This is a genomic window from Kitasatospora sp. NPDC101157, from assembly GCF_044768255.1.
In the GTDB taxonomy this organism is placed as follows: domain Bacteria; phylum Actinomycetota; class Actinomycetes; order Streptomycetales; family Streptomycetaceae; genus Kitasatospora.
In genome coordinates this window covers 258,665-315,648 of the sequence record NZ_JBIWPL010000001.1, presented here as the reverse complement: position 1 = coordinate 315,648, position 56,984 = coordinate 258,665, and the positions used below count along the sequence as shown (strand labels likewise).

The following is a 56,984-nucleotide window of genomic DNA, read 5'->3' as shown; positions in this document are numbered from 1 at the left end:
TCTCCTCGTCGAGCTCCTGCAGCGCGAGAACGTTGGCCATTTCGAGTCACCTCCCTCACTCGCTCGTCGGGACGTGACGCCGGGCGACCGGCGTCAGCAGCTGAACATGCTGACCGAGCTGAACGGGGCGTCGACGACGATCTCCTCGTCGAGCTCCTGCAGCGCGAGAACCTCGGCCACTTCCAGTCACCTCCTTCCACCGTCTCGTCGGGTTCCGGTACCGGGCCCGGCCCGCTCCGGCATCCACCCGCTGGAGGGGTGGGCGCCGGGCAGCAGGTGACGCCCGGGGCTCTTAGCGGCTTCCAGCGCCAGCAAGGCGCCGGCGGAGCCGGTGGCCAGGTCGGTCGACAGCCGGACCAGTTGGTCCCCGTGCAGCACGTGTCCGTCCTCATACGGCGCCAAGTGCATCTCCAGCAAGCGGAGTTGCTCGGTCACCTCGGCCTGCCAGCCCGGCACTCGGCGGGCGATGCACGAGAGGACATAGGCGAGCCCGGCTCTGCCGTTGAACAGCCCACCCTGAACCACGACGCGGACCGCACCGGCCCGGGCCACGGCTTCGAGTAGCCGATCGACGCCCAGCGCCTCGGCCTGCACGGCAGGCAGTGCCAAGGCGGCCAGCGCCACCCCGCCCGAGCCCTCCGCCAGGTAGGGCAGCAGCCGGCCCGAGCTGTGCGTCTGCAGCATGTCGCCGACCATGCGGCCGTGCCGCAGATCGCATCGAACAGCACTCTCGGCAGCCTCCGCCCAGGCCGCATCGCCGGTGAACCGCGCGCATCGGGCGAACAGCACTGCCGGTCCGGACCAGCCGCGCAGCAGGCCGGGGCGGTCCAGCAGTCCCGCCTCGCCGATCCGCCCAGCGGCCTTGGCAGCCAATCCGAGCGCCTCGTCGGTGGCACCGACCTCCAACAGCAGGTGGGCGACACCCGTCAGGCCGCCGTACAAGCCGGGTGACTCCGGCAGTGGGCCGGTCAACAGCCGGTCCACGAGGCTCGGGGCGTCCGGGTGGCCGAGCTGATGGAACAGCCAGCAGGTTCCGGCCAGTCCCTCGTACAGCCCCACGGGGGTGTCGATCGGGGCCCGCCGGGCGGCGGCGGCGAGCCAGCCGAGCTGCGCTTCGTCCACCGCGGCACCCGCCAGATGCCGGGCGAGCAACACGCCGGCCGAGCCGTACGCCAGCCCGAGCGCGCCACCGGGACGCAGCCCTGCCACGTCGCCGGGGTGGAGGCGATCCTCGCGCCCGGGAGTGGCCGCGCGGTCGATGCCGCGCAACAAGGTGGCGGCGTTGAGTGCCGACGGGGTGCCGGTCCTCGACCGGACCTCATCGATGGATCGCCCCACGAGGTACGGCCGCAGGGCAGGGGAGAGAGCCAGCCGCTCGATCATCCGCTCGGTGAAGCCGTTGGGCAGCGTGGGGAAGTCTTCCCGGGCAAGGTCCAGAAGCCGGCTGACCACCGCCGGATTGCGCCTGGTCAGCGCCGTCAACGAGACCAGGGCAGCGAGCTGGCAGCAGCCGAGTGCGAACAGGTCGGCCTCGCGGGCGTCGACGATGGCGCCGTCCATGAAGCCCGGGGCGCCCAGAGTGGCCCGTCTCGGAGTGTCCAGCGCAGTCGCGAGCTCGAAGTCGATCAGTGCGATGGTGCCGTCCGGACGGATCATGATGTTTCGGTGGTGGAGGTCGCCGAAGGCCACCCCTTCGCGGTGCAGCGCCGCCACGCACTCCTCGACCTGCGCCAGCCGCGCCACGGCGAGACCGGCGAAACCGGCCCGGACCCGGGCGTCCGGGCGGTGCCGGGTGAGCGGGTACTCCCGGCCCAGCCAGGCACTGAAGGTCTCACCAGGGATGTACTCCATCGCCAGGTAGTGGTGCTCCCACGCGGTGAAGTACTCGATCAGTGTCGGTGCGAACGGCAGGCGGCCGACCTTCTCCAGGACATCCCGCTCGACCAACAGGCGAGCTACCGCGTCCGTCCCCGAAGCGTCGAGGCCGGCGTGCGGGCGGGCTTCCTTGATGACGACCGGTCGACCGTCTTCGTCCTCGGCGAGGTAGACCCCACCGGCGTTGGAGAAGTGCAGTGCCCGAACCACCCGGTAGCCTCCCAGCGTCGCCCCGGTGCGGGCGCCGGCTGCGGCGATCAGTTCACCCAGGAAGTCCGGGATCTCGGCCCACTCCGGAACGGTGAAGCGCGGACGCCGCGCGTCCGGGACCAGCCGCCCCTCCGGGTCCTTCACCGCAGGTACCCTGCTGCCGTCCGGCAGCTCGCACCACATCAGGGCGAAACCCCCGTAACGGACCGACACCGGGCCTTGGTTCCAGCGCAGGTCGGACAGGACGTACGGCCCGGGGCGGCCCGCCAGTTCCGCCTCCAGTTCGGCGAGAACGGTCCCCAACTCCTCGACCGTCCGAGGGTAGACGGTCACCGCCTTACCACTCGCGGACCGGTCGGCGTACTTGGCATTCACCACAGCGACCACCAGCCGGCTGCGCAGGTACTTCCACGGCAGCCCGAGTCGACGACAGACACGCCACGCGGTCTCGATCGTTTCCCCTGCCGAGTCCGGCGTGGCACTGATGTGAACCTTCCAGCCCTGCGCCGGTAGTGCCGACCCGCCGGGTGGTGTCAGGACCTCCCACACGCCCTGGGTGCGGCTGCACCAACCCTTCGGGAGCGAGCTCCCGCCCGGAGCGAACCGGGAGTCGCGGTCGTCGCACCGATCCAGAGCGTCGTACCACACCGGGTCGGCTATCGCATAGGACTCGTATTTCGCATCCACGCCGCCACCCCCCATCTTCGAATTCCGTGAATACCATTCCGGTTTTCGCCGGAAATTTCGAACAATCGGCGCCTCCCCGGCGTTCGGTTCTGCCAGGAACCATCCTTCCCGGCCCACCCGCCACGTGACAACCGTGTTAAGCAGGAACTGAATCCGGTGCATACCTGGCGGAATCCCGGCCTTCGCTTCGGACTCCCCGAAAACCCGTGCGATCATGACTCTCATGAAAACGCGCGTCGTGATCGCGGACGACCAGGCGAGCGTCCGCCAGGGGTTCCGGCACATCCTTGCCGCTCAGCCCGACATCGAGGTCGTGGCCGAGGCGGCCGACGGTCTGGCCGCCCTCGAAGCGGTCCGCACCCTACGACCGGACGTTCTTCTGGTCGACGTCCGGATGCCAGAACTGGATGGGCTCGAAGTCACCCGGCGACTGGCCGGCATCGCCCCCGAGGTGAGGGTCGTCGTGGTGACCACCTTCGACCTCGACGAGTACGTGCACACGGCGCTGCGAAACGGCGCCTGCGGCTTCCTGCTCAAACACTCCGGGCCTGCACTGCTGGCCGAGGCGATCCGCTCGGCCGCAGCCGGCGACTCGCTGATCAGCCCGCAGATCACCGCCCGACTACTGCGCCACTTCACCGGCCCGCGCCGGGTCGACCGCTCCCCGATCGAACCGCTGACGACCCGCGAGGAGGAGATCGCCGTCCTGGTCGCAGAGGGACTGACCAACGCCGACATCGGCGCGGAGCTGTTCATCTCGCTGAGCACGGTCAAGACCCATCTGGCCAATCTCCAGCGCAAGTTGAAGGCACGGAACCGAGTGGGCATCGCCACCTGGGCCTGGGAGTCGGGCCTGACCGAACGCGGCTGACGGACGACGCCTTCGCCTGGCCTCACCGCAGCGCCCGCCTACGCCCCTCCGGCCGTCGCGGCGCCGCGCCGCTCGGACATCGCCCCATCCCGCCGGGCCGGGTCTCGCCGCGCAACAGCAGTCGCCCCAACGGAGTGACGGTGTGCAGTACCCCGTTGCCGCTACGCCGGGTGTCGATCAGCCCAGCCGCCCGCAGCACGGTGGTGTGCTGGCTGACAGCTGAGGCGCTCACCCCGATCCGGTCGGCCAACTCGCCAGTGGTGCAGCCCTCCAACACCTCCTGCAGGACCGCCGCCCGAGTCCGACCGACCAGAGCGACCAGCGGCTTCTGCCCACCGCATGCGGCGGGCACCGTCACCTCCGGTGCACCGGCCAGCGCGGGGGCGCCGATCCGGTCGGGGCGCATCGCGAAGAAAAGGGTCGGCGCCTCGTCGGGCTCGTCCCGCCGAGAGCGCAGCAGCACCCCGGCGCGTTGCAGGAACAGCGACGGCGCCAGCCGCAGTCCCAATCCATCGAGGGAAAGCTCGATGTCCTGTTCGGCAGGAACCTCCAACACCTGGGTGCTCCAACGAATCTGTGGATGCAGTGTGCCGAGCAGCGCATCCACGCCTCTGCTGCCGATGATCTGACGGCAGTTGTCCCGCTCGGCCTCCAGCCCGTCCCGGACGTCGGCCCAGCAGGGCATCACCGCCAGTCGATGGAACTCCCGAACCGTCTCGGTGAGTTCGGTGTGCGACAGCGCCATCCGAACGCTCCGCCCGGATGGCACGATTCGGCCATTCGCCCACGTCCGCAGAACATCCCGAAAGGCCCCGCTCGCTCCCGAAAGGCGACCCAACCGCTCGGCCAGCACCGGCTGCCGCGCCAGCCGTCCGCGGACAGCCTTCTGCCACGGCCGAAAAAACTCACCGCCGGCCCGCCATGCCTCCAAAGCGAGCACCGCCTCCACCTCCTGGTCGACAGTTTCAGTAATTCGTACGCGACCCAAATCCTCGGCGGACATGGCAATGCGAATCACAAGCTGACCCCCCGATCGAGACCCGTCCGGCATGACGGCCCCGGAAATCATGTTCCTGGCCGCCGTGCCGCCATCCTCGCCCGAATCACACCCCGCCGCCATCGGCCGATCGGCCCATACGTCCGGCAGGTCAACTGAGCGGGCCACCGAATCGGCCGAACATGCTGGATTGACCGAACAGCCCGAATCCGCTGTCCGAGCCGATCAGTCCCCGAGCCCCGCCACGCCCTCCGTCGGCAGAAGCGCCACGACCCGCCAGCCGCCCTCCGGCCCCGGCTCAGCCACCAGGTCGCCACCGGCCGCTTCCACCCGTTCCCGTAAGGCCGCGAGCCCGAAGCCGCCGCCCTCTCGCTCGTCCCCACCCAGCCCGCCGCCTGAGCCTTCCACGTCGACGTCACTCCCCGGTACCCCGTCGTCGATGACCACGATCCGCAGGGCCCTCCGACCGGCGTCGCGAACCGGACCGACGACGACCTCCACCTCGCGAGCCGTAGGCGCATGCCGACGGACATTGGTCAGCGCCTCCACCACCACCCGGTAACCGAGACTGCTGATCGCCGGCGGCACCGCCGCCACATCACCGTCCACCGGGGCCACCAGCCGCACCCGGGCGGAGCCGCTGCGAGTGAACCGGTCTGCCAGTGCCGGCAGTTCGCTGAGGTCACGCTTGTGGCTGCGCCTGTCCGGCACTCCCCGCTTCGCCGGGTGGGACGCCCCGAACCGCCCCCTCGGCCGCGGGTCGTCATCGTCCGCTGCAAAGACCTGCACGGTCCGGTCCATGGTGACCAGAGCCTGTCGGCCCGCCGCCTCGATTCCCGCCAACAACCGGACCACCTGCTGGGGGTCTTCCTGGGCCAGCACCTGTGCGGCCTGGGCCAGTACGACCACCCCGGTGACGTCGTGCGCGGCAAAGTCATGCAGGTCACGGGCGAGATCCAGGCGCTGTGCCCGTCGCTCGGCCGCCACCGCCCTCCGGGCCCGCGTGTCCAGCGCGCGCAGGTAGCAGCCGACCCCCACCACCGCGCAGGTCAGCAGGGCCGAGTTCAGGCAGAGCTTGACCGTCGCCCCGGGCGGGGCCGGTGGGACGGCCCAGATGCCGACCCGCAGTGGCACCGACGCCGCCGCGAGGACCAGTAACCCGCCGTACCCCAGCGCGGTCAGCGCCGGAGGCCTGCGCACCGCAGGGATGACCGGGCCGAGCAACGCGAGCGTCTCCAGCAGCCACCAGGACTCGGTGCGGTCGGACACCGGGCCCCGGTAGCAGATGGTCACCAGCAGCGACACCAGGCAGGCGGTCAGCACCGACGGGCCGACCACGCGAATCCTCCCCGGGGCCCACAGCACCGGGAACAGCCCGGCGATCACCGCCGTCGCCCCGGAGCCGGCGACCAGCGGTCCCGGGTCCCCCAGCCCGGTCATCGCGGCCGCCATCACCCCCGTCGCGGCCAGACCGTACCCCGCTCTGCGCGCCAAGGTGTGCCACGACCACGTCATGGTTCGAGATCCTACGAAGGCGCACGGCCCGCCGGGACGGCTTCCCCGAAGCCGTCCCGGCGGTCGTCACGGCCTCACCCACCGGGCGGGGTGGGTCACTCCTTCGGGGCTTCCGGCTCCTCCGTGAAGTCGACCTTCTTGAACTGCCGGTTCATCGACTTGGCCAGGAACCACGTCGCCACGCCGAGGGCGGCGAAGACGACGAAGCCCAGGAGACCGGGGGTGACCTTGGCGTCGTCGACGGCGAGGTCGGCGGCGAGGTGGATGAGGTTCACGGGGGCACTCATATCTCTATGGTGGCCCGGCTCACGCCGAGCCGGGCCGTCGGGGGTGGGTCAGTCGCGCGTGTCGGCGGCCTCGGCCACCAGGCTGGGAGTGCGCAGCCCGGCGAACAGGTCGTCCTCCGGGAGGTCCACGTCAATCAGGGTACGGGCGAGCTCGTAGTCCTCGGTGGGCCAGACCTCGCGCTGGACCTCCAGCGGGACGCGGAACCACGGGCCGTCCGGGTCGATCTGGGTGGCGTGGGCGATCAGCGCGCGGTCGCGGGTCTCGAACCAGTCGTCGCAGCGGACCCGGGTGGTGATCTCGCGCTCCTTGCGGCCGCTCTTCTCCCAGCCGGCGATCCACTCGCCGTACGGGGAGTCGTGGCCGTGCTCGGTGAGGTACTGGTGCAGCGCGCGGATGCGGCCCATCGGGAAGCCGTGGTTGTAGTAGAGCTTGAGCGGCTGCCAGGGCTCGCCGGCCTCGGGGTAGGCGTCCGGGTCGCCCGCGGCGTCGAAGGCCAGCATGGTGATCTTGTGGGTCATGATGTGGTCCGGGTGCGGGTAGCCGCCGTTCTCGTCGTAGGTCGTGATGACCTGCGGCTTGAACTCGCGGATGAGCCGGACCAGCGGCTCGGCCGCCTCCTTGACGTCCTCCAGGGCGAAGCAGCCCTCGGGCAGCGGGGGCAGCGGGTCGCCCTCCGGCAGGCCGGAGTCGACGAAGCCCAGCCAGGCCTGCTTGACGCCGAGGATGGCCCGCGCCTCGTCCATCTCCTTGCGGCGCACCTCGTGGATGTTCTCCTCGATGTACGGGTCCCCCTGCAGCTTGGGGTTGAGAACCGACCCGCGCTCGCCCCCCGTGCAGGTGGCCACGAGCACGTCCACACCCTGCTCGACGTACATGGCCATGGTGGCCGCGCCCTTGCTGGACTCGTCGTCCGGGTGGGCGTGCACCGCCATCAGTCGCAACTGCTCAGTCAACGCCTTGCGTTCCTTCCACATCATCGGGCGTTCCGCGAAGTCGGGTCTGCCCACCGTACGAACCGCTCACTTCGGGACCGCGTCGCCGCAAGGCCGGCCTGCGGCGCCGGTCCCCGGCGAGGCCGAGCCCCGCCCCCGCCGGACCGGCCGCGGGCGCGCCCCTCCTATAGTGACGGACTGGAGGACCGTCGCATTCCCCTGCACCGCCCGCGCGGCCCCTCCCTAGGAGAGGACGGAGTCCGATGACGGCACAGAGCACCGCCACGCAGTTGCCCGAGGGACGCTACGGCCGGCGCGGCGACGGCGAGTCGGACCGCCGCCTCAAGGTGGTCGGCGCGGTCTGCGGTGTGCTCGGACTGGGGCTGATCGCCTGGCTCGGCGGCTCGTACCTGCTGCGGGAGTCGAAGATCAACGGCTCGGTGCCGACCTTCCAGGTGCTCTCCGACTCCGAGGTGCAGCTGCACCTGTCCGTGAGCAAGAGCGACGGTACCGCCGGCAGCTGCACGGTCCGTTCGCAGAGCGACGACCACGCGGTGGTCGGGGTGGCCGACTTCCCGGTCCCTGCGGCCGGGTCGAGCTACGACGCCACCGTCACCCTGCGCACCACCGCCCGCGGCACCACCGCCGAACTGCTGGGCTGCACCCCGGCGAAGTAGCCGACGAGCGGACCGGACACGCCCGGGACACGCCCGGAACGGGGACGGAAAGCGGACGGAAAGCGGACGGAACACGGACGGGAAGCGGGCCCGGAACCGCCCGGGGACGCATACTCGCCCGGCAGAACGGGCATCCGTAGGAAGTCCCGCTCCCGGTCCCCGTACACCGTGGCGCAACGCCACCGTCAATGCCACGACAACGCCTCTCCCGCTTGTCGGCAGGACTTGTTAGGCTCGTGGTTTCGCCCCTTCCGCACCGGATGGTACGGGAGCGGGCGTTGCTTTGTAGTTACGACCGTTATCACCGACGACCCTGCTGACGACTCACACCCTCAGCACAGCCCCAGCACCTACGAGGAGCACCCGTGACCCAGACCAGTGAGAACGTGACCTGGCTCACTCAGGCCGGCTACGACCAGCTCAAGGCCGAGCTGGATCACCTGACCGGGCCCTGGCGCATCGAGATCGCCCAGAAGATCGAGGCGGCGCGCGAGGAGGGCGACCTCAAGGAGAACGCCGGCTACCACGCGGCGAAGGAGGAGCAGGGCAAGTACGAGCTGCGCATCCGCCAGCTGACCCAGCTGCTGGAGCGCGCCAAGGTCGGTGAGGCCCCCGCCGACTCCGGCGTGGTGGCCCCGGGCATGGTCGTCACGGTCGCCTTCGACGGCGACGAGGACGACCTCATGGAGTTCCTGCTCGCCTCGCGCGAGGTGGCGGGCGCCGACGACCTGGACGTCTACTCCCCGCAGTCGCCGCTGGGCCGCGCGATCGACGGCAAGAAGATCGGCGACGAGGCCACCTACGAGCTGCCGAACGGCAAGCCGGCCATGGTGAAGATCGTCAAGGTCGTGCCGCACGCCGGCTGACCCGGCCCCCGAACACCGCCGAGGGCGGCCGCGGAGCTCCGGAAGGACTCCACGGCCGCCCTCGGGTGTTTCCCGCAGTGACGTTTCACCCCATCCGGGCGCTCAGCCCAGCAGGGCACTCAGCCCAGTAGGGCGCTCAGCCCAGTAGGGCGCTCAGCCCAGCAGGGCACTCACCCCACGGCCGAGCGGTACTTGCGCACCGACAGCCAGGAGAACGCCGCCGTGATCGCCAGTGACCACAGCACCGACACCAGCGCCGCGTGCTGCATCGGCCAGGCGCTGTCCACCGGCCCGACCTGGTTGCCGAAGAGGTCCCGGCAGGCCTGAACCGTCGCGCTGAACGGGTTCCAGTACGCGACGCCCTGCAGCCAGTCCGGCATCGAGCTCACCGGCACGAAGGCGTTGGACACGAAGGTCAGCGGGAACAGCCAGATCAGCCCGGCCGAGGTGGCCGCCTCGGGGCTGCGCACCGACAGTCCGATCAGCGCACCGATCCAGGAGAAGGCGTAGCCGAGCAGGAGCAGCAGGCCGAAGGCGCCGAGCGCGTTGAGCACCCCGTCGTGGATCCGCCAGCCGACCGCCAGTGCGACCAGCGCCAGCACGACCACGGTGAACGCGGTCTGGCACAGGTCCGCGAGGGTGCGGCCGACCAGCACCGCCGAGCGGGCCATCGGCAGCGAGCGGAAGCGGTCCACCAGGCCCTTGGTCATGTCCTCCGCGATGCCGGCCGAGGCGCCGGCGGTGGCGAAGGTGACGGTCTGGGCGAAGATGCCGGCCATCAGGAACTGGATGTATGTGTCGGAGCTGGAGTCCGCCCCGGGGATCTTGATCGCCCCGCCCATGACGTACGAGAACAACAGCACGAACATGACCGGCTGCATGAGCCCGAACACCACGATCTCGGGAATCCTGGACATCCTGCGCAGATTGCGTTTGGCGACCACCCAGGAGTCGTGCAGGGTCGCGGACAGGCCCCGGCGGGGCGTCGGTACCGCCCCGCCGATGGCGTGCTCGGTGGCCGTGCCGATGCTCATCTCAGCGCTCCGTTCCGGCCGTGACGGCCTGCTGCTGGTCCGGTCCCTGACCGCCGTCGCCACCGGCGCCGCCCGTGCCGCCGCCCTGCCCGCGACCCCGGCCGCCCCGGCCACGACCCTTGGCGCCGGTGCCGCCGTCCTCCTCGACCGCCTCGGCGACATGGCCGGTGAGGGTGAGGAAGACGTCGTCCAGCGTCGGGCGGCGCAGGCCGATGTCGTCGATCTCTATGCCCCGGCCGTCCAGTTCGCGGATCGCGTCGGCGAGCAGCCGGGCACCACCGCTGACCGGCACGGTGATCCTCCGGGTGTTCCGCTCGACCGTCGGCTCGCCGAGCGCGTACCCGGACAGCGCCGCGACCGCGTCCGTGACCAGGCCCGGGTCGTGCACCACGACCTCGATCCGCTCGCCGCCGATCTGCGCCTTGAGCTGGTCGGCCGTGCCGCGGGCGATCACCCGGCCGTGGTCGACCACCGCGATGTCGTGGGCGAGCCGGTCGGCTTCCTCCAGGTACTGGGTGGTCAGCAGCAGTGTCGTGCCCTGCTCGACCAGGGTCTCGATGACCTCCCAGAGCGCGAGCCGGTTGCGCGGGTCGAGCCCCGTGGTCGGCTCGTCCAGGAACATCACCGGCGGCCGGACGACCAGCGCGGCGGCGAGGTCGAGACGGCGGCGCATGCCGCCGGAGTACGTCTTGGCGGTGCGGTCCTTGGCCTCGGTGAGGTTGAACCACTCCAGCAGCTCCAGCGCGCGGGCCTTCGCGTCGCGGGTGCGCATCTGGTACAGCTCGCCGACCATGGTGAGGTTCTCGAAGCCGGTCAGGTACTCGTCGACGGCCGCGTACTGGCCGGACAGCCCGATCAGGCTGCGGACCCGGTCCGGGTGTTCGAGGACGTCGACCCCGGCCACCACCGCGCGGCCGGAGTCAGGGCGGAGCAGGGTGGTGAGGACCCGCACGGTGGTGGTCTTGCCGGCCCCGTTCGGGCCGAGCAGCCCGAGCACCGTGCCCTCGGGGACGTCGAGGCTGACGCCGTCCAGGGCCCGTACGTCGCCGAAGGTCTTGACCAGGTTCTCGGCTTGGATGGCTGGCGCCATGGCCTGCCTCATCTCCTCGGACGAATGTGGCGGTCTGTCCCACTTTGCCCCCAGTTCGGGCACGCGGGCGACTCGGTTCCCGATCACCGAAACAGAACGCGATGTATCGCGAGTGTGGCAACTCGCGATACATCGCGTCAAGGGATTTCAGGGGCGGGATTCCGAAGCGGCGCTCAGCCCGCGACCACGTACCCCGCGTCCCGCAACTCGCTCACCACCAGCGCGCAGTGCTCCGGCCCCTTGGTCTCCAGGTGCAGGTCCACCTCGACCTCGGTCAGCCCCAGCCGCGGGTCGGTCCGGACGTGCGCGACGTCCAGCACGTTGGCGTCCACCCCGGACAGCACCCCCAGCAGGTCCGCCAGCGAGCCCGGCTTGTCCGCCAGCCGCACCCGCAGCGACAGGTAGCGCCCGGCCGCGGCCAGCCCGTGCCGCAGCACCCGCTGCATCAGCTGCGGGTCGATGTTGCCGCCGGACAGCACTGCCACCACCGGGCCCTCGAAGGAGTCCGGCCGCTCCAGCAGAGCCGCGATCGGCGCCGCCCCGGCCGGCTCGACCACCAGCTTCAGCCGCTCCAGGCCGAGCAGCAGGGCCCGCGACAGGGCGTCCTCGGAGACCGTCCGGATGCCGTCCGCCAGGGTGTTGACCACCTCGAAGGGGATGTCCCCGGGGCGCCCGACCATGATCCCGTCGGCCATGGTGGCGAAGTGCTCCAGCGTCACGGGCCGCCCGGCCGCCAGCGAGGGCGGGTACGCGGCCGCGGCCGCCGCCTGCACCCCGATCACCCGGACGTCCGGCCGCAGCGGCTTGACCGCCGCCGCGATCCCGGCCAGCAGCCCGCCGCCGCCCACCCCGACCAGGATGGTGCGCGCCTCGGGGCACTGCTCCAGGATCTCCAAGCCGACGGTCGCCTGCCCGGTGACCACGTCCCAGTGGTCGAAGGGGTGGATGAACACCGCCCCGGTCGCCTCCGAGTACCGCTGCGCGGCCTGCAGGGCCTCGTCCACGGTGGTGCCGTGCAGCCGCACCTCGGCGCCGTACTCACGGGTGGCCGCGACCTTGGGCAGCGGCGCCGCGACCGGCATGAACACGGTCGAGTGCACCCCCAGCAGCGAGGCCGCCAGCGCCACCCCCTGGGCGTGGTTCCCGGCGCTCGCCGCCACCACCCCGCCGGCCCGCTGCACCGGCGAGAGTCCCGCGATCCGCACGTACGCCCCGCGCAGCTTGAAGGAGCCGGTGCGCTGGAGGTTCTCGCACTTCAGGTGGACCGGCGCGCCGATCAGCCCGGACAGGTGCCGGCTGCCCTCCATCGGGGTGACCCGGGCGACCCCGGCGAGCATCTTCTGGGCGCCGCGGACGTCGTCGAGGGTGATCGGCCAGTTGTGCATGATCCCAGCCTAGGCCGCCCCGTGCGGGGCAGGCCGGATCAGCGCACGGCGCCGGGGTGGCCCCCGGCCTCCGGCCGGGAGGCGCACGCTCTCAATCCGGGACGTCGGGCCTGTTCCCGGGCCCGCTCCGCCCGCGTACGCTGCTGGTTCTGAGCTTCTCTCACCGCATGACGATCGTGAGCCGCGATGACGACGACCTCGCCCCAGGCCACTGACCGAACCGAGCCCGTGCACACCCAACTCCAGTACCAGCTGGCGGTGTTCGCCCGCCGGATGGAACAGGTCCGGACCTCCGGCGGCGGCGTCGGCACGCTGGACCGGGCCGCCTACCTGCTGCTCGACCGCCTGGAGCGGCACGGGCCGGCGAACGTCAAGGCGCTGGCCGAGGCGCTCGGCGTGGACTCCTCCACGGTGACCCGCCAGGTCGCCCCGCTGGTCGCGGCCGGGCTGGTCGGCCGGGTGCAGGACCCAGCCGACCGCCGTGCGGTACGGCTCGCACTGACCTCCTGCGGCACCGGCCGACTGGCCGAAGTCCGGAACGGGAGGGCCGAGTTGACCCGCCGCCTGCTGGCCGACTGGCCGCCCGAGGAGCAGCAGGCGTTCTGCGCCCTGCTGGCCCGCTTCAACCTCGCGATGGAGTCGTACACGGCGGACCAGCAGGGGCAGTGACAACCGCCGACGCCGTCAGCCGAGCGCCTGCTTGAGGTCGGCCAGCAGGTCGTCGACGGACTCGATGCCCACCGAGACGCGCACCAGGTCGGCCGGCACCTCCAGCGGCGAACCGGCCGCCGAGGCGTGGGTCATCCGGCCGGGGTGCTCGATCAGCGACTCCACGCCGCCCAGCGACTCACCCAGGGTGAACAGCTGCGCGCGGTTGCAGACCTCGACGGCCGCCTCCTCGCCGCCGGCGACCCGGAACGAGACCATGCCGCCGAAGGCCTTCATCTGCTTGGCGGCGATGTCGTGGCCGGGGTGCTCGGGCAGGCCCGGGTAGAGCACCTGGCTGACCTTGGGGTGGCTGCTCAGCAGCTCGGCGACCTTCTCCGCGTTGGAGCTGTGCCGGTCCATCCGGACGCCCAGGGTCTTGATGCCGCGCAGCACCAGCCAGGCGTCGAACGGCCCGGAGACGGCGCCCATCGCGTTCTGGTGGTACGCGACCTCCTCGCCGAGGCCCGCGTCGGCCAGCACCAGCGCACCGCCGACCACGTCCGAGTGGCCGCCCATGTACTTGGTGGTGGAGTGCACGACCGCGTCCGCACCGAGCGAGATCGGCTGCTGCAGGTACGGGCTGGCGAAGGTGTTGTCGACCACCAGCAGCGCGCCGGCGCCGTGCGCGACCTCGGCGAGCCCGGCCAGGTCGGTGATGCCCAGCAGCGGGTTGGAGGGGGTCTCCACCCACACCGCGCGGGTGTTGGGGCGCAGCGCGGCCCGGACGTCGTCCAGCTTCTGGGTGTTGGCGACGGAGAACTCGACGCCCCAGCGGGTCAGCACCTTGGCGAACAGCCGGAAGGTGCCGCCGTAGGCGTCGTTGGGGATCACGATGTGGTCGCCCGGCTTGAGGATGGTGCGCAGCAGGGTGTCCTCGGCGGCCAGGCCGGAGGCGAAGGCGAGGCCGCGGGCGCCGCCCTCCAGCGCCGCGAGGCACTCCTCCAGCGCGGTGCGGGTCGGGTTGGCGCTGCGGCTGTACTCGTAGCCGCCCCGCAGGCCGCCCACCCCGTCCTGCTTGTAGGTGGACACCTGGTAGATGGGCGTGACGACGGCCCCGGTCTGGGGGTCTGCTTCCTGACCCGCGTGGATGGCGAGGGTCTCGAAGCCGTGGGGAAGCTGGTGCTCGGTCATGGCTCCGAGCCTAACGGCCGTACGCCCTCGCGCTCGCCGGAACGGGTGGACGGAATCCGCGGGCGGTCCGGTGCGTTGAATCCTGGGCAACCCTTCCTACCCCGCTGGAGCAGGCCGTGCTGTTCAACCGCCACAAGACCTCGCTCGTCCCCGCCGACCAGGCGCTGCCCGGCCGCCAGGCCCCTGGCTTCACGCTGACCGAGCCGCACACCGTGCTCGGCCACCCGCTCACCGGCCCGTACCCGGAGGGGCTGGAGGTGGCCGACTTCGGGATGGGCTGCTTCTGGGGCGCCGAGCGCACGTTCTGGCGGCTGCCCGGCGTCTGGACGACGCTGGTCGGCTACCAGGGCGGGCACACACCCCACCCCACGTACGAGGAGGTGTGCAGCGGGCTGACCGGGCACACCGAGGCGGTCCGGGTGGTGTTCGACCCGGCGGTGGTCTCCTACGAGCGGCTGCTGAAGGCCTTCTGGGAGGCCCACGACCCCACCCAGGGCAACCGTCAGGGCAATGACGTGGGCACCCAGTACCGCTCGGCGATCTACACCCACTCCCCCGGCCAGGCCGCCGCCGCGACCGCCACGCGGGACGCCTTCCAGCCCTCGCTGACCGCGCTCGGTTATGGCCCGATCACCACCGAGATCGCCCCGGCCGGCCCGTTCTACCCGGCCGAGCCGTACCACCAGCAGTACCTGTCGGACGCCAAGAACCCCAACGGGTACTGCGGTCTGGGCGGCACGGGGGCCTCCTGCCCGATCGGCGTGGCCCGCACCCAGGGCTGACCCCCACCGTCCTGCCCGGTCGGAGCCCGGCCGGGCAGGACGCCCGGACGGTCGGCGACGAGGCCCGCGCGATCGTCGACCGGCAGGGCTTCGCGGACTACGCGAGGTCACCGGGCCCGGTCACAGCCGGTCCGGGGCCTTCACCTCGGTGCCGTCCGCCGCGAAGCCGGACAGCGTCGCCAGCAGCCTGCCCTCGGCGTCGTACGCCCCGAGCGCCGGCGCGGCCGGCGGACGGTGCCGGTTCGCATCGGGCACCGGCATCGGGGGCAGGACGACGTAGTAGCCGATCCAGCCCTTCATTCCGGTGGTGGTGACGAGCGTGGCGACGGTCGGCTTACCGTCGTAGAACGCGACGATCCGGGCCGGGGTCGGACCGATGTAGAAGCTGGCCACGACGGACCGGTCCCGGTCGCCGTGCATCTGGGCGGCGATGTTGGGCTTGTCGTGCTCCAGGTTGTCGCTGCGCATGTCCCGGCAGCCGCTTCCGGATCCCCAGACGCCGTCGACCCGGTAGTTGTCGCACTTCTCGTTCGCGGTGACCCACATCTCGCCCCCGTCGACGATCCGGATCTTCTCCCCGGGGGCGACCTGCCGCACCGGTGAGAGCGGCAGCGAGGTCGTCGTGGGGGTCGCAGCGGCGGTCGGAGAGGCCGCCGGGACCAGGGCGGTCGTCCCCGCGGAGGGGGTCGGCGCCGCCCCCGCCTCGGCCGTGGCGCCCCCCGCCGGTCGGCCACCGCCCGCCGTCACCGCCGTCGCCCCGCAGATCAGCGCCACGGCCAGGGCGGCCGCCCCGGCCCCCGCTCTCCGGCGGGCGCGCCGCCGCCGGGCGCCGGCGATGACCGCCGCCGGCTCCGGCCCGGCCGCGTGCGGGTACTCGTTCCTGAACAGCTCTCCGAGTCGGTCCTCGAAGCTCATACCGTCACCTCGATGTGCGTCGTGGCACCCGCCGGGCCGCCCGTGCGGTCGGCGAGTTCGGGGTGTGCGCGCAGCTTCGACAGCGCCCGGTTGAGCGTGCTCTTCACGGTGCCCCGGGCGATTCCCAGTTCGGCCGCGACGGCGGCCTCGGTGAGGTCCCCGTAGTACCGCAGCACCACGACCGTCCGCTCCCGGCGGGTGAGGGCGGCCAGCGCCCGGTGCAGCACTGCCCGTTCGGCCTGCCGTTCGGCTAGGTCCTCGGCCAGCGGCCGCTCGGGGGTGCGCTCGGTGGGCAGCTCGTGGTTGCGCAGCCGGCGCCACCAGTCGCGGTGCTGGTTCACCACGATCCGGCGGACGTACGCGGTGGGGTCGTCGCCGGTGATCCGGTGCCAGTGCAGGTAGGCGCGTTCCAGCGCCGACTGCACGATGTCCTTGGCCCGCTCCGGATCGCCGGTCAACAGCTCCGCCAGCCGCAGCAGTTGGCGACCGCTACCGGCGACGAAAGCGCTGAACTCGGCGTCCTGTCGCTGTCTCTGCTCGCGTTTCACACCCATCCGACTCCTCGGGCGGACCGCGAGGTTCGGTCCGCCCGGGAGGTTTTTGCCGGATGTCCGGCGGCGGGTCAGACGGCGCTGCCGGCCTTCCACTCGGCCCAGCTCAGGTTCCAGCCGTTCAGGCCGTTGTCTGGGGCGACGGTCTTGTCACCGGAGTTCACGACCTCGACCACGTCGCCGATCATCGAGGACTTGTAGAACTTGTAGCCGTCCGTGCTGCTGTCCGAGGCGCCCTTGGCGTCCTGCAGACCGACGCAGCCGTGGCTGGTGTTCTGCCCGCCGAAGATCGACGGCGAGGACCAGTAGTTGCCGTGGATGAAGGTGCCGGAGGTGGTCAGGCGCTGGGCGTGCGGCACGTCCGCGATGTCGTACTCGCTGCCGAGGTTGACGGTCTGCGAGTTCATCCGGGTCTGGGTGAACTGCTCGGAGATGACCATCTTGCCGCCCCAGGTGGTGTGTTCGGGGGCGCCGCCGGAGATCTTGTAGACGGCGCTGACCTGGCCGTCCGTGGTGACGGTGAGCTTCTTGGTGCCGAGGTCGGCGACGCTGGTCTGGGCGCGGCCGATGGTGAAGCTCACGTCCTTGGACTGGGTGCCGTAGACGCCCTTGGCGCCCTCGACGTCCTTGAGCCGCAGCTTCAGGGTGACCTTGGTGCCCTTGGCCCAGTACTCCTGGGGCCGGAAGTCGAGGCGGGTGCTGGAGAACCAGTGGCCGACGATCTCGACGCCCGGCTCGGCTATCACGGAGATCGCCGACTGGACGGCCTTCTTGTCGGTGATCGGCTTGCTGAAGTTGATCGAGACCGGCATGCCGACGCCGACCACCGAGCCGTCCTCGGGGGTGAAGTACCCCACGAAGGTGTTGGCCGGGGTCGCCGTGGTGAAGGTGGCGTTGGCGTCCGCCTCCAGCTTGTCCTTGTCGACGCCGCTGGCGGTGACGGAGTACTTGGTACCGCTGGCCGGGGCCGCCGCCGAGGTCCAGCTGGTGTTGTCCGGGGAGAGCTGGCCGGCCAGCTCCTTGCCGGTGGAGTCGGTGACCTTGACGGCGCTCAGGGTGCCGTTGCTGACCGTGACCTTGACCGGCTCGCTGAAGCTGGCGCCGGTGGTGCCGTCCGCGGGGGTGACGGTGATCACGGCGGCCGAGGTCTTCGGGGTGCCGCCGCCCGAGCCCGTTCCGCCGTTGGCGCCGCCACCGCCGGAACCGGCGTTGCCGCCGCTGCCGCCGCTGCCACCGCCGCTGTTGTCGTTGCAGGCCGCGAGCAGCAGGACCGGCGCACCGATCAGGCCCGCGAGCACTCCGCGTCGGCTCCAGCTGCCTCCGGCCACCCGCCCCTGACCGTCCCGTGCCGTCACGTCGCGTCTCCCTGCTGACTCATCCCGGGCAATTACGGATACAGAAACGCAATCCGACTGCTCACGGTTCCACCCCCGAAGGGTAAGCGATCGTATGAGATGACCCAACTTGCCGCTGAACATGGACAAAACACCCGGCCCGCGGTGAGCGGACCGGGCGTTCCCGGGTGGTCACGGCACGTACGGCCGTTACTCGGCGGACTCCTCCACCGTGTACTCGTCCCACTCCTCGCTCTCGGGGTCGAACTCGGTCTGCGCCGACTCCCAGGTCGCCGAGGCGAGCTCGACGCCCGGGACGTCGCCGAGCAGCGCGACGGGGTCGATGAAGTGGGCGAGCGAACCCGACGGGTCCACCTCGATGGCCTCGACGGACTGGGCCCGCTCCTCGTCGTCGAGGTACTCGTCCCCGGCGACCTGCTGCAGGGCCGCCGCCTTGAGGGCGCCCTCGTCGGTGATCTCCGCGATGAGCTCGATCTTGAGCTTGACGTAGCGCGGGGCGTCGGTCGTTTCAGTGCTGGTCATGCGTGCGAGGGTACGGGAACGCGGGCCGCCCGGCGCGCACTCGGAGTCCGGGCGCACGGGAAGGGCCGGCCCTCGGAACAGGACCGGCCCCACCGTTTTCTCCGCCTCGGCTCCCCCACCCGGGAACCGCGGAGCCGCGCCCTTCGGCGCGGTGAATCGCCGCGGGAGCCGCCGCACCCTGTCGACCGGCCGGAGCCGGATAGGGGCGGGACGACGGCGCCTCCCGCGGAGGGCCCCTCCCTCCGATGCCGGTCGGGGAGGGCGGACACGGCGGCCGGGTCAGGGCCGTCCGACGTGTCCGGAGCCGGCCGCGCCCGCCGGGGAGCCGCTCCCGGTCGGCCGTTGCCGCCTCGCTCGGCGTCTCGCCGTTGACCACCACGATGCCGGAGCGTTGTTAACCACGTGCTGCGGGCAGATGACGCCGGTGTACCACTTCGCCCGTGGACGAATCCTTCCGATCCGTCCACGAGCCGGGCGGGGTGAGGCCGCGTCAGCGGGAACCGGCGCCGTGAGCGGGCGTCAGTGCGCGGCGCGGGTGGCCAGGAAGCCCAGCAGGTCCTGGCGGGTGACGATGCCCTGCGGCTTGCCCTCGACCAGCACGACCGCCGCGTCGGCCTTCTCCAGCACGGTCATCAGGTTGGTGACGGTCTCGCCCGAGCCGACCACCGGCAGCGGCTTGGACATCACCTTGTCCAGGGTGTCGGTCAGCTCGACCTCCTTGGCGAAGATGCCCTCCAGCAGCAGCTTCTCCACCACCGAGCCGATCACCTCGCCGGCCATGATGTCCGGGTGACCGGCGCCCGGGGAGACCACCGGCATCTGCGAGACGCCGTACTCGCGCAGCACCCGGACCGCCTCGGCGACGGTCTCGTTCGGGTGCATGTGGACGAACTGCGGGACGCCGCCCTGCTCCATGGACTCCTTGCGGGCCAGCAACTCGCCGATGTGGGCCTCGTCGGTGGAGGAGGGCAGGAAGCCGTAGTCGGCCATCCAGTCGTCGTTGAAGATCTTCGACAGGTATCCGCGGCCGCCGTCCGGCAGCAGCACCACGACGACGTCGTCCGGCCCGAGCTTGCGGGCCACCTCCAGCGCGGCCACCACGGCCATGCCGCAGGAACCGCCGACCAGCAGGCCCTCCTCCTTGGCCAGGCGGCGGGTCATCTGGAACGAGTCCTTGTCGGAGACCGCGACGATCTCGTCCGCGACGTTGCGGTCGTAGGCGGTCGGCCAGAAGTCCTCACCGACGCCCTCGACCAGGTACGGACGACCGGTGCCGCCCGAGTAGACCGAGCCCTCCGGGTCGGCGCCGACGACCTTGACCCTGCCGCCGGAGACCTCCTTCAGGTAGTTGCCGGTGCCGGAGATGGTGCCGCCGGTGCCGACGCCCGCCACGAAGTGGGTGACCCTGCCCTCGGTCTGCTCCCACAGCTCCGGACCGGTGGAGTGGTAGTGCGAGGCCGGGTTGTCCGGGTTGGAGTACTGGTCCGGCTTCCAGGCGTTCGGGGTCTCGCGGACCAGGCGGTCGGAGACGTTGTAGTAGGAGTCCGGGTGCTCCGGGGCGACGGCGGTCGGGCAGACGACCACCTCGGCGCCGTAGGCGCGCAGGGTGTTGATCTTGTCGGTGGACACCTTGTCAGGACAGACGAAGATGCACTTGTAGCCCTTCTGCTGGGCCACGATCGCCAGGCCGACACCGGTGTTGCCGGAGGTCGGCTCCACGATCGTGCCGCCCGGCTTGAGGGCGCCCGAGGCCTCGGCGGCCTCGATCATGCGCATCGCGATGCGGTCCTTCACCGAGCCGCCGGGGTTGAAGTACTCGACCTTCGCCAGCACGGTCGCGCTGATGCCCTCGGTGACCTTGTTCAGCTTGACCAGCGGCGTGTTGCCGACCAGGTCGATGATCGAGTTGTGGTACCGCACGGGGGTCCTCCCGGTCTATGGGGCATGCGAGTGCATTCGGTACTGCAAAGCCTAGGCCGTGGGCGGCGCCCCCGGGTTCCCGTCCGGCGCACCGCCCCCAATGGCCCACCCCCGCACGTGCCCCCGGTACTCCCGCCCCCGGTGCGGGTAAGAGCGCTGTGCAGGGCGTTGCCGTGTCCCCGAGGGGACGGCACGAGAACGCGAAGGGGGCACCGGATGCCAGGCGCACAGGACTCACGGGCCCGGGTGGCCCGCCGGATCGCCACCGCTGCGGCCTACGGCGGCGGCGGGCTCGGCCTGCTCGGCGTGGGCGTGGTGGGCCTGCTGCTGACCGAGAGCAAGCTCGCCATCCAGGCCATCGGCGTCCTGGAGACCGTCCCGCCCAAGGCCGACGGCGTCTACGGCGAGGCCTTCGCCGACCACCGGGCCGCCCCGCAGGCGCCGCTGGTGCTGGCCGTCCTCGGCGACTCCACCGGCGCCGGGCTCGGGGTCGCCCGGGCCCGCGAGACCCCCGGCGCGCTGCTGGCGGCCGGCCTGGCCTCGGTGGCCGAGCGCCCGGTCCGGATGGTCAACGTGGCCCGTTCCGGCGGCCGCTCCGCCGACCTCTCCGGCCAGCTGGAGCGGGCCCTGCGGCACCACCCGGACGTCGCCGTGATCATGGTCGGAGCCAATGACGTGACCCGGCACAGCCCCGCCCAGCTCGCCGTCCGCCAGCTCGGCGAGGCCGTCGCCGCCCTGCGCGCGAACGGCTGCGAGGTGGTGGTCGGCACCTGCCCGGACCTCGGGACGATCAAGCCGGTGCGCCCGCCGCTGCGGTGGGTGGCCCGGCGGCTCAGCCGCCAGCTGGCCGCCGCCCAGACCATCGCGGTGGTGGAGGCGGGCGGGCGCACCGTCTCGCTGGGCTCGCTGCTCGGCCCGGAGTTCGCCGCCCGACCCGAGATGTTCGCCGCCGACCGCTACCACCCCTCGGCCCAGGGCTACGCCACCGCCGCGATGGCCGTCCTGCCCTCGGTGTGCGCCGCGCTGGGCCTGTGGCCGGAGGAGGAGCGGCCGAGCGCCACCGTGCCCGGCGAGACGGTGCTGCCGGTCGAGGTGGCCGCCGCCGCCGCGGCCGGGCGCGCCGGCACCGAGGTGGCGGCCGTGGAGTCGGGGGGCGCGGGCGGGCGCTGGGCCCAGCTGCGCCACCGGCTGCGGGTCGGCCCGGAGGCGGCGCGGATACCGGGCGAGGGGCCGGGGAACACGTCGGCCAGCTCACACACCGGGGCCGGTGACGGTTGAGCTACCAAGCGGTAGCTTACCTCCCGGACCGCCAGGTCCGTCGTCACTCAGCGAGGAGCCCGCAATGCCCGAAGCCGTCATCGTCAGCGCCGCCCGTTCGCCGATCGGCCGGGCCTTCAAGGGCTCGCTCAAGGACGTCCGCCCGGACGACCTGACCGCCCACATCATCCAGGCCGCCCTGGCCAAGGTCCCGGAGCTCGACCCCCGCCAGATCGACGACCTGATGCTCGGCTGCGGCCTGCCCGGCGGCGAGCAGGGCCACAACCTGGCCCGCATCGTGGCCGTCCAGATGGGCATGGACTACCTGCCCGGCGCGACCATCACCCGCTACTGCTCGTCCTCGCTGCAGACGACCCGCATGGCACTGCACGCGATCAAGGCCGGCGAGGGCGACGTCTTCATCTCGGCGGGCGTCGAGACCGTCTCGCGCAGCGTCAACGGCACCTCGGACGGCCTTCCGGGCACCATGAACCCGCTCTTCGACGAGGCCCAGGCGCGCACCAAGAAGCGCGCCGAGGAGGGCGGCGGCGAGTGGCACGACCCGCGCGAGGACGGCCTGCTGCCGGACGCCTACATCGCGATGGGCCAGACCGCCGAGAACCTCGCCGCGCTCAAGGGCATCACCCGGGCCGAGCAGGACGAGTTCGGCGTCCGCTCGCAGAACCTCGCCGAGGCCGCCATCAAGGCCGGCTTCTGGCAGCGCGAGATCGCCCCGGTCACGCTGCCGGACGGCACCGTGGTCAGCACCGACGACGGCCCGCGCGCCGGCGTGACCCTGGAGGGCGTCTCCGGCCTGAAGCCGGTGTTCCGCCCGGACGGCACCGTCACCGCCGGCAACTGCTGCCCGCTGAACGACGGCGCGGCCGCGCTGGTCATCATGTCCGACACCAAGGCCCGCGAGCTCGGCATCACCCCGCTCGCCCGGGTGGTCTCCACCGGCGTCAGCGGCCTGTCCCCCGAGATCATGGGCTACGGCCCGGTCGAGGCCTCCAAGCAGGCGCTCAAGCGGGCCGGCCTGACCATCGACGACATCGACCTGGTCGAGATCAACGAGGCCTTCGCGGCCCAGGTGATCCCCTCCTACCGCGACCTGGGCATCGACCTGGACAAGCTGAACGTCAACGGCGGTGCCATCGCGGTCGGCCACCCGTTCGGCATGACCGGCGCCCGGATCACCACCACGCTGATCAACTCCCTGCAGTGGCACGACAAGCAGTTCGGCCTGGAGACCATGTGCGTCGGCGGCGGCCAGGGCATGGCCATGGTCATCGAGCGCCTCAGCTGACCCACGGCAACTCCGAAGGGTCTGGACCACCCATTTGGAGTGACGCACCGTAATTGAGGGCCGGATCACACCGAGAGGTCGATCCGGCCCTCTTTTCCGTCATTTCCGGTTCGGAAATCGACACTGCGGAGCGGATCAACTCCACAGCGTAGAACGGTGTTACCTAACAATTTGAGGACAAGAACGAAAGTCCCGGGCGAATTAGACATTCGCCACTGCGTTAACAGCGCCCCATGCGGCAGTGTGGACACGTAACCCCGTTCCACTCCTCGCTAGGAGTACGTTCCGTGAGCGCCGTCTACACCATCCTGCTGCTGATACTGATCACCGTGTCGACCGCCGTGCTGCTCCGCCTCCACGGGATCTCCCGCCGGCTGGACGCGCAGGCCGCGGCCCCCGCCGTGCCCGCACCGGTGAACGAGGCCGCGATACGCCGGGCCGTCGCCGAGGCGCTCGCCGCCGACCGCGAGCGGGAGATCACCGAGGCCCGGGCGTTCTGGGCCGAGCAGGAGGCCCGCGCGGCCGAGGACGCGCCACTGTTCGACTCCCCGTTCACCGGTGCCATCACCGGCACCGACGAGTGGCCGCTGTTCTTCCCCCGCCCCACCGGCCCGCAGGAGGCCGCCGACAACGCCGGGACGATGGACCCGGAGTTCGGCGAGGCCCTGCGCTCCGCCCTGGAGGACCTGATCGGCGAGGGCGGCACCGGCCCGGCCGAGCCCGGCACCGAGGGCGGCGCCCCGCTGCGCCCCGGCCACCCGGTCGGCGAACCCGCCAAGGACGCCCGGGCCCGTCGGGAGGCCGACCTGCTGGCCACCGGCCTGGAAGCCGGACTGCTGGACGCCGAGCCGGCCGTGGAGGACGTCCCGGTCCCCGCGCCCGACCCGCGCCGCCACCCCTCCCACCCCGACTTCGTGCCGAGCCAGGCGCCCTCCCGCGAGTGGACCGACACCCGGCTCGCCGCCCTCGCCGAGGAGGCCGTCGCCCTGGTCGACGTCCGCCCGGGCCCGCTGGGCACCCTGGACGTGTACGCCTTCGCCGACGGCACCACGCTGTGCGTGGCCCCGGGCGACCGGGAGGCCGCCTACCGGCTGATCGACGCGGTCCGTGCCGGTGAGCACGTCCGACTGCTCGGCGGCTCGCGGTTCTCCGGCTCGTACTCGCTGACCTTCTCCACCGACGACGAGGCCGTCTACGTGCTCGCGGACCGGGTGGTCGCCAGCATCTGACGCCACCTCGACCCAGCAGCGGGACCGAAGGCCGGCCGGGCCGAGGGATCGGCGACCCGGCCGGCCTTCGGCATGTCCGGCGAGGGTCGCGCGGCGCGCTCCGGAGGACACGCCGCAGGGCCCGTCCGGCGGGTCTTGCCGCACACGGCCCTCGGGCGCCCCTAGGCGCAGAGCTCGGCCGTCCCCCGCACCGCGGCCACCGCTCCGGCCAGCAGCTCGCCCGCCGCCACCGGCCCGTCCGGCAGCGCCACCGCGGCGCCCTCCGGCAGGGCCGTCAGCGCGGCCGCCAGGTCGTGCCCGGCGACGGCCAGCTGGTCGCCCGCCGCGAAGGCCCCGGCGTCCGGGAACTCCCGCTCCGGGCCGCCCTCCGCCGCCAGCGCGAGCGCGGCGAGCCGCCGGGCCAGCGCCAGCACGGCCGCCGCCCGCGAGGGGTGGCCGGGCACCGCGCCCAGCAGCTTGCTCTGCGGCAGCGAGCGGAAACGATCCGCCAGTTCGTCGACGGCTTCGACCAGGGGCTGTACGTCATGCATGCACAGGAGCCTAACCAAAGGCCGCCGGGCCCCGGAGCGGTGTGCTCCGGGGCCCGGCGGCAGTGGTACGGCGGGGAGTGGGCGTCAGTCGTCGCCGCGCAGGCTCGCGATGAGGCGCATCATCTCGATGTAGATCCACACCAGCGAGAAGGTGAGCCCGAAGGCGGCGCGCCAGGCCTCCTCCTGCCGGGCACCCCGGGCGATCGCCTCCTCGACCTCGTTGAAGTCCAGCGTCAGGTAGAACGCGCCGATGGCGACGCCGAGCAGGCCGATGCCGAAGCCCAGCGGGCCGCCCCAGGTGTTGAGGCCGCCGCCGAACGCCCAGGCGATGCAGTTGACCAGCAGCAGCCCCGAGAAGCCCAGGCCGACCGCCAGGCCGATCCGGCGGTACTTCGAGCTGACCCGGAGCCGGCCGCTCCTGTAGACGTAGAGCGTCGCGCCGAAGACCACCGCCGTGCCCACGACCGCCTGGATCGCGATGCCGGACCAGATGGTGTTGAGGACGTGGGTGGTGGCGCCCAGCGCGAAGCCCTGGAACGCCGCGTAGGCCAGGACCAGCGCGGGGCTGATCTTCTCCCGGAACTGGACGACCAGGCCGACGATCGCGGCGACCAGCGAGGCGCCGATCGCGAAGCCGTAGTTCTCGAACGGCAGGGTCAGCCAGGACACCGCGCCGGCCACGACCACGGTCAGCAGCGTCATGGCGGTGCGGGCCACCACGTCGTCGAGCGTCATCCGCCCGGTGGCCAGCGGGCCGGCCGACGGCCCGCCGTACATCTGGTGGAGCTGCTCGTCCGTCAGCGGGCCCTGCCCCTGGGGCTGGGCGTACTGCGTCCCCGCGTAGGGGTTGCCGTACGGGGCCCCGGCCTGACCGCTCGTTCCGAACCCCGCGTAGCCGGGCTCGCGGGTGAACGACCCTTCCCGCGAGAAGACCGGGTTGCTGCTTCTCATTGCTCATTCCCTCCGTGGCGGCACTGCACCGCCCGCGCACCAGGGTAATGGCTTGGCAAAAATTGTGGGATACGCCGCGAGGAGGATCTGGTGAACGACTCCCGGCGGGGACGCCGGTGGCGCCCCCGCGGGTCGTTTGCGGTGCCCGGAGCCGGACTCGAACCGGCACGGCCTCGCGGCCAAGCAGTTTTAAGCTGCCCGTGTCTGCGTTCCACCATCCGGGCGTCCTGCGAACCACCCCTGAGAGTAGTCGCCCGGATCACCCTTTCGCATGTTCCCGGCCCGGGAAGTTGTCATGTTTCCTTGACATCTGACGAACTGTTCGGGATTCGGCCACGAAGCACGGTGATTCCGGCCACCGCCCGGCCACCGCCCCGGACCTCAGGGTTACCGTCATACCGCAGGAGGAGGGTGCCGACCCTCCCTACACCCAGCGGTGGTCGGGCCAACCGTCCGGCGGAGCGACGCCGGACCATGATCGCGTAACGGAGCATGGAGGTACGAATCCGCGTACCGACAAGGAGTTCCCCCGTGACCACGCCGACCGCAACCGCCGTCCGTACCGGCCGGGCGGCCGCCCGCGCCACCGGTCTGAACAAGGTCTACGGGGAGGGGGAGACCCGGGTCGTCGCCCTCGACAACGTCAGCGTGACCTTCCCCCAGGGCGAGTTCACCGCCATCATGGGCCCCTCCGGCTCCGGCAAGTCCACCCTCATGCACTGCATGGCCGGCCTGGACACCGTCTCCTCCGGCTCCACCACCATCGGCGACACCGAACTCGTCGGCCTCAAGGACAAGCAGCTCACCCAGCTGCGCCGCGACCACATCGGCTTCATCTTCCAGGCCTTCAACCTGCTCCCCACGCTGACCGCCCTGGAGAACATCACCCTCCCGATGGACATCGCCGGCCGCAAGGCCGACCAGGCCTGGCTCGACCGCGTCGTGGACACCGTCGGCCTCTCCGGCCGCCTGAGCCACCGCCCCTCCCAGCTCTCCGGCGGCCAGCAGCAGCGCGTCGCCTGCGCCCGCGCCCTCGCCGGAAAGCCCGACATCATCTTCGCCGACGAACCCACCGGCAACCTCGACTCCCGCTCCGGCGCCGAGATCCTCTCCTTCCTGCGCAACTCCGTGCGCGAACTCGGCCAGACCGTCGTCATGGTCACCCACGACCCGGTCGCCGCCTCCTACGCCGACCGCGTCGTCTTCCTCGCCGACGGCCGCATCGTCGACGAACTCCACGCCCCCACCGCCGACACCGTCCTGGACCGCATGCGCCGCTTCGACGCCAAGGGCCGCACCAGCTGACACCCGGCCCGCAAGCCCGACGCCTTCGAACCTCCCCAGGACACCTCATGTATCGCACCGCACTGCGCAACGTGCTGGCCCACAAGGGCCGACTGCTGATGACGGCGCTGGCCGTCATGCTCGGCACGGCGTTCGTCGCCGGCACCATGGTCTTCTCCGACACCTTCGGCAAGGCCCTGCGGGACAGCAACTCCAAGAGCTACTCGGACATCGCCGTCCAGGTCGTGGACCGCTCGGCCGGCTCCCACGCCTCCGCCAAGGAGAAGAGCGAGGGCGACTCCGCCAGGCTCACCGACGAGACCGTCCAGCAGCTCGCCTCGCTGCCCGGCGCGGCGGGCGCCCGCGGGGTGGCCGGCGGCTTCACCGGCGTCGCCGACAAGAAGGGCAACCTGATCGGCCAGGTCTGGGCCGCCAGGGGCGCCAACTTCGCGCCGGGCCAGGACGGCAAGGACCCGCGCTACCCGATGGCCGAGGGCCAGGGCCCGAAGAACGCCAAGGAGATCGCCCTCGACCGCAGGACCGCGGACAAGGCGGGCTACAAGGTCGGCGACACCGTGCGGGTGGCCGCCAACGGACCGGTGATCGAGGCGAAGCTCACCGGCGTCTTCACCACCGACGACCCGGTGGTGAACACCGGCGGCACGCTCACCCTGTTCGACCGGGCGACCGCCCAGCAGACGCTGCTGGAGCCGGGCCGCTACAGCAGCATCGTGCTCACCGCGAAGCCCGGCACCTCCCAGGACGAGCTGCTCGCCCAGGTCGAGCCCAAGGTGCCCGGCCACCAGTTCGACGTCGAGACCGGCACCAAGCTGCAGGCGGACGAGCAGGCGCAGATCACCCAGGGCACCGACAGCATGCGCACCATGCTGCTGGTCTTCGCCTTCATCTCGCTCTTCGTCGGCATCTTCATCATCGCCAACACCTTCACCATGCTGGTCGCCCAGCGCACCAAGGAGCTCGCGCTGCTGCGGGCGATCGGCGCCAGCCGCAAGCAGGTGACCCGCTCGGTGCTGATCGAGGCGCTGGTGATCGGCACCGTCTCCGCGGCGGCCGGTCTGCTGGCGGGCGTCGGGATCGGCGCCGGGATGCAGTCCCTGATCGGCTCGCTGAACGAGAACATGCCGAACGGCTCGCTGGTGATCAAGCCGGTCACCGTCGTGGTGACCCTCGTGGTCGGCGTCCTGGTGACGGTCCTGTCCGCCCTGCTGCCGGCCGTGCGCGCCGCCCGGATCGCACCGGTGGCGGCGATGAGCAGCGGCGACCAGCCGACCAGTCAGAAGAGCCTGGTGGTCCGCAACACCATCGGCTCGGTGCTCGCCGGCGGCGGCCTGGCGCTGATCGGCTACGGCGCCTCCACCGGCAACGACACCGGCCGGCTGCCGGTCGGCGCGGGTGCCTTCCTGGCCCTGATCGGCGTGTTCGTCCTGCTGCCGCTGCTCTCCCGCCCGGTGGTCGCCCTGCTCGGCCCGCTGCTACGGGCGTTGGGCGGCACCCCGGGCAAGCTCGCCCAGCAGAACGCGGTGCGCAACCCGCGCCGCACCGCCGCCACCGCCGCCGCGCTCACCATCGGGCTGACCCTGGTCACCGGCCTGACCGTGCTCGGCACCTCGATCGGTGACACCATCGACCGGGCCGTCACCAAGTCGATGAAGGCCGACTACATCGTCTCGACCGCCAACGGCATGAACCTGTCCGGGCAGGTGCCCGCCCAGATCGCCAAGGCCCCCGGCGTCGCGGCCTCCTCGCCGATGACCTCCGCCTACTGGAAGCTCGACGGCACCTCGAAGGCGATCAGCGGCCTGGACGCCGCCGCCTTCGAGCAGCTCGCCGAGGTCAAGCTGACCAGCGGCTCCGCCGACGCGCTCGGCAAGGGCCAGCTGCTGGTCGACCAGGACGTCGCCACCAAGTTCGGCGTCCGCACCGGCTCGACGATGACCGCCACCTTCCCGGACGGGTCCACCGGCCCGCTCACCGTCGGCGGCGTGTACGAGACGGGCGGCATGCTCGGCCCGGTCCTGCTGGCCAACAGCGAGATCGCCAAGCACGACCCGAAGCCGTACGTCGCCGACGTGCTGGTCAAGGGCAAGGACGGCGCCACCCCGGAGCTCAAGCAGGCGCTCAAGGACGCCACCGGCGCCAACCCGGTGATCGAGGTCAAGTCCAAGCAGGACGTCCGGGACGACTTCAGCCAGGTGATCACCTTCGCGCTGAACCTGATGTACGGCCTGCTGGGCATGGCGGTCCTGATCGCCGTCCTCGGCGTGATCAACACGCTGGCCATGTCGGTCTTCGAGCGCAAGCGCGAGATCGGGATGCTGCGGGCGATCGGCCTGGACCGCCGGGGCATCAAGCGGATGGTCCGGCTGGAGTCGGTGGTGATCTCGCTCTTCGGCGCCGGGATCGGCCTGCTGCTCGGCTGCTTCATCGCCTGGGCGATCAACGGGACGCTGAAGTCCAGCCTGGCCGGCCTGACCACCGTCGTGCCGTACGGCCAGCTGGCGGTGTTCCTGGGCCTGGCCGGACTGGTCGGCCTGGTGGCCGCGATCTGGCCGGCCCGCCGGGCGGCCAAGCTGGACATCCTGGCGAGCATCAAGACGGACTGACGCCCCGTCCGCCCGCCCCCGCCCCCGGTCGCACCCGCGGCCGGGGGCGGCCCCGTGGGAGGCCGTCGGGGACACGGCAAGAGCCCCTGCCGGAGGGTTTCGGCAGGGGCTCTTCTACTGCTGTACTCCGCCCGGTCGCACGGCCGGCTGAGCACCACGGAGGTCGTGGTCCGGCGACACTGCCGGGCGGAGGGCCTCCGACTCATACCCCGGCGCTCCCACACCGGGGTCCAGTCGCTTACTTGCTGGCGAGCTCCTTGTCGGCGGCCGGCTCGGCGGCCGCGACGGGCTTGGTGGGCGGCGTGACCTCCTGGATCGGAAGCTGCGGGTTCTCCATCTGGGAGAGGCCCACCGCCTCGCGCTTCAGGAACATCGCGAGGGTCCAGTCGGTGAAGACCCGGACCTTGCGGTTGAAGGTCGGCACCATCGCGCCGTGGTACAGGCGGTGGAACCACCAGGCCGGACGGCCCTTCAGCTTGTACTTGCCGAAGAGGATCGCCACGCCCTTGTGCAGGCCGAGACCGGCGACCGCACCCAGGTTCTTGTGCTTGTACTCCTTCTGCGGGAAGCCCCGCATGCCGGAGATGACGTTGTCACCGAGGACGACGGCCTGGCGGCAGGCGTGCTGGGCGTTCGGCGGGCACCAGGCGCCCTCGCCGGCGGCGAGGTCCGGGACCTGGGCGTTGTCACCGGCGGACCAGACGTAGTCGAAGCCCTGGACCTGCAGGGTCGGCGCGGTGTCGACGTGGCCGCGCGGGCCCAGCGGCAGGCCGAAGTTGGCCAGCACCGGGTTCGGCTTCACGCCGGCCGTCCACACGATGGTGGCGGCGTCCATCTCCATGCCGTTCTTCAGCATGACGTGGCCGTCGATGCAGGAGTCCATCGAGGTCTCGATGTAGACCTCGATGTTCCGCTCCTCCAGCTTCTCCTTGGTCCACAGACCGAGGTCCGGGCCCATCTCGGGGAGGATGCGGTTGGCGGCCTCGACCACGACGAAGCGCATGTCGTCGCGGCTGACCGTCTTGTACAGCTTCGCGGCGTCGCGCGCCATGTCCTCGATCTCGGCGACCGTCTCGATGCCGGCGAAGCCGCCGCCGATGACGACGAAGGTCAGGGCCTTGCGGCGGACCTCCTCGTCCGAGGTGGACTCGGCCTTGTCGAGCTGGGCCATGACGTGGTTGCGGAGGCCGATGGCCTCCTCGACCGTCTTCATGCCGATGCCGTTCTCCGCCAGACCCGGGATCGGGAAGGTGCGGGAGACGGAACCGGTGGCGACGACCAGGTACTCGAAGGGCAGCTCGTAGCTGTCGCCGGCCGCCGGCTGGATGGTCGCGACCTTGCGGGCGTGGTCGATGCCGGTGACGGACCCGGTCAGCACCTCCGCCTGCTTCAGGGTCTTGCGCAGCGGCGCGACGAGGTTGCGGGGCGCGACGTTGCCGCCGGCCGCCTCGGGGAGGAAGGGCAGGTACGTCATGTACGACCGCGGGTCCACGACCGTGACGGTCGCTTCGCCGTAGCGCATCTTCTTGAGGATGCGCATCGCGGCATACAGGCCGACGTAACCACCGCCGACAATGAGGATGCGAGGACGCTCCGTGGTGCTCATATCCGAAAGTATCCAGCACCGTCCGGAGCAGCCTTCGTGAGCCCGGTCACAAGCTCGTGGACACCCCGTGCTACACTCCGCGCCCACAAAAACGGCACCAGCGCACCGGCTCACGGCCCCCGGCGGCCCCTCGTGAACGTGCGCCGGAGCACTACCCGGCTGAGCAGCAACGATCCGTACAGGGCCCGGGTTCCCGCTTGTGAATTCGATTTTCAAACCTCAGCCGAGGCCTGGCCTGCGATCCAGCGGGCCTCATCGAGGGCAGGCCTTCGGTCCCACAATTCGGACGTAGCGGGCGGCGGCGTGGGGCGAATGGCCGGATCGCCATGTGAAGAAATTCACGAACTTTTCCACCCGGGCCCGGGCGCGCCCCGGCCCCGGCGCCCGCAACGGGGCGCCGGGGCCGGTTCGGTAAGCCCTGCACAGCGTCAGGAGGCCATACTCCAGGCGATGCCGTCCAGGATGTCGTGCTCGCTCACGACCAGCTCGGCGGCGCCGGTCCGGTCCATGATCTCCAGCAGCTCCAGCGCGCCGGCCGCGATCACGTCCACCCGGCCCGGGTGCATCGAGGGGATCGCCGCGCGCTCGGCGTGGGTGGCGGACAGCAGCTCGTGGGCGATCTCCGCCACCCGCTCGCGGCTGAGCCGGGAGTGGTGGATCCGCGCCGACTCGTACCCGGGCAGGTCCTGGGCGATCGCGGACACCGTGGTGACCGTCCCGGCCAGGCCGACCAGGGTGGCCGCGCCGGTCAGCGGGACGACCTCCTCGGCCTTGTCCAGCTCGGCCCGCACGTGCGCCCGGGCCTCGGCGATCTGCTCCTCGGAGGGCAGCTCGGCGCCGCCGAAGTGCCGCTCGGTCAGCCGCACGCAGCCGATGTCCACCGAGCGCGCCGCCTGCACGTCCGCCCCGCCGAGCACGAACTCGGTGGAGCCGCCGCCGAGGTCGAAGACCAGGTAGGGAGCCGGGAACTGGCCGCCGGTCAGCTCCTTGGTGGCGCCCACGAAGGACAGTCGGGCCTCCTCCTCGCCGCTCACCACCTCCGGCTCGACGCCCAGGATGTCCCGCACGCCCTTGACGTACTCGTCGCTGTTCTCGGCGTCCCGGGAGGCGCTGGTGGCGACGAAGCGGGTGCGCTCCGGGCCGACGCCGAAGCCGGTGATGATCTCCCGGTACTCCCGGCAGGCCGCGAAGGTACGGGCCAGCGCGTCGGGGTGCAGCCGGCCGGTCCTGTCCACGCCCTGGCCCAGCCGGTTGATGATCATCCGGCGGTCGAGGTCGGTGATCTCTCCGGTATCCGGGTCGAGATCGGCGACCAGCAGCCGGATCGAGTTGGTGCCGCAGTCGATCGCGGCCACCCGGGTCGTGGTCACTCGGACTCCTGTTCCGCCGCGGATGCCGCGGACTCCTCGGCGGCGCGCTTGGCGGCCCGCTCGGCGGTCTTCTGCTGCTTGGCCGCGATCACGGCCTCGTGGTCCTGCTCCTTGGCACGGTTGCGGGCGACCCGCTCACCGGCCGCCTGCACCTCGGCCGGGGAGACGCACGGGCCCTTGGCCCACCAGTCCTCCAGCATGCCGATGGCCTCGTCGCCGAGCGGGTTGACGCCCTCGCCGGCCGCCAGCGAGTGGCCGACCAGCACGTGCAGGCACTTCACCCGGTCCGGCATGCCGCCGGCGCTCGGGAAGCCCTCCAGCACCTCGATCGCGTCGCGCCGGGCGATGTAGTCCTCGTGCGCCTTCTGGTAGGCGGCGGCCAGTTCCGGGTCCTCGGCGAGCCGGGCGGTCTGATCCTTCATCACGCCCTCCGCCTCCAGGGTGCCGATCAGCGAGGCGGCCTTCGGGCAGGTCAGGTAGTACAGCGTCGGGAACGGCGTGCCGTCCGGCAGGCGGGGGGCCGTCTCCACGACGTCGGGGTTGCCGCAGGGGCAGCGGTGCGCCACGGCGCGCAGGCCGCGCGGCACCCGGCCGAGCTGGGCGGCGATGGCCGCGACGTCGGCGTCGGAGACGGCGGGGTGGTTCTCAGTGGTCATGGGGGGCGGGGTCTCCAACGGGGAACGGTGGGAGCGGACGGGGGGTCGCGGGGGCCAGCGCGGCGGTGTCGGCGGCGTCCACCGAGTCCCAGACGCTGGCGTACCAGGGCTTGGCGGTGTCCGGCCGGCCGGCCGCGGCGGCGGACGGGCCGCCCGGGGTGGCGGAGGCGGACGGCTGGGCGGCGGCCGCGCCGGACGGGTCCGCCGCGATGTACGGGGTCTCCCCCGGCACCGCGTAGTGCAGCCGGGCGCGGGCCTGCGCCTTGACGTACTCCGGATCCTGCCAGCGGGCCTTGTCCCGGCGCAGCTGCTCGACCTGCTGGCGCACGTGGTCGGCCTTCGCCCGCTGGGCGGAGATCTCGGCGCGCTGGGAGATGAACTGCCGCGTCGGGTAGGCCAGGATCGCCACCAGCGAGCAGAGCACCAGGACGAGTACGGTCGCCCGGCTCGTGAACCGAGGCCGGGCCGCCAAGCCCGGGATCCTCCAGCCAGCCATCTCCCGTATCCCCTCCTGGTCGCGACGGTGCCCCGCCGTCCACCCTACGGGGTGTGCGGCGGGGCACCGGTCAGGCGTGCGCTGGTGCGGCGGCTCAGCCCTCGTGCTTGAACCGCGGGAAGGCGCCGCGGCCGGCGTACTCGGCGGCGTCGTCGAGGATCTCCTCGATGCGCAGCAGCTGGTTGTACTTGGCGACGCGCTCGGAGCGGGCCGGGGCACCGGTCTTGATCTGGCCGCAGTTGGTGGCGACGGCCAGGTCGGCGATGGTGACGTCCTCGGTCTCGCCGGAGCGGTGCGACATCATGCAGCGGTAGCCGTTGCGCTGGGCCAGCTCGACGGCGTCCAGGGTCTCGGTCAGCGAGCCGATCTGGTTCACCTTCACCAGCAGCGCGTTGGCGGTGCCGGTCTCGATGCCCTTGGCCAGGCGGGCCGGGTTGGTGACGAACAGGTCGTCGCCGACCAGCTGGACCTTGTCACCCAGCTTGACGGTCATGGCCTTCCAGCCGTCCCAGTCCGACTCGTCCAGCGGGTCCTCGATGGAGACCAGCGGGTAGGCGGCGACCAGCTCGGCGTAGTACTCGATGAGCTCGGTGGACGACAGGGCCTTGCCCTCGAACTGGTAGGCGCCGTCCTTGAAGAACTCGGAGGCGGCGACGTCCAGGGCGAGCGCGACGTCACGGCCCGGCACGTAGCCGGCCTTCTGGATGGCCTCGGTGATGAGGTCCAGGGCCTCGCGGTTGCTGTCCAGGTTCGGCGCGAAGCCGCCCTCGTCGCCGAGGCCGGTGGACAGGCCGCGCTCCTTCAGCACGCCCTTGAGGGTGTGGTAGACCTCGACGCCCCAGCGGACGGCCTCGGAGAAGGACTCCGCGCCGATCGGGGCGATCATGAACTCCTGGATGTCGACGTTGGAGTCCGCGTGCGAGCCGCCGTTGAGGATGTTCATCATCGGGACGGGCAGGACGTGCGCGTTCGGGCCGCCCAGGTAGCGGAACAGCGGCAGGTCGCTGGCCTCGGAGGCGGCGTGCGCGACGGCCAGCGAGACGCCCAGGATGGCGTTGGCGCCGAGCGAGGACTTGTCCGGGGTGGCGTCCAGGTCGAGCATGGCCTGGTCGATCAGGCGCTGCTCGGTGGCGTCGTAGCCGACCAGCTCGGGGCCGATCTGCTCGATGACGGCCAGGACGGCCTTCTCCACGCCCTTGCCGAAGTAGCGGTTCTTGTCGCCGTCGCGCAGCTCCAGCGCCTCGAAGGCGCCGGTCGAGGCACCCGACGGAACAGCGGCACGACCCGTGCTGCCGTCGTCGAGGCCGACCTCGACCTCGACCGTGGGGTTGCCGCGGGAGTCGAGGATCTCACGGGCTACGACGACATCGATGGACGGCACGAAGCATCTCCTTGCGGAAGCAGGGTCCGGCTCGACGGTGGCGCTGTCGGCCGGAGGATTGCGGAGTCGTTACGACCAGAGCCTAACCGCCCGGGCTCCCGGGACCACGTCGCCCTCGGCTCCGTCTCAGCGTGTGGCCCCACTACCCGCCGGTAGTTCACCTGCTTGTCCCAGCTTGTCCCACCGGAGCGGACGAAGGCGGACGAAGGAGGGCGCGGGCGGACGAAAGGGGGCCGACCGGTCGGTCGGCCCCCTTCGCCGGGTCTCAGCCGAGGTGCAGGACCTGGCCCGGCACGATCAGGTTCGGGTCCCCGCCGACGGTGCCGCGGTTGCCGTCGTACAGCGCCTGCCAGCCGCCGGACACGCCCTGGGCGGTGGCGATGCCCGACAGGGTGTCACCGGAGCGGACGGTGTAGTCGTGGCCGGTCTGCGGGGCCGGGGCCGGCTGGGCGGCGCGCGGAGCGGCGTGCTTCGGGGCGTACTGCTGGACCGGCTGGGTCTCCGGCTGCTCGGCCTTCTTCGGCGCGGCGTGCTTCGGCACGTACTGCTGGACCGGCTTCGGGGCGGCCTTGGGGGCCTGCTGCTTCGGCGCCTGCTGCTTGGGGGCGGACTGCGCCCTGGTGTCCGAGGAGGTGTCCACGGCCGCGGGGGCGCCGCCCTTGCTCAGTCCGGCCTTCACGGAGCAGACCGGCCAGGCGCCCGGGCCCTGCGAGGCGAGCACCTTCTCGGCGACCGAGATCTGCTGGGCCCGGCTGGCCTGGTTGGCCTGCGGCGCGTAGGCGGTGCCGCCGTACGCCTTCCACGTGCTGGAGGTGAACTGCAGGCCGCCGTAGAAGCCGTTGCCGGTGTTGATGCTCCAGTCGCCACCGCTCTCGCACTGGGCGACGGAGTCCCAGGAGGAGGCCGGGGCGGCGGAGGCACCGGTGGCGGTGAGGAGCGGCAGCGCGAGTCCGACGCCGGCCACACCGGCGACGGCGATGGCCTTCTCGGCCTGGGTGCGACGGCGATGACGGCCAGATCCAACGAGCAGCATGAAGAGGTCCCTCTCCGCACGCCTGCGAGGTGAGCTGTCGGGTTCGGACCGGGAGGTGGCCCGGCCGCCGGCGGCGGAAACGATTCCGCTCGGGCGGCTTCACCCCAAGCCGTGGAGGGACGGCAACAAACCTGGTTCCCCCGCCCCTGCCCAGGGTCTGGTCGGTTTCCCGTGGCGCGGCGGGCAGGACTCGGCGTTCCGCGCACGGGGTCCGCAGCTGCGAACTCCAGGGAGAGTAGACAGATCCTCAGACCAATCACAAGCTCATATCGTCGACATCACACCGGAATCACGGCCCGTGTTCGATCGCCTACCAACAGCGGAGCTTTGTCCGGTTTGATGGTCCTTCATGCCGGCGCGACCGCCCGAAATGCGACGTCACGTCAGTGTGCCGGCAAGCTCGGAGGGGCGTGCGGCGAGCGGAGCTCGGGACTGAATTCGACCGGAAGTTCGCGCAATCCACGCATGATCAGGCCACCGCGCCAGCGCAGGTTCTCCGGGCTTTCGGCCAGCCGGAGATCGGGCAGCCGGGAGAGCAGGGTGGACAGCGCCGACCGCCCCTCCAGCCGGGCCAGCGGGGCTCCGATGCAGTAGTGGATGCCGTGCCCGAAGCCCAGGTGGGGGTTGTCGCTCCGGGCCAGGTCGAGGGTGTTCTCGTCGGCGAACCGGGCCGGGTCGCGGTCCGCCGCCGCCAGCACCACCAGCACCGGGTCGCCGACCGGGATCTCCACCCCGCCGATGGTCAGCGGCGCGGTCGCGAACCGCCAGGTCGCCAGCTCCACCGGCCCGTCGTAGCGCAGGAGTTCCTCGATCCCGGTCTCCAGCAGCGCCGTCTCACCGCGCACCACCGACTCCTGCAGCAGCGCCCGCTGGTCCGGATTGCGCAGCAGCGCGTACGTCCCGTTGCCGATCAGGTTGACCGTCGTCTCGAACCCGGCGAAGAGCAGGATGAAAGCCATCGCCGCCGCCTCGTTCTCGGTCAGGTGCTCACCGTGGTCGCTCGCCCGGATCAGACCGGAGATCAGGTCGTCGCCGAGATCGGCCCGCTTGCGGTGGATCAGCTCCAGCAGGTACGCCCGCATCCGCTTCACCGCCCGCCCCACACCCCCGCGTCGGCCCCCGCCGTGTCCCGGCTTCGTGTGCCGCACCATCATTCCGGCCCAGTCGCGGAAGTCGTCCTGGTCCTCGGCCGGCACGCCCAGCATGTCGCAGATCGCGTAGATGGGGAGCGGGAAGGCGAACTCGTGGATCAGGTCCGCCGAGCCGCGCTGCGCGAAGCCGTCGATCAGCCGGTCGGTCAGCTGCTGCACCCGCGGCTCGAACTCGGCCACCCGGCGCGGGGTGAACGCCTTCGACACCAGGCGGCGCAGCCGGGTGTGGTCCGGCGGGTCGATGTTCAGCAGGTGGGTCATCAGGTCCGCCTGCCGCTCCCCGGGGATGCCCACCCGGCCGGTGCGGTGCGCCTGCTCGCTGTGGTGCGCCGGGTTCTTCGACAGCCGGCTGTCCGCGAGCGCCTGGCGGGCGTCCGCGTACCGGGTCACCAGCCAGGCCTCCACCCCGCTCGGCAGCTCGGTGCGGTGCACCGGGGCGTGCTCGCGCAGCCAGGCGTAGGCGGGATACGGGTCGGCGGCGAACTCCCAGGTGAAGAGCTGCGGGGCGGGCTGGGCGGCGGGCTGGGCGCCGTCGGGCTGAGCTGGCATGGGTCGACCGTAACCGCTGGACCGGACGCGCCCGGACGACCACCGGGGCCGCCGCCGCGTCACCGGTTCGCCAACCGCCCGTGAGCGGTGCGCGAGCGGCGCGCCGACACTCCGCGAACGGGGCGTGGACGGGCCGTGGACAGCCCTTGGAGAGCTCTTGGCCGGGCGGCAGGCGTGAGCCTGGTCACCTGCGGGGTAATCCCTGTTGCGGAGGGTCAGGACGTGCCTACGATCCTCCGCAGTACGCGTGGGCGCCGGTGCGGTGTCGCCCACAGGGAGGAGCAGACCATGCGGGTCAGCGGAGCAGTCGTCGTCATCGCGGTACTCGACGGCGGTTCGGGAGCCGACCTCGCCCGCCGGTTCACCGCGGCCGGCGCCGCCGGGATGCTGATCGCCGACCAGCACGTCGGGATCGCCGAGGACCTCGCCGCCGAACTCGACCGGCCGGGCTGCCCGGTGGTGGGCGTCTGCGGCGACATCCGCCGGCCCAGCGACGTCGCCGCCCTGGTCGACACCGCCGAGAAGCACCTCGGTCCGATCGACCTCTTCTGCGTCGCCGGCCCGAAGGGCGAGCGGGTCGTCTCCCTCGCCGACCTGCCCGACCACCTCGACCTGGAGCGCCTCGCCGAACTGGTCGCCCTGATCGGCGAGGCCATCGGCGAACTCGTGCCGCCGCAGCGGCGCCCCGCCGGGACCACCGCCACGGCCGCCTGAGCCGTCCGTCCCGTCCTACTCCGGCTTGAGCCCCTCGGCCGCGCGCACCGCGTCCCGGTAGCCGCGCGCGGCCGAGCGCAGCGCCGCGTCCACGTCCACCCCGGCGTCGTGCGCCCGCTGCGCCACCGCGAGCAGCAGCCGGCCCGCCGACTCCGCGGTCAGCTCGGCCGGCAGCTCGTACGGCTCGTCCGGCACCTCCGTGAAGCCGGCCCGGCGCACCCGGGACACCAGCTTCGCGGCGTAGGCCAGCGCGGGCAGCCCGGCCGGCACGCCGTCCAGGACGGACTCCCGGTCCGCCTTCTCGGCCGCCTTCAGCTGCTCCCAGTTCGCCTCGACCTCGGCGGCACCGCCGGCCTCGACGTCCCCGAACACGTGGGGGTGCCGGTACACCAGCTTGTCCACGATGTCCCCGGCCACGTCGTCGACGGTGAACGGCTCGGTGGGGTGCTCCTCGGCGATCCGGGAGTGGAAGAACACCTGCAGCAGTACGTCGCCCAACTCCTCGCGCAGCGTGCCCCGGTCCCCCTCCTCGATCGCCTCGACCAGCTCGTAGGCCTCCTCGACCAGGTACTTCACCAGGCTCTCGTGGGTCTGCTCGGCGTCCCACGGGCAGCCGCCGGGCGAGCGCAGCCGGTCCATCACCGAGGCGAGGTCCAGCAGCCGGGCCCCCGGCAGGTCGTACGAGCCCGGAAGGACCTCGATCTCCGGCACCTCGCCGGCGTGCTCCACCGCGAGGCGGGCCAGCGCGTCCGTCAGCCCCGGGTCCCCGTCCGGGCCGCCCAGCCACACCGTCGGCCCGGCGTCGGCCGGCTGCCCGGTCAGCATCCGGGCCAGGGCCGGCGCCGACCCGGCCGGGACCACCTCGACCGCCACCCCGGCCTGCCGCACCGCCGCCACCTGCGGGTGCCCCTCGTCGGCGACCAGCACCCGCCCCGCCGAGCGCAGCGCCTCCCAGGCCGGCCAGGACAGCAGCCCGGGGGCCACCCGGTGGGTGGTGGTCAGCAGGATCAACTTCGCGCCCGGTGCGCTCACCGGCACAGCATTCGTCGTCACACCTCGAACCTACCCGCCCCGCCCGCCCCGGTCCCTGCCGATCCCGGGACGGCGACGGCGGCGGTGACAGCGACGGCCCCGGACCGGAGTCCGGGGCCGTCGCTGGAGGCGGTGCTACTTCTTCGCCCCCGCCAGGTCGTCGAACATCGCCGACAGGAACTCGGTGCACCAGCCCAGCAGCTCCCGCCCGACCAGCGGCTTGCCGCCGATCCGCCCGGTGCTCGGCCGCGGCACCAGCAGCTGCTGGGCCGCCGCCTTGACCTGGCTGCGCGGGTAGAGCCGGTTCAGCCGCAGCTGCTGGGACTCGCGCAGCTCCACCGGACCGAAGCGGACGTTCGCCCCCTGGAGGGTGATGTCCGAGATCCCGCACCGCCGGGCGTACAGCCGCAGCGCGGCGACCAGCAGCAGGTTCTCCACCGGCTCGGGCAGCTTCCCGTAGCGGTCCACGAGCTCGTCCCGGACCTGCTGGATGTCCGCCTCCGAGTTGACCGCCGCGATCGAGCGGTAGGCCTGCAGCCGCAGCCGCTCGCCGGGCGCGTAGTCGTGCGGCACGTGGGCGTCGACCGGCAGCTCGATCTTCACCTCCAGCGGCTCCTCCTCCGGCTCCGCGCCGCCGTTGGCCAGCGACTCGCGGAACTCGGCCACCGCCTCGCCGACCATCCGCATGTAGAGGTCGAAGCCGACCCCGGCGATGTGCCCGGACTGCTCGCCGCCGAGCAGGTTGCCGGCGCCGCGGATCTCCAGGTCCTTCATCGCGACGTACATGCCGGCGCCCATCTCGGTGTGCTGGGCGATGGTGGCCAGGCGCTCGTGCGCCGTCTCGGTGAGCGGCTTCTCCGGCGGGTACAGCATGTACGCGTAGCCGCGCTCGCGGCCGCGGCCGACCCGGCCGCGCAGCTGGTGCAGCTGGGAGAGGCCGAAGGTGTCGCCGCGCTCGACGATCAGGGTGTTGGCGTTGGAGATGTCGATGCCGGACTCCACGATCGTGGTCGACACCAGGACGTCGAACTCCTTCTCCCAGAAGTCGACGACGACCTTCTCCAGCTGGGTCTCCCCCATCTGCCCGTGCGCGGTGGCGATCCGCGCCTCGGGCACCAGGTCCTTCAGCCGGGCGGCCGCCTTGTCGATCGACTCCACCCGGTTGTGGATGTAGAACACCTGGCCCTCGCGCAGGAGTTCACGCCGGATCGCGGCCGAGATCTGCTTCTCGTCGTACGGCCCGACGAAGGTCAGCACCGGGTGGCGCTCCTCCGGCGGGGTGGTGATGGTGGACATCTCCCGGATGCCGGTGACCGCCATCTCCAGGGTGCGCGGGATCGGCGTCGCGGACATGGTGAGCACGTCCACGTTGGCGCGCAGCTTCTTCAGCTGCTCCTTGTGCTCGACGCCGAAGCGCTGCTCCTCGTCGACGATGACCAGGCCGAGGTCCTTGAACCTGGTCTCGGAGGAGAACAGCCGGTGGGTGCCGATGACGACGTCCACCGAGCCCTCGAACAGGCCTTCCAGGACGGCCTTGGCCTCGCTGTCGGTCTGGAAGCGGGACAGCGCCTTCACCGTCACCGGGAAGTTGGCGTAGCGCTCGGCGAAGGTGGAGAAGTGCTGCTGCACCAGCAGCGTGGTCGGCACCAGCACCGCCACCTGCTTGCCGTCCTGCACCGCCTTGAAGGCGGCCCGGACGGCGATCTCGGTCTTGCCGTAGCCGACGTCGCCGCAGATCAGCCGGTCCATCGGGACGGACTTCTCCATGTCGGCCTTGACCTCGGCGATGGTGGTCAGCTGGTCCGGCGTCTCCGCGTACGGGAAGGCGTCCTCCAGCTCGCGCTGCCACGGGGTGTCCGGGCCGAAGGTGTGGCCGGGCGCCGCCATCCGCGCCGAGTACAGCCTGATCAGGTCGGCGGCGATCTCCTTGACCGCCTTCTTGGCCCGCTGCTTGGTCTTCGCCCAGTCCGCGCCGCCGAGCCGGTGCAGCGTCGGGGCCTCGCCGCCGACGTACTTGGTGACCTGGTCGAGCTGGTCGGTCGGCACGAACAGCCGGTCACCGGGGTGGCCGCGCTTGGCGGGGGCGTACTCCAGCACCAGGTACTCGCGGGTGGCGCCCTGGACGGTGCGCTGCACCATCTCCACGTACCGGCCGACGCCGTGCGCCTCGTGCACCACGTAGTCGCCGGCCACCAGGGCCAGCGGGTCGATCGCGTTGCGGCGCCGGGACGGCATCCGGCGCATGTCCTTGGTGGAGGACCGCTGGCCGGACAGGTCGGTCTCGGTGACGACGGTGAGCTTGAGCGCCTCGTCGACGAAGCCGTGCTCGATGGAGCCGCAGGCGACGTACACGACGTCCCGGGTGGGCGCCTCGGCGAGGTCGGCGACCAGCCGGGCCGGGATGCCCTCGTTGCCGAGCACCTCGGCCAGGCGGGAGGCCGGGCCGTGGCCCTCCGTCACCATGACGACCCGCCAGTCGGCGGCCAGCCGCTCCTTGACGTCGGCGATCGCCCGGGCGGTGTCGCCCCGGTAGGCCTCGACGGCGTGCATGCCGAGGGTCAGCGTGTTCGCGTCGAACTCCAGGATGGTGTCAACCGTGGACTCGCTGGTCGCGAACGGGCTGACGGACCACCAGGGCAGCCCGATATCGGCGGCGTGCTCGCGCACCTCGGCGAGCGAGCGCAGCGAGGCGGCGGAGACGTCGATGGTCTCCAGGTCGATCGGCCGGTCGCCGCCGGCCGCCGCGGCGACCCAGGAGGCCTGCAGGAACTCCTGGCTGGTGGCCACCAGGTCGGCGGCCCGGGTGCGGACCCGCTCCGGGTCGCAGACCACCGCGACCGAGCCGAGCGGCAGCACGTCGAGCAGCAGCTCCATGTCGTCCACCAGCACCGGCGCCAGCGACTCCATGCCCTCGACCGCGATGCCCTCGGCGATCTTGTCCAGGATCTCGGCCAGTCCGGGCTGCTCGGCGGACAGTTCGGCGGCCCGGGCGCGCACCTCGTCGGTCAGCAGCAGCTCGCGGCAGGGCGGTGCCCACAGGCCGTGCTCGGCGATCTCCAGCGAACGCTGGTCGGCGACCTTGAAGTAGCGGATCTCCTCGACGTCGTCGCCCCAGAACTCCACCCGCAGCGGGTGCTCCTCGGTCGGCGGGAAGACGTCCAGGATGCCGCCGCGGACGGCGAACTCGCCGCGCTTCTCGACCAGTTCGACCCGCGCGTAGGCGGCCGCGGCGAGCCGGCGGGCCACCTCCTCCAGGTCGTGCGACTCCCCGCGCCCGACCGCCACCGGCTCCAGTTCGGCCAGCCCCTTCACCTGCGGCTGGAGCACCGAGCGGACCGGGGCGACGATCACCTGCACCGGCCCGGCCGCCGGGTCGTCGGCCCGCGGGTGCACGATCCGGCGCAGCACGGCCAGCCGGCGGCCGACGGTGTCCGAACGGGGCGACAGCCGCTCGTGCGGCAGGGTCTCCCAGGCCGGGTACTCGGCGACCGCGTCGGGGGGCAGCAGCGAGCGCAGCGAGGCGGCGAGGTCCTCGGCCTCCCGGCCGGTGGCGGTGACGGCGAGCACCGGGCGGCCCCGGTCGCCGGCGGCCTGCCCGGCCATCGCGCGGGCCAGCGCGGCGATCGCGAACGGCCTGGCGGCGGGCGGTCCGACCAGGTCCAGGTGGCGGCGGCCGCCGGCCGCGGCTCCGGTGGCGGTGGCCGCCTCGATCGCCTCGGCGAGCGCCGCGTCCCGCGCGACGACATCGAGCAGTCCGGTCAGGCTCATCTGGGGTCTCTTCTTCGTCCCGTGGCTGGTGCTGCCTCCGGGCGGCGAGAGGCCCGCCGGGGCAACGCGAACGGCCCGGCGCGCCGAGCGGCCGGGGGTCTCCAGCCTACGCCGCGGCACGGACGGGCACGCGGCGTACGAGCCCGGCGGGGCCGCGCCGACCGGGCGCCGGACCGCGCGGGGGCGAACCGGCGGGCGTACCCGCCGCGCTGTCAGGGACACGACCGCGGGCGAACCACTGGACGGATCGCCGGTCGACCGGCGGACGAACGGGCCGGGCACCGGTCCGCGCCGGGCTCCGCCATCCGCCACGAACTGGACATACTCCTGTCACTGCCCGTCCATGGAGATCGCGCACCATGGTGAACGTGCCCGCCGCACCCAACCGTGGGGGATGGCTGTGGCGGCACTGTCGCACCCCCGATGGGGGTCGGAGGTGCGAGGCCGGGCGACCCTGGGTGGGGGCGCCCGCCCAAGCGCCGGGAACCGTGGCGCCCTTTCCTGGAGGGCGCCACGGGTCTCGGCCTCTTCCGCTCGTGCACCCGCTCCGCGGGGCCGCTCCGGACGTCCGCACCCGCCCGGCCGGCCGACACCGCAGCGCGGGGACTACCAGCGGGACAGGTTGATGTCGTACATCATCACCTGGTGCCCCTGGTTGGCGTTGAAGTCGTAGCGCTCCCAGGTGAAGACGGTCCAGGAGCCGAGGCCGCCGCCCAGATAGGTGACGACCTTGTTGTTGCCCGCGTCGATCCGGTCGACGTTGTAGATCCGCACCGCCATCCAGCCGTCGTTCGCGAAGCAGAGCTGCCCGCTGTAGCCGTAGTTCCAGACCTTCGCGAAATCGTCCCGGTTCCCGCAGTCGATCCGTTCCACGGCCCGCGCGGCGGTGGACGGCAGGAGCGTCGCGGCGGCGGCCGTCAGAACCGCGAGAGCACCCACCCTCCGGGCTGTGCCTTTTCTGTTCCGTCCGGCGGTACGGGGATTAGTGCGGCGAATCATGTAACCCCTCCATCGATAACGGTCGGGTTCCCGAGATTTGCACGGCGAGGCAGCACCGGACAGCTGTTTTCCGGCCAAGCCGGGCCTTCGGAGGAACTCGGGGAACGTACCCGGACGAAATGAGCTAAGGTCCCAACACGCTTGCCGTGCTTGAGGATCGGAGCAGAGCCTTGGGACGTCCCGCCCGATTCGGACGATTCGCCGCAGTCACCCTGGCGGCCGTTCTGCCGGTTTTATCCGCGGGTTGTTCGGACAGCTCCGGGAAAGGGTCCGGCGATTCCGCGCCCACCCCGCCGGAGATCGGTTCGACGGCCGCTCCGGAATCCGGCCGCGGCGGATTGACCGGACTTCCGCTCTCCGCTTACCAGGCCGACGACCGGTCTGCGGTCAAGGAGATCCAGGCGCGGAACGCGCTGATCGTCTCGTGCATGCACCGGGCCGGCTTCTCCGCTTTCACCGGGGACGGCCTGCAGGCCGCCCAGCCGCCGGACAACGCGACCGCGCTGCCGGCCGGCGCCTGGGGCTACCTCGGGGCCCGGGCCGCGGCCACCCTCGGCTTCCACCCGCCGAAGCGGACCCCGCCCCGGCCGAATCCCGCCCCGGCCGGCTCCGGTGAGGCGTACGACGGCGCCCGGGTCGACTGCGACCGGCAGGCCGCCGAACGGATCGGCTCACCGCCCGCCGCGGGCAGTCGGCTGGTGGGCCGGCTGTTCGACGAGTCGATGAAGGCCACCGCCGAGGACGCCCGGGTGGTGGCGGCCACCCGGCAGTGGAGCGCCTGCATGACCACCGCCGGGTTCGGGGCCACCACCCCGGAGGAGCTCTCGCAGCGGTACCAGACCACCCCGGAGGTCACCCCGGCCGAGCTCGCGGCCGCCCGCGCGGACGCCGACTGCACCACCGGGACCAACCTGGCCGGCCTCTGGTTCGCGGTGCTGGCCGGCTACCAGCGCCAGCTGATCGACCGCAACGCGGAGGCCCTGGCCGCCCAACAGGAGGCGGTCAGGGCCCAGGACGCGAAGCTCACCGAACTGGTCGCCGGTGCGGACGGCGGCTGACAGCCGGCGGCCGACGGCCGACGGCTAGCGGCGGCGGTAGGCCACCGTGTTGGGGGCCGCGTAGCCGGCGCCGTCGTCCACGATGATGATCTTCGGGATGATCCGGGTCTCCTCGGCGCCGTCCGCACCCTTCGCGCCCTTCGCGCCCGGCGCGCCGTCCCGCTCGGCCGCCGACAGGGGCGGCTGGGCCGGCTTCGGCGGCACCGGCGCCGGGGCGACCGGGCCGGTCACCACCTCGGTGCCCTTGGGGCCGTTGGGACCGTTGGGGTCCTTGGGGCCGTTGGGGTCGGCGAACCTGGAGACGGCCGAGGAACCCCCGACCACCGGCTGCCGCACCGCGGTCGTCCGCTCCTGCGCCCGGGCGTCCGCCCCGCCGTCGGACGGCTCCGCCTTCCGCAGGTCCGCCAACGGGATCTCCCCGGTGTCCGCCTCGGAGTCCACCGGCGCCGCGTCGGCCGGAGCCACCTCGTCGGCCGGAGCCACCGAGCCCGCCGGAGCCACCGCGTCGGCCGGAGCCGCCGGGGCCCCGGCGGCGGCGAGCGCCTCGGGCTCGATCTGCCCGACCGCCGCGCCGGTGAGCGAGGCCAGGGTGGCCTTGATGTGGTCCAGGTGCCGCTGCACGGTATCCAGCCGGGCGTCGAACGCGCGCTGCTCGCGCTCGCTCTCCGCGTGGATCCGCTCGGCCTCCCGGCGGGCCTTCTCGATCAACTGGTCGGCCTTGGCCTGGGCGTCCGTCTCCAGCTGCTTGATCTGGTTCAGCACGGTCTCCCGGTGCTGCTCCGCCTCCTTGACCCGGCGCTCGGCTGTCGCCGAGACCTCGGCCTCCTCGGCGTCGGCCTTGGCCTCGGCCGCGGCGAAGGCCTCGTCGGCCTCGCGCCGCCTGATGGCCAGCTCGGCCTCGGCGTACTCGCTCGCCTCGGCGGCGGCCACCCGGACCTTGGCGGCGTAGGCGGTGGCACCGTCACGGACGGCACGGCTCTCCCGGTCGGCCTCGGCGCGGATGCCCTCGGCCTCGGCGCGGGTGCGCTCCTCGGTGCGGCGGGCGGCCGCGTCGGCCTCGGCGCGGGTGGTGGCGGCGTACTCCTTGGCCGCCTGGGCGAGCGCCTGCCCCTCCTCGTACACCTGGTCCCGCAGGTCCTCGGCGAAGCGCTCGGCCTTCTCCCGGACGGCTCGGGCCTCGTTCGCGGCCATCTCGGCCAGTCCGGCGGCCTGGTCGCTGAGCACCAGGTAGTCCGGCTCCGGGGCCTCGTCGGCGGCGCGGCGGATGGCCTCCAGCCGGGTCTCCATCTGCCGGATCCCGGCTCCCAGGACGCTCAACCGCTCCCACGCCTCGTCGCGCTGGGCGGTCAGGGCGACCAGCGCCCGGTCGACCTGCTCGGGCGCGTAGCCGCGCCGGGCCTGGGTGAAGCCGTACTGGGGGACGGCGTCGCTCATGGGCTCTTCCCCTCGTTTCGCGGGCTGCGGAGCCCATGATCGGACGGAACGGCCGGATCCGGAACCGGTTGGTAGACCGGGGCCGGATTCGACCGTCGTGCGGACCGGAATGCGTCGAGGACCGGACGAATAGACCCATCCTCTTGCCCTATTTTGCGCAGATCCGGACGAAACCCCAACGAGGCACAGCTGTCGGGACATGCCGGAGGGGTCGTTCCGGACACCGGACGACCCCTCCTCACCTGCGAGGATCCATGACGGTCCGCTACAGCAGACCGTCCCAGAACTGCTCCAGCAGCACGGCCCACCAGGTGTCCGTGGACTGCAGGGCCGCCGGGTCGATCGCGGCGAGCTCCGCCTGGAAGTCGGTCGTCCAGCGACCGGCCTGCTCCGGCGTCAGCCCGTACCGCAGCCGCCACATCCGGCCCAGCAGGGCCAGCGCGCGGACGAACTCCGGTACACCGCTGTTGACGAAGCGGGGCGGCTGACCGGTTCCGTCGACGTCCACGGCCACCACGTTCGCGGTGCCGTACTGGACGCACAGCTGACGGCCGTAGTCGTTGCCGAGCACCAGGTAGCCGCCGAAGTCGGTGGCCGCGGGCAGGCCGCGTTCGGCGGCCAGCTCGGCCAGCGTCGGGATCGGCCGGCCCTCCTGCGCCTGGGCCCAGAAGAACGGCCCGAAATCGCGCGGCAGGCCGGCCCACATCAGGGTCTGCGACACCGGCTCGGGCACGCCCTGCCGGGAGACGGCGCGCTGCTCGTAGCGGAACAGGTTCTGCCCGAAGGCCGTCCCCAGCTCCTGGGCGAGCTGCTGGGGCGCCAGCGGGGGCAGCGGCTGGACCGACCCGGGCGCGGGCAGCGGGGCCCGGAACGGACGGACCCGCTGGGCGCCGGAGGCCAGCTGGTGCAGTTCGTCCAGGTGGTCCAGGAGCTCGGCCATCCCGGCCTGCCGGGAGGCGTGGTCACGGCCGTACGGGGCGGTGTGGGTCAGCCGCACGTTCGGCCAGGAGGCCGCGATCATCCGGTTGCAGTAGCCGCCGGGCAGGTCGCAGGACTCCAGCTCGGTGTAGAGCTCCAGCACCTGCTCCGGGGGCACGTTCAGCCGGCGCAGGTCCTGCAGGATCTTCCACTCCGGGTGCGGGGTGCCGGGCTCGCTGCGGTGCAGCAGCTTCTGTTCCGAGCCGTCCGGGCCCCGGTAGCTGAGCGCGGCGAAGTAGCCCGGGCCGACCGCGGGCACCCCGGGCGGCACCGGCGCGCCCGGTGGCGGGCCGGTGACCGGAGTCGGCGGAACGACGCCGGGCGCGGCGCCCGCGTTCGGGTAGCCGTACCCGGCCGCGGGCGCGGCGGGGGCGGCCGGACCACCGGGCGGCGGCGGGACGGCGGGGCCGCCGGACGGCGGGGTGCCCGGGTCCGCCGGGCCGCCGAGCAGCGCCGGGTCGATCGCGCTGGCCAGCTGGGTCGCCTCGTACGCCACCCCGGCGCCTGCCGGGGCGGGCGCGCCCTGCGGGGCCGGGGCGGGAGCCGCACCGGCGCGCAGGCCCGCCGGCGGCGGGGGCGGCGGGGCCGAACCGGCCGAACGGCCACCGGGGCTGCCGGCGGGCGCACCGGAGCCCGGGGTGTGCCGCAGCTCGGCGGGCGGGGGCGGCGGCGGAGCCGAGCCCGGGGCGCGGCCCAGCCCGCCCGCACCGGACGGACCGGACGGGCCGGACGGGCCGGGCGACCCGCCGCGCAGCGCACCCGGCGGGGGCGGCGGCGGGGCCGACCCCGGGGCGCGGCCGAGGCCGCCCTGGGCCGCGGCGGCGGGCGGGGCCGCCGGGCCGGGGGCACCCGGCAGACCGGCCAGCCCGCCGGGCGAGGCCAGCATGGTGGGCGCCTGCTCCACCGGGGCACCCCCGGCGGGCGGGGCGGCCGGGGTGCCGGGCGTGGCGAGCATGGTCGGCGCCTGCTCCACCGGGGCGCCGGGCGGGGTCGCCGGGGCACCGGGCAGGCCCATCAGGCCGGGCATCGCGTCCGGCGGCGCGAGCAGCGTCGGCGCCGGTTCGACGGCCGCGGCGGGTGCCGGGGCCGGCGGGGCGACGGGCGGCACGGCCGGGGGCCGGGCGGTCGAGGGCTGGGCGCCGACCGGCGGGACCGGGGGCATGCCGTGGCTGCCGCTGCCCGGGGGCATCAGCATGGTGGCGGCCTCGGCCCCGGCGGGGGCGGGCGCGTCTGGCAGGTCCGAACCGGAGGTGCGCAGGCCCTCGGGCATCAGGACGGTCGCCGCCTCGGCCCCGACCGGGGCGGCCGACGGGCCGGGCGCGACCGGCGGCGGCACCGGCGCGGCGGCCGGCGGCCGCGGGGCGACGGGCGGCTCCTCGCCGGGCGGCGGTGCCAGCATGGTCGGCGCGTCCCCGGCGGGGCGGTCGGAGACCGGCGGCTCGGTCAGCACGGCCGGCGCGGACGGCACGGCGGGCGCGGACGGCCCGGACGGCACCGGCACGGGCGGCTCCGCGGCGGCCACCGGAGCGGCCGCTGCGGGAGCCGGAACAGGCGCCGGAGCCGGAACGGGCGCCGGAGCCGGAGCAGGAGAAGGCGCGGCGGCGCCGCCCAGCTTCTCCGCCTCCGCCGCGATCGCCGCCGCCCCCGCCTCCTGCAGCCACTGCGGCGGGCTGAGCAGGAAGGAGGTGGCCTCCACCGGACCCGGTGCGGGCTTCGCCGCCCCCGCCGGGTTGGCCGCGACCGGCCGCCCGTACACCTCCTCGTACTGCCGGACCACCTCGTTGACGGGCAGCGCGGGCCACAGCGTGCTGGCGCCCGAGTCACGGGCGATCACCAGCCGCGCCTCACCCGAGCCCGAGCCCGGCCCGGACCCGCCGTCGGCACCGGCACCGGCACCGGCCGCCGCCTCCGCGGGCGAGACCGCCCAGCAGACGAAGCCCAGGTCGAACTCCCGGACCCGCACCTCGCGCTGCTGCCCCTGCGGCACGCCGCCGTTGATCCACTCCTCGGCGAGCTCCTGCGCCTGCGCGTACGTCACCACGCCCGGTTCACCCCTGTCCCCGTCGTCCCCACTCGTTCCCTCAACGCCGTTCCCGCGGTCATGTCAGTCCACCGGGACGGCCCGGGCGAACCCGCCGTCCACCATCAGCTCCGCGACCGTCTCCAGCTCCGGCGGGCTGCCGGCCAGCCGCAGCAGGAAGGCGTCGAAGTCGTCCCCGCAGGGCAGCAGCAGCCGGGCGCAGCGATCCTCCGGTGCCTCCGGGGCTCCGGAGTCGCGGGCGTCGTCGTACAGGTGGAACCAGACCGAGCCGACCCGGTCGCCGCGCACCTTGAGCGCGACGATGCCGCCCTGCGCGTAGGCGATGCCGAGGTAGTCCTTGGTGAGGTGGTCGCGCAGGCACTTGTTGGCGTACACGACGTCCTCGGTGCCGTACTCCTCGGTGAGGGTCAGGAACGGCTGGTCGAACAGCATGCCGAGCTCGGTGTCCAGCGCCACCCCGACCGGGCGGCGGCCGCCGCCCAGCTTGAGGAAGGTCCGGTAGGCGCCGGGCAGCCGGTAGCCGAGGCGCTCCTCGGCGCGCTGCACCAGGTCCTCGGGGACGCCGATCGGGTCCCCGCCGTCCTTGGCCAGCGAGAAGTGGACGGGCCGGCGCTCCTGCAGCGGGCGGGTACCGCGGCGGGAGTGGTCGGCGGGCGAGGTGGCCAGGCCGCCGTGGTGCCGCAGCAGGGCCTTGACCTCGACCGGGACGAGCTCCATCCGGCGCCAGCCGGGGGCGGCCCGGCCGACCGCGTGGTGCCAGGTCCAGCCGGGCGGGGTGGCCACGGCGGTCTCCAGGTCGGCCCAGAGCGGGTGGCCCTGGGTGAACAGCGCGACGTTGGCCGAGACGTAGTCGGTGAGCCGCAGTTCGTCCACGCCGAAGCCCTCCGGCGGGTCGGCGACCTCGGCCGCCGCGGCGGCGTACGGGCCGAAGTCCGGGTAGCCGGACTCGTCCACCCGGACCCCGGCCGGGTGCCGCTCCGCGCGGACCGGGTCCGGGAACTGCACCACCTGACCTGCGTACGCCGCGTTCGGTGCGGCGGCGACGCCGGGCCGACCTGTCGTCATCTGGGAGCCCCCACTGGCTGCTGCAAATTCTCCGGTGCGCTTGCTGGGCCCCAGCCTATTGGTTCACCCGCCCGGGCGATCCCCCGCACCCGGAGCCCGTTTCCGACACCTCCACGAGCCGCGGTCGCCGTGCCGCCGTGAGGTCCGGGTCCGGCGGCGGGCCGAGCGGTTCCCGGGTGGTCGGCGTCATCGGCCCGGCGCCCCAACGTCCGGAGCGGACACCGGAGTCGGCCCCTCCGGAGGGTGCCCGCGCGGCCGGCCGCGCCCCCTCGGCCGTTGCCGGAACCGTACCGGCCGGGGCCCGGGACGGGGGGCGGTTTCGGTAGATCGGCGGACAAGTCATGACGAGGCCGTGCGGATCCGGCCCGGGTGCGGCCAGGATGCGGAAGGACCGCGGGCGCGATCCGCCGGGAACCGCACGGGTGTTCGCCCCGCCCGCACCCCGGTTGTGCGCTTGTCGGTGTCGAATGACAGGCTTGCCCCGGACCCCACGGGGCCCGACAGGAACCGGACCGCCAGGAACGAGGAGGAGGACGCCGCATGACCACCGGTGAGCCGGCGGGCCCGCCCGTGCTGCGCCACCACCGCGACAGCCTGCTGCCCGCCGTCGCCGCCGCACTGTCGCTCAAGGGCGGTGAGGTGCACACCCTGGCGGGTGACAAGGACGACCGGCGCCCGGTCCTGCACCCGCTGGTCGGCGATTTCCTGGACGCCCTGCCGGTCGAGGCCCGCGAGCGGTTCACCGGCCGCTGCCCGGAGGCCGTCCTGCTCTCCCAGTACCTGACCACGGTCGACGGGAAGCGCTCCAAGCGCGCCGCCCGCAAGCCGATGAGCCTGCACGAGGCCCGCAAGGCGCTCAAGGGCGCCCGGATGACGACCCTGCGGATCCGCGAGGAGGGCGACCCGGCGCACGGCACCCACGCCCCGCCGTGCCGCTCCTGCGGCCCGATGCTGGAGCACTTCACGGTGCTGAGCGTCGCCGTCGGGCCGCCGGCGCGCTGAGCCGTCCGCACGCCGGACGCCCGCGCCCGCAGCCCCTCGTACGCCCCCGTCCCCGAGCTCCCGGAGCACACCCTGAATCCGCCCAGCCCGCCCCCGCCCGCACCGGCCACCCTCGTCCCGGGCACCCCGCCCCCGGCCGGCACCGGACGGACCCGCCCGCGCTTCCCCGCCGACGTCGCCGCCGAGCTCAAGGCCTCCGGCTGGCACCCCGGCCGCTGGCAGATCCGGCAGGCCGAGGAGTGGGCCGACACCCTGGCCGGGTACGGCGGTCCCGGCGGCGTCCCGCACGCGGTGTTCCCGGCGGCCGTGGAGGCCTGGGCCGAGTTCGGCGGCCTCGCCTTCGACCTGTCCGGCCCGGGCCGCCAGCTGGCCCGCACGCCCTTCCTGATCGACCCGATGTGCGGCCTGCACCAGCCGCGCACCCTCTTCGACCTCGGCCGGGCGCTGGGCACCCAGCTCGCCCCGCTCGGCGAGGAGGCGTACGGGCAGGCACTGCTGGCGGTCGACGAGGAGGGCCGGGTCTACAGCCTGGACCACACCGGCGAGTGGTTCCTCGGCCACGGCATCGACCAGGCGATCAGCGCCCTCGTCCTGGGCACCGCCCCGGAACGACTGCGCACCGCCGGGGAGTACGCGCCCTGAGGTCTGCCGCCGCCCCGTAGCCGGGAGTTCGAGGACGGACCCTAGGGCAGGACCTGACCCAGCCGGTCACCCCGGACGGCCAGCCGGGACGGCAGCACCGCCTCCACCCGGAACCCGCCGTCCGCCTCCGGTCCGGACGAGAAGGTGCCACCCAGCGCGATCACCCGCTCCCGCATCCCGACCAGCCCGTTGCCGCCGCTGGGCAGTTTCGCCGCGCCCCGCTCCCCGCCCGGACAGGCGTTCACCACGCTCACCCGCACCCCGTTCGGCGCGTACGCCAGCAGCACCGACACCTGGGCGCCGTCCGCGTGCTTGTGGGCGTTGGTCAGCCCCTCCTGGACGACCCGGTAGGCGGTCTGCTCGGCCTCGCCGGTGAACTCCTGCCGGCTGCCGCTGACCGTCAGCGTCACCGCCATCCCGGCCGCCCGTGACTGGTCCACCAGCCGGGGCAGCCCGGAGAGCGAGCCCGGCTCCGGCTGCCGCTCGTCGTCCATCCGCAGCACGCCGAGGATCTCGCGCAGCTCGTTGAGCGCCTGCCGGCCCACCTCGCCCATCAGCTTGGCGCTCTGCGCGGCCTTCTCCGGGTCCTTGACGACTATTCGCTCCAGGGCCCCGGCGTGCACCACCATCAGCGAGACCCGGTGCGCCACCACGTCGTGCATCTCCCGGGCGATCCGGGTGCGCTCCTCCAGCCGGGCCCGGCGGGCGCGCTCCTGGGCCTGCTCGGCCAGCAGGTCCAGTTCGGTCTCCAGGCCGTGCGCCCGGTCCTTGAGCGACTCGATCAGCCGCCGCCGCGCCCCCACGTACAGGCCGGTCACCACCGGGGCGACGGTCAGCCCGACCGCGACCAGCAACGAGAACAGGATCTGGATCCACAGCGGCGGCTGCTCCGCCGGAGAGTCGCCCGGCACGATCAGCGTCACCGCGATCACGGCCGCCGCCTCGGCGAAGGCCAGTCCGGACAGCGCCACCACCCGGCGGCGCCGGGAGGGCCACTCCCAGGTCTCCGCCAGCGTGTACAGCGACACCACCAGCAGCACCACGCCCAGCATCCCGGGCGTCACCAGCAGCGTCGCCAGCACCGGTACGGCCGGCCAGCGCCGGCGCACCACCAGCGAACCGCCGGCCACCGTGCCGAGCACCGCGATCCCGATCGCGCCCGCGAGGCTCACATGGATCCGCGCGGACAGGAAGGCGATCGTGCCGGCCGAGCACTCGACCGCGGCGAGCAGCGCCAGCCCGATGTCGAGGAGGGCGCTGCGCCGCCGCTTCCACCACCAGAACGACCGGACCGGCACGCGCTCCCCAGGCGACTTGCTCATGCCCCAAAGACTAAGCGGCGACCCCTCCCCTTCCCCACCGGTATTGCCGGGTACGCCTCCCCGCATCCCCAAGTGGTCCAGACCACGGACGGTTTTCGGCAGCTCTGTCCGCCATCCGGCCACCTCTCGGACAGCAACCGCCCCGACACCTATGCTGGTCGCGTCGGACAGCGCGGTCCGCACGCGTCACACCCGCCACACTGCGCGTGGACCTGTGACGATGAGCCGTTGCCGAACCCCACCACCACAGGGAGCCAGCCGTGACCGCTCCGGTCCCCACCCCGGCGGACAGCCCCACCGTCCTCGCCGCCGGCGCAGCCGCAGACAACTCGGCCCTGCGCGCGGACATCCGCCGCCTCGGCGACCTGCTCGGCGAGACGCTGGTCCGCCAGGAGGGCCCCCAGCTGCTGGGCCTGGTCGAACAGGTCCGCCTGCTCAGCCGCACCGACGGCGAGGCCACCGCCGAACTCCTCTCCGACATCGACCTGGACACCGCCGCCAAGCTGGTCCGCGCCTTCTCCACCTACTTCCACCTCGCCAACGTCACCGAGCAGGTGCACCGCGGACGGGAGTTCGCCACCCGCCGCGCCCGCGAGGGCTCGCTGCTCGCGCAGACCGCCGACCAGCTCGCCGACGCCGACCCCAAGCACCTCGAAGACACCCTGGCCCACCTCGCGGTCCGCCCGGTCTTCACCGCCCACCCCACCGAGGCCGCCCGCCGCAGCGTGCTCAACAAGCTGCGCCGGATCGGCGAACTCCTCGACCGCATCCACCACGAGGAGCTCGCCTCCGGCCTGGCCGCCGCCGACCCGGCCCGCACCAGCAGCGCCAAGCGCTCGGCCGACCGCCGCCTCGCCGAGGTCATCGACCTGCTCTGGCAGACCGACGAACTGCGCATCGCCCGCCCCGAGCCCACCGACGAGGCCCGCAACGCCGTCTACTACCTGGACGAGCTCTACCGCGAGGCCGTCCCCGAGGTCCTGGAGGAGCTGCACGAGGAGCTCGCCCGGGTCGGCCTCAGCCTGCCCGAGGGCGTGCGCCCGCTCACCTTCGGCACCTGGATCGGCGGCGACCGGGACGGCAATCCCAACGTCACCCCGCAGGTCACCTGGGACGTCCTCAACCTCCAGCACGAGTACGGCATCAAGGACGCCCTGGACGCGATCGACGACCTGCGCAACACCCTCTCCACCTCCGAGCGGCTGGCCGGCGCCTCGGTCGAACTGCTCGCCTCGCTCAACACCGACCTGCACCGGCTCCCCGAACTCAGCCCCCGCTACAAGCGGATGAACGCCGAGGAGCCGTACCGCCTCAAGGCCACCTGCATCCGGCTCAAGCTGGAGAACACCCGCGAGCGCCTGGCCGGCGGCACCCCGCACGTCGAGGGCCGCGACTACGTCGGCACCCGCGAGCTGATCGCCGACCTCCGGCTGATCCAGGACTCGCTGCGCGCCCACCGCGGCGAGCTGATCGCCGACGGCCGCCTCGCCCGCGCCATCCGCACCATCGAGGCCTTCGGCCTCCAACTCGCCACCATGGACGTGCGCGAGCACGCCGAGGCCCACCACCACGCCCTCGGCCAGCTCTTCGACCGGCTCGGCGAGGAAGCCTGGCGCTACGCCGACATGCCCCGCGAGTACCGGCAGAAGCTGCTCGCCAAGGAGCTGCGCTCGCGCCGTCCGCTCGCCCCCACCCCGGCCCCGCTGGACGCGGCCGGCACCAAGACCCTCGGCGTCTTCAACACCATCCGCGAGGGCTTCGAGCGCTTCGGCGACGAGATCGTCGAGAGCTACATCATCTCGATGTGCCAGGGCGCCGACGACGTCTTCGCCGCCACCGTGCTGGCCCGCGAGGCCGGCCTGATCGACCTCCACTCCGGGATCGCCAAGATCGGCATCGTGCCGCTGCTGGAGACCACCGAGGAGCTCCAGCAGGCCGACCGCATCCTGGACGAGATGCTCTCCGACCCCTCCTACCGGCTGCTCGTCTCGCTGCGCGGCGACGTCCAGGAGGTCATGCTCGGCTACTCCGACTCCTCCAAGTTCGGCGGCATCACCACCTCCCAGTGGGAGATCCACCGCGCCCAGCGCCGGCTGCGCGACGTCGCCCACCGCTACGGCATCCGGCTGCGGCTGTTCCACGGCCGCGGCGGCACCGTCGGCCGCGGCGGCGGCCCCTCGCACGAAGCCATCCTGGCCCAGCCCTGGGGCACCCTGGAGGGCGAGATCAAGGTCACCGAGCAGGGCGAGGTCATCTCCGACAAGTACCTGCTCCCCTCCCTCGCCCGGGAGAACCTGGAGCTGACCATCTCCGCCACCCTCTCCGCCTCCGCGCTGCACACCGCCCCGCGCCAAGCCCCCGAGGAACTGGCCCGCTGGGACGCCGCGATGGACCGGGTCTCCGAGGCCGCCCACACCGCCTACCGCGCCCTGGTCGACCAGGAGGACCTGCCGAAGTACTTCTTCGCCTCCACGCCGGTCGACCAGCTCGCCTCGCTGCACCTGGGCTCCCGCCCGTCCCGCCGCCCCGACTCCGGCGCCGGACTGGACGGCCTGCGGGCCATCCCGTGGGTGTTCGGCTGGACCCAGTCCCGCCAGATCGTGCCCGGCTGGTACGGCGTCGGCTCCGGACTCGCCGCCGCCCGCGCGGCCGGCCTCGGCGACGTGCTGGACGAGATGCACGGCCAGTGGCACTTCTTCCGCAACTTCCTGTCCAACGTCGCCATGACGCTGGCCAAGACCGACCTGCGGATCGCCCGCCACTACGTCGAGCAGCTGGTGCCCGTCGAGCTGCGGCACATCTTCGACCAGATCGTCGCCGAGCACGAGCTCACCCTGCGCGAGGTGCTGCGGCTCACCGGCGAGAGCGAACTGCTGGAGCACAACCCGGTGCTGAAGCAGACCTTCACCGTCCGCGACGCCTACCTCGACCCGATCTCCTACCTCCAGGTCGCGCTGCTGCGCCGCCAGCGCGAGGAGGTCGCGGCCGGCCGCCACGAGGACCCACTGCGCGCCCGCGCCCTGCTGCTCACCGTCAACGGCATCGCCGCCGGCCTGCGCAACACCGGCTGACCGCCGCCCGGACGTGGGGGGGGGGGGGGGGGGGCCGCCCCCCCCCCCCCCCCCCCCCCGGGGCCCCCCCCCCCCCCCCCCCGGGGGCAGAGCCCCCCCCACGGCCACCCCGCCGGCGGCCACC

At 72.7% G+C, this 56,984-nt stretch carries 47 protein-coding genes, 1 tRNA gene and 1 riboswitch (1 of these 49 cut by a window edge); of the genes, 15 read left to right on the top strand and 33 right to left on the bottom strand.

The window, feature by feature from the left end:
• The 3 genes in view from ACIRVF_RS01440 to lanKC are tightly spaced (at most 53 nt apart) and all read right to left on the bottom strand, a layout consistent with a single transcriptional unit that may run on beyond the window.
• Positions 1-40, bottom strand: the beginning of a protein-coding gene (locus tag ACIRVF_RS01440) for a class III lanthipeptide (RefSeq protein ID WP_402812937.1). Its footprint begins 47 nt before the window's first position; the window shows 40 of its 87 coding nt (coding positions 1-40); the start codon lies at positions 38-40; its stop codon lies beyond the left edge, outside the window.
• A gap of 53 nt (positions 41-93) precedes the next feature.
• Positions 94-180, bottom strand: a complete 87-nt coding sequence (locus ACIRVF_RS01435; RefSeq protein WP_402812935.1) for a class III lanthipeptide — start codon at positions 178-180, stop codon at positions 94-96.
• A gap of 6 nt (positions 181-186) precedes the next feature.
• Positions 187-2,988 carry a class III lanthionine synthetase LanKC gene (gene lanKC / locus ACIRVF_RS01430; protein ID WP_402812107.1) on the bottom strand — a complete coding sequence of 934 codons (2,802 nt, stop codon included), beginning with the start codon at positions 2,986-2,988 and terminating at the stop codon, positions 187-189.
• On the opposite strand from lanKC, the gene ACIRVF_RS01425 reads away from it, so the two are divergent.
• The gene (locus tag ACIRVF_RS01425; RefSeq protein ID WP_402812104.1) at positions 2,987-3,643 is read left to right on the top strand and encodes a response regulator; all 657 of its coding nucleotides are present in this window, start codon (positions 2,987-2,989) and stop codon (positions 3,641-3,643) included. The two genes, lanKC and ACIRVF_RS01425, sit on opposite strands and share 2 nt — an antisense overlap.
• 22 nt (positions 3,644-3,665) lie before the next feature.
• Here ACIRVF_RS01425 and ACIRVF_RS01420 read toward each other — a convergent pair whose 3' ends face one another.
• The 4 genes from ACIRVF_RS01420 to mca form a co-directional block, all read right to left on the bottom strand.
• A complete protein-coding gene (locus ACIRVF_RS01420) occupies positions 3,666-4,646 on the bottom strand; it encodes an ArsR/SmtB family transcription factor (RefSeq protein WP_402812101.1) in 981 nt (326 codons plus the stop codon).
• Between the two features lie 219 nt (positions 4,647-4,865).
• Positions 4,866-6,026 (bottom strand): sensor histidine kinase, encoded by a 1,161-nt coding sequence (locus tag ACIRVF_RS01415; RefSeq protein ID WP_402812098.1) that lies wholly within the window; start codon positions 6,024-6,026, stop codon positions 4,866-4,868.
• Between the two features lie 224 nt (positions 6,027-6,250).
• A complete protein-coding gene (locus ACIRVF_RS01410) occupies positions 6,251-6,442 on the bottom strand; it encodes a hypothetical protein (RefSeq protein ID WP_270144532.1) in 192 nt (63 codons plus the stop codon).
• Positions 6,443-6,490: 48 nt separating this feature from the next.
• A complete protein-coding gene (gene mca / locus ACIRVF_RS01405; protein WP_402812095.1) occupies positions 6,491-7,396 on the bottom strand; it encodes a mycothiol conjugate amidase Mca in 906 nt (301 codons plus the stop codon).
• 242 nt (positions 7,397-7,638) lie between these two features.
• Here mca and ACIRVF_RS01400 point away from each other — a divergent pair, with 242 nt between their 5' ends.
• Positions 7,639-8,052, top strand: a complete 414-nt coding sequence (locus tag ACIRVF_RS01400) for a DUF4307 domain-containing protein (protein ID WP_402812092.1) — start codon at positions 7,639-7,641, stop codon at positions 8,050-8,052.
• Positions 8,053-8,417: 365 nt separating this feature from the next.
• Entirely contained in the window at positions 8,418-8,918 is a 501-nt protein-coding gene (greA, locus tag ACIRVF_RS01395) for a transcription elongation factor GreA (RefSeq protein ID WP_030286600.1), read from the top strand.
• Positions 8,919-9,088: 170 nt separating this feature from the next.
• Here the strand turns inward: greA and ACIRVF_RS01390 are convergent, their stop codons facing one another.
• From ACIRVF_RS01390 to ilvA, 3 genes are all read right to left on the bottom strand, one after another.
• Positions 9,089-9,952: an ABC transporter permease gene (locus tag ACIRVF_RS01390; RefSeq protein ID WP_402812090.1), complete on the bottom strand. Its 864-nt coding sequence runs from the start codon at positions 9,950-9,952 to the stop codon at positions 9,089-9,091.
• Between the two features lies 1 nt (position 9,953).
• Positions 9,954-11,042 (bottom strand): ATP-binding cassette domain-containing protein, encoded by a 1,089-nt coding sequence (locus ACIRVF_RS01385; RefSeq protein WP_402812087.1) that lies wholly within the window; start codon positions 11,040-11,042, stop codon positions 9,954-9,956.
• 173 nt (positions 11,043-11,215) lie between these two features.
• Positions 11,216-12,427, bottom strand: coding sequence for a threonine ammonia-lyase (ilvA, locus tag ACIRVF_RS01380; protein WP_402812085.1), 1,212 nt, complete (start codon positions 12,425-12,427; stop codon positions 11,216-11,218).
• A gap of 186 nt (positions 12,428-12,613) precedes the next feature.
• On the opposite strand from ilvA, the gene ACIRVF_RS01375 reads away from it, so the two are divergent.
• Positions 12,614-13,096: a MarR family winged helix-turn-helix transcriptional regulator gene (locus ACIRVF_RS01375; protein ID WP_402812082.1), complete on the top strand. Its 483-nt coding sequence runs from the start codon at positions 12,614-12,616 to the stop codon at positions 13,094-13,096.
• Positions 13,097-13,111: 15 nt separating this feature from the next.
• Here ACIRVF_RS01375 and ACIRVF_RS01370 read toward each other — a convergent pair whose 3' ends face one another.
• Positions 13,112-14,266 (bottom strand): cystathionine gamma-synthase, encoded by a 1,155-nt coding sequence (locus ACIRVF_RS01370; RefSeq protein ID WP_380412411.1) that lies wholly within the window; start codon positions 14,264-14,266, stop codon positions 13,112-13,114.
• Positions 14,267-14,382: 116 nt separating this feature from the next.
• Here ACIRVF_RS01370 and msrA point away from each other — a divergent pair, with 116 nt between their 5' ends.
• The gene (gene msrA, locus ACIRVF_RS01365; protein ID WP_402812078.1) at positions 14,383-15,048 is read left to right on the top strand and encodes a peptide-methionine (S)-S-oxide reductase MsrA; all 666 of its coding nucleotides are present in this window, start codon (positions 14,383-14,385) and stop codon (positions 15,046-15,048) included.
• Between the two features lie 120 nt (positions 15,049-15,168).
• Here the strand turns inward: msrA and ACIRVF_RS01360 are convergent, their stop codons facing one another.
• The 5 genes from ACIRVF_RS01360 to ACIRVF_RS01340 form a co-directional block, all read right to left on the bottom strand.
• Positions 15,169-15,963, bottom strand: a complete 795-nt coding sequence (locus ACIRVF_RS01360) for a hypothetical protein (RefSeq protein ID WP_402812075.1) — start codon at positions 15,961-15,963, stop codon at positions 15,169-15,171.
• Positions 15,960-16,511 carry a SigE family RNA polymerase sigma factor gene (locus tag ACIRVF_RS01355; RefSeq protein ID WP_402812072.1) on the bottom strand — a complete coding sequence of 184 codons (552 nt, stop codon included), beginning with the start codon at positions 16,509-16,511 and terminating at the stop codon, positions 15,960-15,962. Before ACIRVF_RS01355 ends, ACIRVF_RS01360 begins: the two co-directional genes overlap by 4 nt.
• 74 nt (positions 16,512-16,585) lie before the next feature.
• Positions 16,586-17,869, bottom strand: a complete 1,284-nt coding sequence (locus ACIRVF_RS01350) for an Ig-like domain-containing protein (protein ID WP_402812070.1) — start codon at positions 17,867-17,869, stop codon at positions 16,586-16,588.
• 189 nt (positions 17,870-18,058) lie between these two features.
• Entirely contained in the window at positions 18,059-18,391 is a 333-nt protein-coding gene (locus ACIRVF_RS01345) for a hypothetical protein (RefSeq protein WP_030286581.1), read from the bottom strand.
• 519 nt (positions 18,392-18,910) lie between these two features.
• Positions 18,911-20,311, bottom strand: a complete 1,401-nt coding sequence (locus tag ACIRVF_RS01340; RefSeq protein WP_402812068.1) for a cystathionine beta-synthase — start codon at positions 20,309-20,311, stop codon at positions 18,911-18,913.
• 216 nt (positions 20,312-20,527) lie between these two features.
• Here ACIRVF_RS01340 and ACIRVF_RS01335 point away from each other — a divergent pair, with 216 nt between their 5' ends.
• From ACIRVF_RS01335 to ACIRVF_RS01325, 3 genes are all read left to right on the top strand, one after another.
• Positions 20,528-21,589 (top strand): SGNH/GDSL hydrolase family protein, encoded by a 1,062-nt coding sequence (locus ACIRVF_RS01335; RefSeq protein ID WP_402812066.1) that lies wholly within the window; start codon positions 20,528-20,530, stop codon positions 21,587-21,589.
• A 64-nt stretch (positions 21,590-21,653) separates the two neighbouring features.
• Positions 21,654-22,874: an acetyl-CoA C-acetyltransferase gene (locus ACIRVF_RS01330; RefSeq protein WP_402812063.1), complete on the top strand. Its 1,221-nt coding sequence runs from the start codon at positions 21,654-21,656 to the stop codon at positions 22,872-22,874.
• Positions 22,875-23,161: 287 nt separating this feature from the next.
• The gene (locus ACIRVF_RS01325; protein ID WP_402812060.1) at positions 23,162-24,103 is read left to right on the top strand and encodes a hypothetical protein; all 942 of its coding nucleotides are present in this window, start codon (positions 23,162-23,164) and stop codon (positions 24,101-24,103) included.
• A gap of 161 nt (positions 24,104-24,264) precedes the next feature.
• Here ACIRVF_RS01325 and ACIRVF_RS01320 read toward each other — a convergent pair whose 3' ends face one another.
• The 3 genes from ACIRVF_RS01320 to ACIRVF_RS01310 form a co-directional block, all read right to left on the bottom strand.
• Positions 24,265-24,633, bottom strand: coding sequence for a hypothetical protein (locus tag ACIRVF_RS01320; protein WP_402812058.1), 369 nt, complete (start codon positions 24,631-24,633; stop codon positions 24,265-24,267).
• Between the two features lie 84 nt (positions 24,634-24,717).
• A complete protein-coding gene (locus ACIRVF_RS01315; RefSeq protein WP_402812055.1) occupies positions 24,718-25,584 on the bottom strand; it encodes a Bax inhibitor-1/YccA family protein in 867 nt (288 codons plus the stop codon).
• A gap of 142 nt (positions 25,585-25,726) precedes the next feature.
• A tRNA-Leu gene (locus ACIRVF_RS01310) sits at positions 25,727-25,808 on the bottom strand.
• A 268-nt stretch (positions 25,809-26,076) separates the two neighbouring features.
• Between ACIRVF_RS01310 and ACIRVF_RS01305 the strand changes: the two genes are divergently transcribed.
• Together ACIRVF_RS01305 and ACIRVF_RS01300 are read left to right on the top strand one after the other, a co-directional pair.
• Positions 26,077-26,889 carry an ABC transporter ATP-binding protein gene (locus ACIRVF_RS01305; protein ID WP_402812052.1) on the top strand — a complete coding sequence of 271 codons (813 nt, stop codon included), beginning with the start codon at positions 26,077-26,079 and terminating at the stop codon, positions 26,887-26,889.
• Positions 26,890-26,936: 47 nt separating this feature from the next.
• Positions 26,937-29,492 carry an ABC transporter permease gene (locus ACIRVF_RS01300; RefSeq protein WP_402812049.1) on the top strand — a complete coding sequence of 852 codons (2,556 nt, stop codon included), beginning with the start codon at positions 26,937-26,939 and terminating at the stop codon, positions 29,490-29,492.
• Positions 29,493-29,730: 238 nt separating this feature from the next.
• Here the strand turns inward: ACIRVF_RS01300 and ACIRVF_RS01295 are convergent, their stop codons facing one another.
• The 7 genes from ACIRVF_RS01295 to ACIRVF_RS01265 form a co-directional block, all read right to left on the bottom strand.
• Positions 29,731-31,098 (bottom strand): NAD(P)/FAD-dependent oxidoreductase, encoded by a 1,368-nt coding sequence (locus ACIRVF_RS01295; protein WP_402812046.1) that lies wholly within the window; start codon positions 31,096-31,098, stop codon positions 29,731-29,733.
• 428 nt (positions 31,099-31,526) lie between these two features.
• Complete coding sequence (locus ACIRVF_RS01290; RefSeq protein WP_402812044.1) at positions 31,527-32,468, bottom strand: exopolyphosphatase; 942 nt, start codon at positions 32,466-32,468, stop codon at positions 31,527-31,529.
• Positions 32,465-33,142, bottom strand: coding sequence for a DUF501 domain-containing protein (locus ACIRVF_RS01285; protein ID WP_380411856.1), 678 nt, complete (start codon positions 33,140-33,142; stop codon positions 32,465-32,467). The genes ACIRVF_RS01290 and ACIRVF_RS01285 overlap by 4 nt, the downstream gene beginning before the upstream one ends.
• Positions 33,114-33,596, bottom strand: a complete 483-nt coding sequence (locus ACIRVF_RS01280; RefSeq protein WP_402812041.1) for a septum formation initiator family protein — start codon at positions 33,594-33,596, stop codon at positions 33,114-33,116. Before ACIRVF_RS01280 ends, ACIRVF_RS01285 begins: the two co-directional genes overlap by 29 nt.
• 118 nt (positions 33,597-33,714) lie before the next feature.
• Complete coding sequence (gene eno, locus ACIRVF_RS01275; RefSeq protein WP_402812039.1) at positions 33,715-35,001, bottom strand: phosphopyruvate hydratase; 1,287 nt, start codon at positions 34,999-35,001, stop codon at positions 33,715-33,717.
• A 265-nt stretch (positions 35,002-35,266) separates the two neighbouring features.
• Entirely contained in the window at positions 35,267-36,034 is a 768-nt protein-coding gene (locus tag ACIRVF_RS01270; RefSeq protein ID WP_402812036.1) for a transglycosylase family protein, read from the bottom strand.
• A gap of 5 nt (positions 36,035-36,039) precedes the next feature.
• Positions 36,040-36,207: riboswitch (cyclic di-AMP (ydaO/yuaA leader) on the bottom strand.
• Between the two features lie 210 nt (positions 36,208-36,417).
• The gene (locus ACIRVF_RS01265) at positions 36,418-37,734 is read right to left on the bottom strand and encodes a cytochrome P450 (RefSeq protein WP_402812033.1); all 1,317 of its coding nucleotides are present in this window, start codon (positions 37,732-37,734) and stop codon (positions 36,418-36,420) included.
• A 288-nt stretch (positions 37,735-38,022) separates the two neighbouring features.
• Between ACIRVF_RS01265 and ACIRVF_RS01260 the strand changes: the two genes are divergently transcribed.
• On the top strand, positions 38,023-38,448 hold the full coding sequence (locus ACIRVF_RS01260) for an SDR family NAD(P)-dependent oxidoreductase (RefSeq protein WP_402812031.1): 426 nt from the start codon (positions 38,023-38,025) through the stop codon (positions 38,446-38,448).
• 15 nt (positions 38,449-38,463) lie between these two features.
• Here the strand turns inward: ACIRVF_RS01260 and ACIRVF_RS01255 are convergent, their stop codons facing one another.
• The 3 genes from ACIRVF_RS01255 to ACIRVF_RS01245 all read right to left on the bottom strand — a co-directional run bounded on the left by ACIRVF_RS01255 (position 38,464) and on the right by ACIRVF_RS01245 (position 44,187).
• Positions 38,464-39,501: a MazG family protein gene (locus ACIRVF_RS01255; RefSeq protein ID WP_402812028.1), complete on the bottom strand. Its 1,038-nt coding sequence runs from the start codon at positions 39,499-39,501 to the stop codon at positions 38,464-38,466.
• 114 nt (positions 39,502-39,615) lie between these two features.
• Complete coding sequence (gene mfd, locus ACIRVF_RS01250; RefSeq protein WP_402812026.1) at positions 39,616-43,248, bottom strand: transcription-repair coupling factor; 3,633 nt, start codon at positions 43,246-43,248, stop codon at positions 39,616-39,618.
• 606 nt (positions 43,249-43,854) lie between these two features.
• Positions 43,855-44,187, bottom strand: coding sequence for a beta/gamma crystallin domain-containing protein (locus ACIRVF_RS01245; RefSeq protein WP_402812023.1), 333 nt, complete (start codon positions 44,185-44,187; stop codon positions 43,855-43,857).
• Positions 44,188-44,585: 398 nt separating this feature from the next.
• Between ACIRVF_RS01245 and ACIRVF_RS01240 the strand changes: the two genes are divergently transcribed.
• Positions 44,586-45,305 (top strand): hypothetical protein, encoded by a 720-nt coding sequence (locus ACIRVF_RS01240; RefSeq protein WP_402812020.1) that lies wholly within the window; start codon positions 44,586-44,588, stop codon positions 45,303-45,305.
• Positions 45,306-45,329: 24 nt separating this feature from the next.
• Here the strand turns inward: ACIRVF_RS01240 and ACIRVF_RS01235 are convergent, their stop codons facing one another.
• The 3 genes from ACIRVF_RS01235 to ACIRVF_RS01225 form a co-directional block, all read right to left on the bottom strand.
• The gene (locus ACIRVF_RS01235) at positions 45,330-46,739 is read right to left on the bottom strand and encodes a hypothetical protein (protein WP_402812017.1); all 1,410 of its coding nucleotides are present in this window, start codon (positions 46,737-46,739) and stop codon (positions 45,330-45,332) included.
• A gap of 265 nt (positions 46,740-47,004) precedes the next feature.
• Positions 47,005-49,758 (bottom strand): SUKH-4 family immunity protein, encoded by a 2,754-nt coding sequence (locus ACIRVF_RS01230; protein WP_402812014.1) that lies wholly within the window; start codon positions 49,756-49,758, stop codon positions 47,005-47,007.
• Between the two features lie 63 nt (positions 49,759-49,821).
• Positions 49,822-50,823 (bottom strand): SMI1/KNR4 family protein, encoded by a 1,002-nt coding sequence (locus ACIRVF_RS01225; protein ID WP_402812012.1) that lies wholly within the window; start codon positions 50,821-50,823, stop codon positions 49,822-49,824.
• A gap of 540 nt (positions 50,824-51,363) precedes the next feature.
• Between ACIRVF_RS01225 and ACIRVF_RS01220 the strand changes: the two genes are divergently transcribed.
• Together ACIRVF_RS01220 and ACIRVF_RS01215 are read left to right on the top strand one after the other, a co-directional pair.
• Positions 51,364-51,825: a YwqJ-related putative deaminase gene (locus ACIRVF_RS01220; protein WP_402812009.1), complete on the top strand. Its 462-nt coding sequence runs from the start codon at positions 51,364-51,366 to the stop codon at positions 51,823-51,825.
• Between the two features lie 72 nt (positions 51,826-51,897).
• Complete coding sequence (locus ACIRVF_RS01215; RefSeq protein WP_402812933.1) at positions 51,898-52,467, top strand: SUKH-3 domain-containing protein; 570 nt, start codon at positions 51,898-51,900, stop codon at positions 52,465-52,467.
• Between the two features lie 41 nt (positions 52,468-52,508).
• On the opposite strand, the gene ACIRVF_RS01210 is transcribed toward ACIRVF_RS01215, so the two are convergent.
• Entirely contained in the window at positions 52,509-53,789 is a 1,281-nt protein-coding gene (locus ACIRVF_RS01210) for a sensor histidine kinase (RefSeq protein ID WP_402812007.1), read from the bottom strand.
• A gap of 260 nt (positions 53,790-54,049) precedes the next feature.
• Here ACIRVF_RS01210 and ppc point away from each other — a divergent pair, with 260 nt between their 5' ends.
• Positions 54,050-56,860, top strand: a complete 2,811-nt coding sequence (ppc, locus tag ACIRVF_RS01205) for a phosphoenolpyruvate carboxylase (RefSeq protein WP_402812004.1) — start codon at positions 54,050-54,052, stop codon at positions 56,858-56,860.
• The last annotated feature ends 124 nt before the right edge of the window (positions 56,861-56,984 follow it).

What these genes read in the sequence shown, in the direction of transcription:
- ACIRVF_RS01425 (WP_402812104.1), top strand. Translation starts at nt 2,987, where the DNA reads ATGACTCTCATGAAAACGCGCGTCGTGATCGCGGACGACCAGGCGAGC.
- lanKC (WP_402812107.1), bottom strand. Translation starts at nt 2,988, where the DNA reads ATGATCGCACGGGTTTTCGGGGAGTCCGAAGCGAAGGCCGGGATTCCG.
- ACIRVF_RS01420 (WP_402812101.1), bottom strand. Translation starts at nt 4,646, where the DNA reads ATGTCCGCCGAGGATTTGGGTCGCGTACGAATTACTGAAACTGTCGAC.
- ACIRVF_RS01410 (WP_270144532.1), bottom strand. Translation starts at nt 6,442, where the DNA reads ATGAGTGCCCCCGTGAACCTCATCCACCTCGCCGCCGACCTCGCCGTC.
- ACIRVF_RS01400 (WP_402812092.1), top strand. Translation starts at nt 7,639, where the DNA reads ATGACGGCACAGAGCACCGCCACGCAGTTGCCCGAGGGACGCTACGGC.
- ACIRVF_RS01390 (WP_402812090.1), bottom strand. Translation starts at nt 9,952, where the DNA reads ATGAGCATCGGCACGGCCACCGAGCACGCCATCGGCGGGGCGGTACCG.
- ACIRVF_RS01385 (WP_402812087.1), bottom strand. Translation starts at nt 11,042, where the DNA reads ATGGCGCCAGCCATCCAAGCCGAGAACCTGGTCAAGACCTTCGGCGAC.
- ilvA (WP_402812085.1), bottom strand. Translation starts at nt 12,427, where the DNA reads ATGCACAACTGGCCGATCACCCTCGACGACGTCCGCGGCGCCCAGAAG.
- ACIRVF_RS01375 (WP_402812082.1), top strand. Translation starts at nt 12,614, where the DNA reads ATGACGACGACCTCGCCCCAGGCCACTGACCGAACCGAGCCCGTGCAC.
- ACIRVF_RS01370 (WP_380412411.1), bottom strand. Translation starts at nt 14,266, where the DNA reads ATGACCGAGCACCAGCTTCCCCACGGCTTCGAGACCCTCGCCATCCAC.
- ACIRVF_RS01360 (WP_402812075.1), bottom strand. Translation starts at nt 15,963, where the DNA reads ATGAGCTTCGAGGACCGACTCGGAGAGCTGTTCAGGAACGAGTACCCG.
- ACIRVF_RS01345 (WP_030286581.1), bottom strand. Translation starts at nt 18,391, where the DNA reads ATGACCAGCACTGAAACGACCGACGCCCCGCGCTACGTCAAGCTCAAG.
- ACIRVF_RS01335 (WP_402812066.1), top strand. Translation starts at nt 20,528, where the DNA reads ATGCCAGGCGCACAGGACTCACGGGCCCGGGTGGCCCGCCGGATCGCC.
- ACIRVF_RS01330 (WP_402812063.1), top strand. Translation starts at nt 21,654, where the DNA reads ATGCCCGAAGCCGTCATCGTCAGCGCCGCCCGTTCGCCGATCGGCCGG.
- ACIRVF_RS01320 (WP_402812058.1), bottom strand. Translation starts at nt 24,633, where the DNA reads ATGCATGACGTACAGCCCCTGGTCGAAGCCGTCGACGAACTGGCGGAT.
- ACIRVF_RS01315 (WP_402812055.1), bottom strand. Translation starts at nt 25,584, where the DNA reads ATGAGAAGCAGCAACCCGGTCTTCTCGCGGGAAGGGTCGTTCACCCGC.
- ACIRVF_RS01305 (WP_402812052.1), top strand. Translation starts at nt 26,077, where the DNA reads ATGGAGGTACGAATCCGCGTACCGACAAGGAGTTCCCCCGTGACCACG.
- ACIRVF_RS01300 (WP_402812049.1), top strand. Translation starts at nt 26,937, where the DNA reads ATGTATCGCACCGCACTGCGCAACGTGCTGGCCCACAAGGGCCGACTG.
- ACIRVF_RS01295 (WP_402812046.1), bottom strand. Translation starts at nt 31,098, where the DNA reads ATGAGCACCACGGAGCGTCCTCGCATCCTCATTGTCGGCGGTGGTTAC.
- ACIRVF_RS01270 (WP_402812036.1), bottom strand. Translation starts at nt 36,034, where the DNA reads ATGCTGCTCGTTGGATCTGGCCGTCATCGCCGTCGCACCCAGGCCGAG.
- ACIRVF_RS01265 (WP_402812033.1), bottom strand. Translation starts at nt 37,734, where the DNA reads ATGCCAGCTCAGCCCGACGGCGCCCAGCCCGCCGCCCAGCCCGCCCCG.
- ACIRVF_RS01260 (WP_402812031.1), top strand. Translation starts at nt 38,023, where the DNA reads ATGCGGGTCAGCGGAGCAGTCGTCGTCATCGCGGTACTCGACGGCGGT.
- mfd (WP_402812026.1), bottom strand. Translation starts at nt 43,248, where the DNA reads ATGAGCCTGACCGGACTGCTCGATGTCGTCGCGCGGGACGCGGCGCTC.
- ACIRVF_RS01235 (WP_402812017.1), bottom strand. Translation starts at nt 46,739, where the DNA reads ATGAGCGACGCCGTCCCCCAGTACGGCTTCACCCAGGCCCGGCGCGGC.
- ACIRVF_RS01225 (WP_402812012.1), bottom strand. Translation starts at nt 50,823, where the DNA reads ATGACGACAGGTCGGCCCGGCGTCGCCGCCGCACCGAACGCGGCGTAC.
- ACIRVF_RS01220 (WP_402812009.1), top strand. Translation starts at nt 51,364, where the DNA reads ATGACCACCGGTGAGCCGGCGGGCCCGCCCGTGCTGCGCCACCACCGC.
- ACIRVF_RS01210 (WP_402812007.1), bottom strand. Translation starts at nt 53,789, where the DNA reads ATGAGCAAGTCGCCTGGGGAGCGCGTGCCGGTCCGGTCGTTCTGGTGG.